We start from the raw sequence: 50231 nt of genomic DNA, 5'->3' as shown, positions 1-50231 counted from the left end.
CGGCTGGCGATGAGCCGTTTTATTATCGAGTTCGGTGACCGCCTGAGCGCTCACCTTTAATACAGTGGCAATTACACAGAATTACGGACAGGCTCCGTGGGTAGGATCACTTTCCCGATGCCTGCGAATGTACTCGCTATCGAAATACTAAATCCTAAGGTTTCTTTAGCCTCAAGATGAGGTCAATTAATTAATTTTTTAGTGGCGGCCCATAAGGGCCGCTCTGCCTGAACTATTTAGATTTTTTTTCAATCAACCCAAGTAGTTGCATGTCATAAAGTAAGTCTTTCTTCTCATCTTCGCCAATATCTTTAATCAGTTCTTCCAGGGAGTTTTCCGCAAGTATATCAGTAATGAATTTTCGTAGGTTAGACTCTACATCTTTCAGTCCTCTACCTGCTTTTAGTATTAGTGTGAGTACATTAAGCATGAGGTTTTCTATAGGCCGTTCGAATGCATTTTCATATTGATAGTAAGCATAAGCTATTTCTTCGCCACTATATCCCCATTTTTCTCCGGTTTTTTTGTATGTATCTAATTTGCTTCTACAGCAGCTGTAAAAACAGTCTAAAAATTCAGCTTTTAATTCATAATACGTTATGCGGTCTTCCATTAATTTTTTCTCCGAGGGATAAGCATTACATCATTGTTATCGAGGACTTCTATTTTGATATTTGGATATTTTTTCTGAAACTGATCCACTACACCTAGGCAGCTTTCGCACGCAGCTCGCTCTGTGAAGATTGTCACTGTCCCTTTAGCATCTGTGTTTTTTCCTAATTTGTCAGCTAGATTGTCTAATATCTTGTATTCTGAATCAGAGTTTCTTGATATTTTATCTCCCGCCTTATTTGGCAAAATCATATGAGTAAAGTTGCTCTGACTACCTTTTCCTACAAAACTTTTTTCCCCAATGTCAATCTTACTGTGTGCCGCCATGGATTTTGGCATGTCGGGTATATCAATTTGTGCCACGGCCACATTACCTGAGGTTCTTATGTCACGTGAAAATGGTGCTCTTGCGTCCAGCACCTGCTGCCTAAAGCCAGCCGCTTGCTGTATGGTCTTCTCATTGACCAGATAACTTTTCCAGCCTGCGGTTGGCGTCACGAGGTTTTTTGACAGGTGCTGATTACCGACGCTTGCCTTGCCGATGCCCGCGACAGTACTCGCTATCGAAATACTAAATCCTAAGGTTTCTTTAGCCTCAAGATGAGGTCAATTCATTAATTTTTTCTAGTGGCGGCCCCAAAGGACCGCTGTGTTTGAATTATTTAGGTTTTTTTAAATAAAACCAAGCAGTTGCATGTCGTAAAGTAAGTCTTTCTTCTCATCTTCTCCAACGTCTTTAATCAGTTCTTCCAGAGGTTTTTCCGCTAAAATAGTGGTTATTGATTTCCGGATACTATCTTCTACATTTTCAGGTTCCCTGCCCGCGATTAAAATAAGCTTAAAGACATTTAGCATTAGGTTTTCAATAGGTATAAAGGGGGTGTTTTCAAACTGATAGGAAGCATATCCAATTTCTTCACCATCATAATCATTCTTCTCACCCGTTTTTATATATAATTGTAGTTTGTTTCTACAACAATCATAAAAGCAACCCAAAAACATATCTCTTAATTCTTTATATGTCATACGTTCTTCGCCGATCATTTTAATCTCCTTGGGACTAACATTACGTCATTATTGTCAATAACTTCCACTGTGATTCCCGGATATTTTTTCTGAAACTGATCAACAACACCAAGACAGCTCTCACATGCTGCCCGTTCCGTAAAGATGGTAACTTTACCTTGTGCTGTGACGTTACCTCCCAACTTGTCAGCCAGATTATCCAGTATCTTATATTCAGAGTCAGTATTTCTAGATATTGGCTTTCCTTCATTGTTTTTAATAACTTCATATTTAAAATTTTCACTGCCTCTTCCTACAAAACTTTTTTCCCCGATGTCAATCCTACTGTGTGCAGCCATGGATTTTGGCATATCGGGTATATCAATTTGTGCCACGGCCACATTACCTGAGGTTCTTATGTCACGTGAAAATGGTGCTCTTGCGTCCAGCACCTGCTGCCTAAAGCCAGCCGCTTGCTGTATGGTCTTCTCATTGACCAGATAACTTTTCCAGCCTGCGGTTGGCGTCACGAGGTTTTTTGACAGGTACTGATTACCGACGCTTGCCTTGCCTATCCCCGCGAATGTACTCGCTATCGAAATACCAAAACCTAAAGCTTCTACTGTGTCCTTAGACCAGCCTGTCATCTGGCTAAAATTTTCAATCCATTGGTTTCTGGCAAACATCTGACCATCAGAAATGCTGTCGCCTGTAGTATAGGTAAACAGCTGTTCAATGTCATAGCCAACATAAAGCGGGTAATTGCTTGTACGTTGCCGATCTTTCTGTACCCAATAATTGGCGAGTATTCCATCCTCTTCGCGTGTTGCAGGGTACTGTGCCATCAACGCCTCATATTGCTGGCGTTCTTCTGAATTTAATGATTCCTGTGCCACACAGTTAACTTTGCGGCAGGAGGCGGCAAGCAGCCGTTTTTCTTTCTCTTTGTCACCCTTGGCAAGCTCTTTGATGGCCTGAATTTCATCAAGGTGCAATTGTCGATTAAAGCGTTCAACAATTTCAGCGGCATTGGCACCGCTATTGACGCCACTGGCTTTCCCTGTGGCGACTGCGCCCATAATCGCACCCGCGAAGCGGCTAATTTGAGCCTGCTTCTCTTGCCACCCTTCTGATTTTACAAGGTTATCGTTAATGATGATGCCAGCCAGCTCTGCCGCCAGCGCACCAGCCGCAGCGCCTTTGACGTTACCACCGCTGATTTCAGCCGCTACGCCTGCGACGACGGCATGGCTAAGCGTTTTGCCTGTTACGCCGAGGACTGTGCCGTTATCCCCAATAAACTTTGCCCCTTCCGCATTAATCTGACTGCCGATATTACTCAGGAGTGCCGTGGTGAAATTATCCTTAAAGCTACCGCCGTTAATCGTGGTGCCGATGCTAGAGCTGATCACTGACTGTCCGGCGACACGCTGCGCGACTTTGCTCCAGTCACCGTTGCTGAGCATGGGTAATTTGGCTTTGGCGGGGTCGATGACAGTCGTGCCGTTAGCCGCCTTGCTAAATTGCATGACTTCATCGAAGCCCGATAATGCTCCACCGATGACCATTGAAGTAACCAGAGATTTAACAGAATCGCTGCTGCTCATGGCCTGGAACGTTTTAGACAGGTTGCCTTTGTTATCCACCAGTGCAACTGCCGCCTGCGAGGTCAGTGCCGTCATTCCTGAATAAGCTGCACCGTTTACGACAGCGATTGTTGTCGCGCTGGCTCCCGTTCCCACTACACCAGCCGCCATGTCACCTGCGGCGGCTGCCAGTCCCGTTCCTGCGGTCACCGCCGCAACGGCAATGGCGATCACAGCTCCCACAACGGGGTTCAGGCTTTGTGTGGTGTGGTTCCAGGTACTATAGGCATCTTGTACTGTATTCCACTGCACGTCTTTGCGATTGTTTAAATCCTTAAGCCAGGTAGTGCCGGGATTGTTGCTCAACACCAAAAGCGCATTTTTCAGGGACTGCGCATTTTTAGTTTTTGCATCAGCAGTAATACCAGTAGCGGTATCAACTGTTAATTTTCCTCCAGTGTAAATGGTGGGCAGCAACCAAGTGTCCTTGGTATAGCCTTTATCAGCGCTCTTAATGAAGAACCCTTTCGAAGTGGTTATGGTCTGCTCGAATGCTGTATTTTTAACAGCTTTGAAGTTGACCTTGCCTTTTGTGCTGGTGAGTTTTGCATTTTTGCCCGCGTTGATTTTGCTGGCTTCATAGGTACTGTCATCACGGCTCAGCAGATTAATATCACCGCCAGCAGTAAACTCCGTCACTTTATTTGTTACATTGTGACTGGTTTGCCGGATAGTGGTTTTCTTGCCGTACCATTTACGCTTGGTGGTGGTTTTCTCGTAATGGTTACTTTCTTCTACCGCTTGTGCGTAGAGGAAACCGCCTTTAGCGGCCGCATCTAACGCACCTTTAGCGATAAGCTGAGTCGCCTGGAAGAGAATACTGCCGTTGGATAACAGAGTGAGTATTCCTCCGCTGTTCAAGACGGCATTCTTTTGCGTAACGGACTCGCTATATTCTTTGTTTCCTTCTCGATAGACATGGTTAGCTGCCGAATTAAATTCCATTTTCCCGCCGGAACTTAATGTCATATCTCCGTCGGAAGAGAAATCGGTTCCGGTTGCGATCAGCTCTCCATTGGAAGCTACCGTCAGGTTTTTGCCCGAATGAACCTTGGCGGTAACATTTCGGTCGTCTTTATTATTATCATTCTGGCTATCAATGGCGGAGTAGGCCGTAGCGAGTAATTTCAAACTATTGCCTGCAAGCAACGTTGTATTGCCATTGGCAGACAAGGTGGCAGATTGCGCAAGCAAGTCTTTTCCGCTGGAAATCAACAACTGGTTCCCGGCACTGATGTTACTGCTAAGTTCTGCTTGCCGTGAATGGGCAAATAACTCTTCGGGAACCGTGTTAAGCGCCTGTGGATTAAGATTGATATCGCTCTTTGCCGTTAGACTAATATCTTTCATTGCATTCAGCGAAACACCTGCGATATCAAGTGTGTTTCCGGCATTTAACGTCACGCTGCCTGTTGAATTTATTCTTCTAAGTTGGCCAAAGATATTATTAAATTCCTTTTGCTTATCCTCCTCCGATTTGGGAGTGTCTAAATTCATAGGGTTCAGATGGTTTTCACTGTTGGTAATAATTAAATAATTACCCGCTGATAAAGATATGTTTTTATTTTTATTGAAGTATATCCCATCCAGTGTTAAATTTTTTCCTGCTTGAATGGATAAATTTTCTATGGAGTTAAATTCTCCAAATTTTCTTATTCCCTCAGGAGAAAAATGGCGAGTATTTTTTTCTGAATGAATACTTACATTCCCTTCTCGAGACGTTATGCTTATGTTTTTACTGTCGATATCGCTTTGTTTTATATCTGTGTTGTTTATTGAATAAAGTGAGATGTTGTTTCCCGACTTAAAAATTCCTTGAGTTAGGTTTAGAGTGTTATCTGAAAGAGTGGTTATGTTGTTAGTTGCGTTAACTGAGCCTTGGATATTTATATATTTAGAATGGAGGGTGATGTTTTTAGCTAGGAGCGAATTGGGTCTGTTCCCCCCCAAAACTATTTGCGTAACATCTTTATTTTCTAAAGGGGAATGTGAGTTTATTGTTATTTTTTCATTGAAATCAATTACAAGATTGTTGCTTGCGGATATTTCACCAGGAAGATAAGAGTTGATGTTTAAATATCTTTCCTCATGGTCATTAATAAAGTCAAGATAAACGGTTGTATAATCTATGAAGCCTGAAGGATAAGCCCCGTTATCATATTTAATGTCACGACTCGGATGAAAGTGAAGGTATTTTTTTGTCTCTCCAGTGAAGGAGTTGCTGATTGAAATATTGTTGCCTGTTAATAAGGTGTTTCCTTTTGAAAGTATTGTGCTGGAGTTATTGTTTAACGTTGACGCGTTTATATATGTATTTTTTCCAGATTGAATTTTTGCTTCTGACGAAATGACGCCTGTCTGATAGACTGCTTTTTCTGTATTAACTAAATCTATATTTTTAAAATCAACTTCCCCAAACCATTTATCCGGAGTGTTTTTTTCAAACCTTGCGGTATCAATACCCATGATGATTAACTTATCAACGCCACCTAAAAGATATGTGCTGAGTTGAGTGTTTTTTGCTAAAGATGTCGTGGGTTTTATATCTCTTTTGACGATTGACAATTTGTCTCGAACATTATCCAACTGCCCCGTCCGAATCACCAAATCCCCGGTATTGGTTTTAATTGTTCCCGAGCGGTTTTCGACCTTAACGCCTTTGTTCCCCGTCGTGTCTTTTTGGATCCACAGATTGTTATTCGCCTGAATGGTGGCTTGTGTGTTGGTCAGGGTGTCATTGAACAGGCGCATGTCCTGGCCCGCGATGATATTCCCACGGTTATTCAATGTGGTGCTGGTAAGCGTGATATCTCGGTCGCTTTTCACCGTATTGCCTGCGGCGATATCGACCTGTTGTGCATTCAGGTTGAGATCGGTTTTCGCGTGCACATTACCGAGCTGGATTTTACCTTTGCTATCCAGCGTAATACCTTGCTGAGAACTGGTCAGGTTAGCGACGTTAGCCCCGACCCCGTCCTCGGTTGCCACGAGCCGGATGCGTTGTGCATACATACCGCCGAGCGCTTTGGTATCGACTGCCAATAGCGGTTTGGCTCCTTCTCCGGCGATAGGGGTGATTGTGCCGGATTTGAAATTGATCCTATTGCTACCTTGGGTTAGCGTCAGGTTTTTCGCGTTGATTTTGCCGTTCAGTTCGGTTGCCCGGCTGAGGATATCGACATAATCCGTTGCGGAACCGTCCAGACCTTTTCCGCCAATGGTAATGCTGCCTTTTTTAATCTCCAGTGCTTCAAGTGCGCCTTGTTTATCTAGCACCGGTTTCCCCGTTGTTAGCGTGACGGAAGGCGTGTTGATAAACCCACATCCGTCACAGGTGATGCCGTTCGGGTTAGCAATCAAAACGTTGGCTTTCTTTCCGAAGACTTCGACTTTCCCTTGCAGAGATGAGCGCGCAGTACCGGTCACTTCGTTAATGATTAGCTCGGCGGCCTTGCCCTTGAGGTTGGCATTAGCGTTTAGTTGTCCTGCGAGTTGTGACTTACCCGCAGCTGTGCTGTTGTTTAGCACGGCACCGGGTGTCCCGACGCTGAAATCTTTGTAGGTATTGTGAGAAATACCCGCTGGGTTTGGCGTCGCGATATTGATGACCGGGACGGCACCCGCGTTGTTGACCTGCGTGCGTGGGCCGTCTGGCGTAAGCGCCGCGAACGCGGGGTGTAACGGTTGAATTGCGGTCAGGTAGATCAGCAGATAGCTAAGTCCGCGTGTGGCGCGGTTATTGAATTTTTCCATGTGACTTTCCTTTTTCCTTTTGCTATGAATAAAACGCTTAATCAAAAAGTGCCGTATCGGGGAGGGAGACTTGCCAGTAAACGACGGCATTGTCGGGATGGAGATCGTCTGGGAAGTGCAGCGGTACGCCGAGTGACACCGACTGGCTGATGCAACGTGAAGATGCGGACAGGCCGATGGCAGCGCCGGTCATATTGCCACCATCGACTTTGCCGGCTTTCCCTGCAATCCACCCGCTATCCAGCGCGGTGGTTAATGCGATATCTCCCAAAAATGGCAGCGTGGTGAATTGCCAATTCAGTTCATTACGCCAGTAGAAACCCCGATTCCCGGTCAGCGTTTGTTCCTTAAATCCCCGGACGGAATACTCGCCGCCGAGCGAGACACGTTCACTGGTATACAGGTTGTCCGGCGTGGTCTGGCCGTAAAGGGTGGTAAGGAAATACAACGAGGGTGCAAGCGGATAGAAATAGCTGCTGCTGACGCTAAATTTGCGAAACTCGCTGCGCGGCAGGCCACGGTTTTCCTTTGTATCATCCGTTGCGCCCCAACTTCTTAAGCCATGGCTGAGCATCGGGTTGAGCGTGAAATAGCCGCCCGCTAGCGTCGTGCTATAGCTGAGTCCGATACTGGCGCTGCTGACCGTAGGGCTGCTGATCTCAAGGCGTTCACCCGCCATCCGGTTCTCAGTGCGTCGGCGGGCGAGCGCGCTATCCAGCGCCAGTTTCTGCTTACCATCCCGATAGAGTGTTCTGTTGAGGCTGAACCGATGGGTATTACTTTGCCCTTCATAGCGATACGCGCTGTTGCCAATCGGGATCGGTTGGAAAAAGTCATTCCAGGCGTATTGATAGCTGAGCGTCCAGTAGCCATAAGGCAAGGACATCCCGCCCGAGAAGGCTTTGCTGCCGTAGCTATGGCTGAATGCGCTATCTCGGCTGGCGGTGAGCCACCAGCGATCGGCGAGTCGCATCGGGTTATCGAGCGTGAGATGGGTGGAAAGCTGTTCTCGGCCCGTGCTTTTTTGTCCGCCGTTGTCTGTGCTGAGAGACAGGGCGAACGGGCGGGATTGCGTGGTGCGTTTGAGATAAACAATCGAACTTCCGGCTTGTTTTCCCGGCTGAATATCAATGGCAACCTGCTGCGAGGGCAGGCGATTCAGCTGTTCCATCCCTTGTTCGATATCGCGCAGATTGAGAATGCGCCCTTCCAGACCGGGGAAGGCCATCTTGATTGCCAGCGGTGTTTCCCCTTCTATACGGATGGCTTCTATTTTTCCCTCGCTGACGCTGATGACGAGTGTGCCGCCGGAGAGGTCTTGCTCCTGTAAATAGGCCTGACTGGTGACAAAGCCACGGTTGAGGTAGGCGTTGGTCGTTTCCCTCACGGCGTTATGGACTGTGGCTAAATCAAGGCAGCGGTTTTGGTAGCGTTGCTGAATGGCGGTCCGATCTTTTATCGAAAGCGCTTCAGCATCGTGAAAGGTAACTCTATGGATAGGGAAGCAGACAGCATCCTTTACTGTTGGGGCTGTTATAGTTGGTATCGTTAAGGTGGTGCTGTTTTCCAGCGATAAACGCTGCTGTTTGGCCTGCTCCAGTAATGACTTTTGCTGGAGCTCCAGCGCATCTCGATCCGTTGGGCTGATGGTGGCGGCGCCGAAGGTTGAGCTACAAAGACTCAAAAGAATAAGGCCGATAAAAGAAAGGTCTTTACACAAAATGAACGTAATCCTTACGTTAATTTACACTTTGCGTTTTTATACACAAATGCCTTCTTCCGTGACTAGGTAAAATCGATACCCGATAGAAATTCGACAGAATGCACTGAGAAATTTAACTTATTTTAATAAAAATGATAATCATTATCATTTTTGTGTAAATAGGCGGGTAACTATAGCGTAAGAAAGGGTAATCTTGATATTTATCATAGGGTTTACGCTGTGATGGAAACCCTATGAAGAAGAACGTCACGAAATCAGCCGTGGGTTAGCGCGCCCAGACAGTCATCCAATGCGCCGACCAGCCAGTCGATGTCCTGAGTCTGAAATGCCAGCGGTGGCCGTAGTTTCAGCACGTTGCCATAAGGACCTGCTACCGATGTCAGCACACCGCGATCGCGTAGCGCTTCCGTCAGATTCAGTGCCAGCGTTTTATCCGGCGTTTTACTGTCTCTGTCGCTCACCAGCTCAAACCCGATGAATAATCCGGCACCGCGCACGTTGCCTACACTGGCGTATTTGTCTTGCAGAGTGGTCAGTTCCGCCAGCAGCTGTGCGCCCACGACGCGGCTGTGTTCCTGGAGTTGCTCATCGTGAATCACCTTTAGCACGGCCTGCGCAGCGGCCATCGCCACCGGATTTCCGCCAAACGTGTTGAAGTAGGGGATTTGGTCGCTGAAAGCGGCGAGCACATCGCTTTTTGCCAGCAGCCCGGAAACCGGGATGCCGTTGCCCATAGGTTTTCCGGTGGTGATGATATCCGGCACCACGTCATGACGTGCGAAACCCCAGAAGGCATCGCCGGTGCGCGCGAAACCGGGTTGAACTTCATCAGCGATGAAAATACCGCCGTTGCGGTGGACGACATCAACCACCGGGCGTAAAAAGCCGCGCGGGTTGGGGTGTACGCCATCGGAAGAAAAGATGGAATCCGCAAGGAACGCAGCAAATTTGATGCCGTGCGCCGCCATATCGTCGATCTGTTTCTGGATTTCATTGGCAAACCACATGCCTAGGTCCGGCGTAGTCACGCGATAGGCGTCCGGCGGCGGCACCAGCCGGGTTGTCGCTGCCAGCGGCTGACCGCTGCCCAATGCGGGTGAGGCACCGGAGGTCAGGTCGCTGGTACCGTGATAGGCTTCACGCGTCACGATCACACCTGTGCCGCCGCTCCAGGCGCGCGCCACGCGGATCGCCAGATCGTTGGCTTCCGAGCCCGTGCACATATACATGGCGCGGTTAATCGCCGCGGGGGCGGTGGCGAGGAGTTGCTCCGAATAGTCTAAAATACGCTCGTGCAGATAACGGGTGTGGGTATTGAGCATCGTCATCTGTTGATGTACCGCCTCTATCACCGCGGGGTGACAGTGACCGATACTGGCGACATTGTTATACACATCGAGGTATTTCTTGCCGTCGGCATCCCACAGGTATTGCCCTTCGCCGCGCACCAGATGAACCGGTTTGCGATAAAACAGACGATAAGACTCTCCCAGCACCCGGCTGCGTTTGTCGGTCAGCGAACGGATATCCTCGCTCAGTGCGTCGGCATGTTCGGCGCGGAAACTGTTGGTATCCATGATGGTTGAACGTGTTGCCATAATCACTCCCGTTATAAAATGTGTGCCGCAGTATCAGTTGGCATCGGCGGCAAGCGGCTCAAGCAGATGTTCCCGTCGTGCTTTGGTGGTCAGGAAATAGAGGTAGCCGAGCAGCATAAAGGTGCAGAACAGCCCACCGATCACCGGGTTGAACCAGAGCATTGCCATCAGGCAGATGATGGCGCAGACGAGGGCGAACGCAGGGACGATGGGGTAACCGGGGGCGCGATAGCTGCGGACCATATTGGGGGCGCTGCGGCGCAGGCGGAACAGGCTTAACATGCTCATGATGTACATGACGATGGCGCCAAAAACCGCCATGGTAATCATCGCTGCCGTCAGGTTCATGCCCTGTAGGTTAATTCCGTCGCAGAAGATGGCGGCAATCCCGATCGCCCCGCCGGCCAGAATGGCGCGGTGTGGCGTGCGAAAGCGCGACAGCTTGGCAAGCCCCGGAGGAAGATAGCCCGCACGCGCCAGTGCGAAGAACTGGCGGGAGTAACCCAGAATAATGCCGTGGAAGCTGGCGATAAGACCGAACAGGCCAATCCACACGAGCATGTGCATCCAGTTGGAGTTTTCCCCGACGATGAGTTTCATTGCCTGTGGCAAGGGATCGTTGAGGTCAGAGAGCTGGCGCCAGTCGCCGACGCCGCCAGCCATCAGCATCACGCCAATCGCCAGAACCACGAGCGTCAGGATGCCGCTAACGTAGGCTCGCGGAATTGTGCGTTTGGGATCTTTCGCCTCTTCGGCGGCCATTGCTGCGCCTTCGATCGCGAGGAAAAACCAGATGGCGAACGGTATCGCAGCAAACATACCGGAAATGGCGGCGGGTGAAAATTCATGTTGCCCCGCCCAACCGTGTGCCACGAAATTACTCAGGCTAAAGCCCGGCGAAACAACGCCCATAAACACCAACAGTTCCATGACGGCCAGCAGCGTGACCACCAGCTCAAACATCGCCGCCAGCTTCACACCGAGAATGTTTAGACTCATAAAAATAAGGTATGCGCCAACGGCGGCGAATTTGGGGTTCAGTTCGGGGTATTGCACGTTCATATAGGCGCCAATCGCCATCGAAATAGCCGGTGGCGCGAAAACAAATTCAATTAGCGTGGCCATACCGGCAATCAGGCCGCCCAAATCGCCGAACGCGAGTCGGCTATAGGCAAAGGGACCACCCGCGTGGGGGATCGCCGTGGTGAGTTCGGTAAAGCTAAAAATAAAACAGGTGTACATGGCGGCGATGAATAGCGTCGTGACCAAAAATCCCAACGTGCCCGCGACGCCCCAGCCGTAGCTCCAGCCAAAATATTCACCCGAAATTACCAGTCCTACCGCGATACCCCACAAATGCAGGGCGCCCAGCGTGGGCTTTAATTTGCTCGTCATCACATTATCCCCGTCAGTCCGCTTATGGTTATTCGGAACCAGTAAGACAACCCCTGCTGGCTTGTGTAGCGATAATGCCCACGCTTGTTGGTAGAAAACTTGACGCAGACGTATCGAATGCTGCGCGCTGAAGTCAACTTTTACGGTGGGTATCACCCCTTCGCCCTCTGGGGTCAAACCGGGGTTCTGGTACGTCAAGTTTCTCTCTACGACACACGCCATGCTGAACGCTCGTTGACTCGCGTCGGAGTGGGAACCATGAGTGCTAAACAATATGACACCTTAAGTAATACTGAAATTACCGCGTTGGCGCACCGGGCGCTTGCCCGCTATCCGGCGGCGCTACACGGGGAACTACGGCTGCTATGCCGCTCGGAAAATGCGACCTTTCTTGTTTCGTCTGCGGGTAAACGTTATGCATTGCGGCTGCATCGCAGCCACTATCACCAGAAATCGGAGATTGAAAGCGAGCTGCTGTGGTTGGATGCGCTGCGTGAGACGGGCATTACGGTACCAGAAGCGGTACGTGATGCGAGCGGGGAGCGGGTGCAGTCGCTGAGTTTATCCGACGGTTCCTGTCGTTATGCCGTGCTGTTTCACTGGGTGGACGGCGAGATGCCGACCACCAGCATTGATCCGCGAGCGTTCCAGCAACTGGGCGAGATTACCGCTCGCCTGCACCAGCATAGCCGCCAGTGGCAAAAGCCTGACGGCTTCCGGCGTATTATCTGGGATCATCACACGATGGTGAGCGCACAGAGTCATTGGGGGAACTGGCGTGACGCGCCGAATCTATCGCGTGGCGAGCACGGCGTTGTCGAGGAGGCTATCACGCGTATGGGCGCGGAAATGGCGGAGTTTGGCAAAGCGCCGCACCGCTATGGATTGATTCATGCCGACCTGCGTCTGACCAATCTGCTTTTGCATCGAGGCGAAACGCGAGTCATCGATTTTGATGACTGCGGCATGGGCTGGTATCTGCACGATCTCGCTGCGGCCATCAGCTTTGTCGAGCACCACCCGCGGGCGGCGGAGTGGGTTGAAAACTGGCTGGGGGGCTATGAACGTGTGGCGCACGTCAGCGATGAGGAGGCGGCGTTGTTGCCGACGCTGCTGATCCAGCGGCGTATCCAGCTTATGGCGTGGGTAGGCTCGCACGCAGAAACCGAGATGGCGCAGAGCCTTGGGCCAGACTGGGCAAAACACAGCGTGCGCCTGTGTCGGCGCTATCTGGAAACCAGCGATCTGCCGATTGGCGTGGTCTGAATGCACCACAGGCGGGCAGTGTGCGCCATGGTAACGCCTGCTCGCCACACCAGAAATTTGTAACCCATTGATTTTACCTCTTCACGGCCTGGTATGAAACTTGCTGGTATGAAGTCTGCTAATCGTTTCACGGCCCGCTGAGGGGCCGTATGATACGGCGAGGTGAAAGACAATGGAAAACGTGACGTACTCTTCGGCGCTGAATACCGCGTTCTCCCACAACTGTGGCGTGCTGGCGGCGGCGGCAACCGGACTCGGCGATTTTATCCATGATAATGGCGGCGATGCCGATCGTATCTTCGGCATCAGCGGCGTCGATCCTGAGCTGCTCGCCAGCCCGACGCTCAGTTTGGGGCTGGTGAACTATTGCCGTGTGATGGAGGAAGCCGCGCGTAATTCTGGCTGTGATAATTTCGGTTTACGCTACGGCAAGCAGTTTAAACCGCAGTCATTAGGCTTGATCGGCTATATCGGTTTATGTTCGGACACGCTGGAGCAGGCGCTGCACAATGTGGTGAAGGCGTTTCCCTACCACCAGCACGATACGCTGACGCGCATGGTGGATAAGAGAGACTGCTGGCGGCTGGATTATCAGGTTCGGCACGGCGCCATTCTGCATCGACGTCAAGATGCCGAACTGACGCTCGGTATGTTTCTTAACCTGATTCGTCATATTCTGGGTAAGCACTGGGCACCGCGCGAAGTGCATTTTGAGCATCCGCGCCCGGAAATGTGGCATGAACACTGTAAGGTGTTCGATGCGCCGGTTTACTTCGATCAACCTTACAATTCACTGCTTATTCCCAAACACCAACTGACCCGCACCATGCCAGATCGCGACATGACATTGCTGCTGGTGATGCAAGATGCTATTCGCCGCCTGAACGAGACGTCACCGCAGCAAAGTATTGTCGACCAGGTGCGTACGCAGGTTCATCTGTTATTGATGCAGAAAGAGCCGACGCTGGAAGAGGTGGCAGAGAAGGTGGGGTTGTCCAGTTGGTCGCTCCAGCGTCGTCTGCGGGAGGAAGGACTTAGCTTCTCCGTGCTGGTCGATAAACTGCGCTGTGAAATGGCGACACACTATCTTCAACAGAGGCAACTGCCGATTTCGGAAATGGCGCTATTGCTCGGCTATTCTGAGGTGAGCGCCTTTTCCCGGGCATTCCGTCGCTGGTTTGGCATCAGCCCGCGTCAGTGGCGCAAAGGCGCAGCCTTTAATCTTACCTGATGCGGTTATTTAACGTCCGCGTAGAGCGTACGCGATGGACCATCGACATCACCCTGTCAGCCGGCTTGTCACCAGTCGGCTCTGTAGCTTGCGCCAGCGACAATATCGACCACGTCAACGCCGATATTCGCTAACCAACGATCGTTGTTTCCGCCTGCGTCGCCCGCCACCGCTGGGGTAGCGGTGGCGGGCGACTGGCCGTGTCCCTTCTGTCCGCTCCCGAATAGCCGCGCTGGCTTATACCGGGGATATCCCCTATTCTGAGGCCGCGTTACCGCTGTTTCCGGGGGTAGCCTAGGATTAAGATGAAATCCCCCTAACATCAGCAGAAAACAGCGTTAAGGCGGCGATAAGCTGTCTTATACTATTTGCCGTGCGTACTCTGTTGCTGTGTAACGCGTGCGCATTTTTCGCGTTGTGTATTTCCCACCCGTTTTTACCCAGTGGGGCGGAAGTTAGGTCTGCATAATAAAGAGTTGACGGAGAAAGCGCTTGCGGCTCAGACGTTCATTAACGATTAAACAGATGACAGCCGTGTCTTGCGTGGCACTGGTGACGATCAGCGTATTTATCGTCATACAACTCTTCCACTTCGTTCATCAGCGGCGTGAGGATTATGCCAGGCAGTTGGAGAATATCGCGTATTCCGTGCGCGAGCCGCTGACGCACGCGGTGTTGCACGGCGAGGTTTCTCGGGCCGGCAATATTCTGGACAGCCTGTTGCCCGTTGCCTTTTTGAGCCGGGCGGATGTTTTACTGCCGGATGAATTCCATACGATACATGCGAACTTCCCGAGAGAGCGTCCGGTACCGGATTGGATCGCGCGGATGTTTAAGTTGCCGATCCGGATCTCTGTACCGCTCTATTCCCCGCCGCAGACGCAATATTCGACGCCGTTGGCGCATCTGGTGTTACAGGCGGATTCCTATCGTATGTATCAGTTTATCGTCAGCACGTTTTCAACCATGCTGGCGACGTATTTGCTGCTGGCATTGATTATGTCGATAGCCATTACCTGGTACATCAATCGGCTGCTGGTACACCCGCTACGAGAGATTATCCTTGAGTTACAAGATTTACCGCCGGATGCGATTCTCCGCCGTCAGCTTACGCCCCCGCACTGGCATCAAGACGATGAACTCGGTGCGCTGGTGCGCTGTTATAACCGTAATCAGCAACTGCTGGCGCAGTCACTTTCTGCCGAAGAAGGCGGGCTGGATAAAGCGCGCTTCATGCGCCGTTTTGAACAACGTCTGGCTGAGGGCACGCCGTTCAGCCTGTTGGTGATTGGGCTTCATCCCTCAATGGATGCGCAAGGCGATATGACCTCGTTAGTTAAGCATCTTAACGCGGTGATAGAAGAAAACGAGACGGGCAGCGTTTATCTGGCGCGTCTCGACAGCGATGAATTCATCCTGTTGGGGAAACCGTGGGAATCCGCTGGGCAGGCGCAGGATTGGGCGCAAAATCTGATGCAGGCGCTCAATGCGCCGTTCTTGCCAGCTGATGACCTGACTACACGGACGGCCAGCGTGGGTATCCTGTATATTGCCGAGCCCCGGCCAGAGGATGCGGCGCTGCTCTTGTCACAGGCGCGTGTAGCCGTGCAGATGGCGCATCGCAATAAAGAATGCGGGATTTATTGCCTTACGGCGTCTTTTTGATGTTTTCATTGATAACAAAAATGTCATTTTTGCGACGCAGTTTCCGAAAGACCTCATCTCCCTTGTGACGCGTGTTCGCGGCTTTTTATGGTGCTTTTTTGCTGAAAAACCGTGCATCTGTTGCAAATAAATTGCATTAATGTTTCTTTATAATTGTGGCTGACGTGATTCAGCTCTTGTTTTTAACCTACCGTTCACAAACTAAAGTTATAAAACATTCTCAGCTTGTTATTGCAATGTTATTTTCCGGCGCAATCACAGGCGGCGTTTTCGTATCCTATTGTCCACCTGTGTTTTCCTCACCATAGGACGTACGTATGAAAACATCAATTTTTAAAAGTCTTTATTTTCAGGTTCTTGTTGCCATTACGGTAGGGATACTGTTGGGTCATTTCTACCCGCAGCTTGGTGAGCAAATGAAACCGCTGGGCGATGGATTTGTTAAATTAATTAAGATGATTATTGCGCCGGTTATCTTTTGTACGGTAGTGACCGGTATTGCAGGAATGGAGAGTATGAAATCAGTGGGGCGCACCGGTGCGGCCTCTTTACTGTATTTTGAAATCGTCAGTACGATTGCGTTGATTATTGGCCTGATCGTGGTCAACGTGATTAAACCCGGTGCGGGTATGAATGTCGATCCGAGCTCGCTTGATGCCTCGGCGGTGGCGGTCTATACCCAGCAGGCTGCGCAGCAAGGCTTGATTCCGTTCCTGATGGACGTGATCCCGGCGAGCGTGGTGGGGGCGTTTGCCAGCGGCAATATTTTGCAGGTTCTGCTGTTTGCCGTCATGTTTGGTTTTGCGCTGCACCGTCTGGGACCGAAAGGTAAAATGATTTTTGATGTGATCGAAAGCTTCTCCAAAGTCATTTTCGGCGTCATTAACATGATCATGAAGCTGGCTCCGCTGGGGGCGTTTGGCGCAATGGCCTTTACCATCGGTAAATATGGCGTGGGGACGCTGGTGCAACTGGGGCAGTTGATCCTCTGTTTCTACCTCACCTGTATCCTGTTTGTGTTCCTGGTGCTGGGCAGTATCGCCAAAGCCACGGGCTTTAGTATCTTCAAATTTATTCGCTACATCCGTGAAGAGCTGCTGATCGTTCTGGGGACGTCTTCTTCTGAATCCGTGCTGCCGCGTATGCTGGAGAAGATGGAGAGAGTCGGCTGTAAAAAATCCGTTGTGGGTCTGGTTATTCCGACCGGTTATTCGTTCAACCTCGATGGCACATCTATCTATTTAACGATGGCGGCGGTATTTATCGCTCAGGCGACGAACAGCCATATGGATATCTGGCATCAGATTACGCTGCTGGTGGTTCTGCTGCTGTCTTCTAAAGGCGCTGCGGGTGTGACGGGGAGTGGGTTTATCGTACTGGCGGCGACGCTGTCTGCCGTCGGCCACCTCCCTGTTGCCGGTTTGGCGCTGATTCTGGGTATTGACCGTTTCATGTCGGAAGCGCGTGCGTTGACCAACCTGATTGGTAACGGTGTGGCCACCATCGTGGTCGCGAAATACTGCCGCGAGCTGGATGAGAAAAAGCTGGAGGCCGAGCTTTCCGGTAATAATAAGAACGATAACGCGGCAACCCCAACCGCGCTGTCATAATTCCACTGCCGTTTTCTGAAATCCTTCCCCACGGTGCTATCGCCCCGTGGGGAATTTTTTTTGCCTGCGAATGATTCTAACCGGGCTGTTGTGTCCCCCTTACGGAAAGACAAAAAAGGTAAATATATTGTTAAATATAACGATTTTTACCTTTTTTACAGATTATTTAGCCTTTTGGAGTGACATAGATAAAAGCGCGTGGTCTTAGGGAGTGGTACACTTCGCGTCTTCTATTTTTCCGTGAAATATCCACGAGAGTGTGCGGTGGCAAACGCAAGGCCGCCATAATGATCAACAATAACCACATTTATTATGTTGGATAGTATGAGTAGGGGTTCACATGCAGGGCACCAAAAAAGCGCTTTTCGTTGGTGGTTTGTTGCTGGCCGTTGTCAGCAACAACGTGCAGGCTGAAACACTACAGCCCGATCCTGCCTGGCAGCAGGGCAGACTTGATAATGGTTTTACCTGGCAATTATTAACGACGCCACAGCGACCCGGTGACCGGGTTGAGCTGCGTCTGGTTGTGAATACCGGGTCGATGCTGGAAAACGCGCAGCAAGTGGGGTTTGCTCACCTTATCCCCCGTTTGGCATTAGCGCCCGGCGATAAATTGTCAGTCACACAGCGGCCTTCCATGTGGACGCAAAACCATGACGGTTCTCGCGTTCCGCCTCCGGCGATTATTTCTTACGATTTTACCTCTTATAACCTGAGCCTGCCGAATAACCGCCCGGAACTGCTGAAAGAAGCGCTGGCGTGGCTGTCAGAAAGCGCAGGGCAGATGACGATCGACGACGAGAGTATTCAGGCGGCGTTAAAGGTTCCCGATCGGGTGGCAACCTTTCCGGTTAACCCGCAGGACCCAGGCTGGCGCTATCGCCTGAAGGGGTCGGTTCTGCTGGCGCATGACCCCGCTCAGGATGTCAAACTGCCGCTGAACAGCGAGCAGCTACAGCAATTTTATAAAACCTGGTATACGCCGGACGCCATGACGCTCTATATCGTCGGTCATGTGGATAATCGCAGCGTTATCGAACAGATTGTTAAGACGTTTTCCCCATTGCAGGGTAAACGCGAAGCGCCAGCCCCCGTTCCAACATTAAGTCCGCTACCGCCGCAGGCAATCAGCCTGATGAATCAGAATGTCCGGCAGGACACGCTTTCACTGGTGTGGGATACCCCGTGGCACCCGATTCGCGAATCTCAGGCGCTGGTGCGCTACTGGCTGGGCGATGTGACGCGGGAAGCGCTGTTCTGGAATTTGCAGCAGGCATTGGAGAAAAGCCCGCTGAAGGGCAACAATCTTCGCTTTGACTGTAATGTGTTTTATACCCGCTCCCAGTGTGCGATTCATATTGATGTCCCGAATAGCGACGCCGTCGGGCCGGGCATGACGTTTGTGGCGCGGGAACTGGCCAGACTGCGTGAAGAAGGACTGACGCAACAAGAGTTTGATGCTCTGGTGGCGCGTAAGACGGAGGAACTGAACAAGCTGTTTGCCACCTATGCCCGCACCAGCACCGATATCCTGATGGAGCGGCGACTGCGTTCTCAGCAAAATGGCGTGGTGGATATCGCCCCTGAACAGTACCAGAAGCTGCGCCAGAGTTACCTGTCGGCGTTAACCCTTGATAGGTTGAATCAGGAACTCCACCAGCAGCTTTCACAGGATGCAACGCTGATGCTGATTCAGCAACAGGGTGAGCCGGAAGCGAATATGAAGGCGTTGCAGGCTGCATACGACCAGATAATGGCGCCCGCGACCGAGCCCGCCGCCAGCGCCGTTGTAACGACCGCGCCTGAAGGCGTGAAAGCGCAGGAAACGGCGGCTCCCGTCGTGCAATAAAACAGACAAGATAAAAGGCCGCGATCGCGGCCTTTTGTTCTGTGGCGGTTCAGGCTGGCATCGCCTCAAGCGGAATAATCGCGCCGCGGTATTGAATGACCGTGCTGGCCGTCAGATGGCCGCGCTGTGCCGCTTCCTGCGTACTGCCGCCATTCAGGCGTACAGACAAGTAGCCTGCACTGAATGAATCCCCTGCTGCGGTGGTATCAACCACTTTCTCTTTCGGCAACTTGATCGCGGGGACATCAACCGGTGCTTGCCCGCGTTCTGACACGATGCAGGAATCCGCTCCGCGCTTGATGACCACCTCATTCACGCCCAGTGCGTGCGTGCGTTCCAGCACCGTTTCCAGCGGTTTCTCTCCCCACAGCATGTCTTCATCATCCAGCGTCAGGAAGGCAATATCCGTGCAGGACAGCATATCGGTATAGGCTTGTTGCGTCTCTTCTCTGCTTTGCCACAGACGCGGGCGGTAGTTGTTGTCGAAAATCACTTTTCCGCCGTTGGCGCGGCATGCGCGCAGTAAGGCGAGGAGGCGTTGGCGGCTTTCGGCGTTCAGGATCGCAAGGCTGATGCCGCTCAGATAGAGGTAATCAAAGTGTGCCAGCGACTGAACGATTTTTTCTGCTTCCGGGCTGTCCAGCCAGTAGCGGGCTGCGGCGTCATTACGCCAATAGTAGAACGTGCGTTCGCCGCTAGCGTCGGTTTCAATAAAGTATAAGCCCGGTAATTTGTCGTCCAAACGCTGGATCAGATCGGTTTTCACCCCTTCGTTTTGCCAGGCGGTCACCATCTCTTTGCTAAAGCTGTCGGTGCCGAGCGCGGTCACGTAATGCACGTTCAGCTTATCGGTATTTACCTGACGGGCAATGTAAACAGCAGTGTTCAGCGTATCGCCACCAAAACCACGGTTAAGGTCCGTGCCTTTCTGCGACAGTTCGATCATGCATTCGCCGATTACGGCAATGTTAGTAGTTGTCATCACTCTTAGCCTGTTTGAAAAGGGACTTTGCCACGTAAATGTTTGGGGCATAAAAAGATGGAAATTAACGTCAGTCTCAACATTACGTGAGACTGAGTCAATAGCATTAAAACGATGTTTTATTTTTTCATGACGTGGATCGGAAAACCAGCGTTTTCCATTTGGTTTTAGCGCGGCGGCGACGTCTGTTTATCCTGCTCGTTCCTGTCTGTCGACGTATCCCCTTTGTAGTTGGCGGTCGCGATCCAGGCGGCGCAAAAGAGCGTCAGTCGGGCAAAGAAATAGAAGAATGCCATCAGGCCGATGACTGAGCCGAACGCTGCGCCGGAAGGGGAACTGGCCAGTTTAGGCAGGGAGACGGTCATGGCGAATTTGATGACTTCAAAACCGACGGCGGCAATCAACGTGCCGCGCAAGAGCGCTTTACGTTTGGGCTTATGGCGCGGTAAGACAAAAAATATCCACAGGAATAGCAGGTAGTTAGCGAATATGGAGATCGACAGAGCGATCAGCGTTAACGCAGGGCGCAGCCACTCGATGCCATCCAGCCCCAGCGCGGTCACAATGACATTTTGTGCGGTGCCGGCAACCGAGGTCAGGAAAAGCGTGATAATCAGCGCGATAACCAGACCGGTCAGCGACAGAAAATCCCGCGTGTACTGAAAGTAAATTTTCTCTTCGTCTTTCGGATTTCGTTCCCACACGTCGCGCGATTGGGCGCGAATCGCTTCACGCAGGTTGCCCATCCAGCTGACGCCGGAATAGAGCGCGATCAGCAAACCGGTAATCCCGACGGTGGTGCGTTGTTGTACGGCGGTGTTGACGGTATTTTTCAGCGTATTAGCCAGATTGGGATCGCTGATACTGTTGACGATACGGTTAATGAGCCCCGTCAGTAGATCGGGGTTGGAGGCCAGCACGAAGCCGACGGCGGCGAAAGACACCATGAGGATCGGAATCAGCGACAGAAAGGAAAAATAGGTAATCGCCGCGCCAAATTGGTTGCCCATGCGATCGTTGAAACGCTCACCCGCACGAATCAGGTGCGCCACGCTGGGGATCGCCTGGATACGGTCGGCCAGACGTTTGACTTTGCCCAGAAACGAAAGGGATTGCGGTGGCGAGTTGTCCCCCGCGGGGGCTGTTGATGTAGACTGACGATCCGGATCTGCCGGTACAGGCATTGCGTTTCTCCTGCGTTCGGGATTAACTGATTAACATACGTTTGATTATAACCAACAATATAAGAATGTGACTTTTCGATGTTTTTCTGAACGTACGTCATGCACGGACGTTAAGCGAGTGATTTTTCCATGTTGACACCTTCCCCAACTGAACCGGCGCTGAGCGGCCTGCGCCTGAATTTACGTATCGTTTCCATTGTGGCGTTCAATTTCGCCAGCTATCTGAATATTGGTCTGCCGTTGGCGGTGCTGCCGGGGTATGTACACGATCACCTTGGCTACAGCGCGTTCTGGGCCGGGCTGGTTATCAGCCTGCAATATTTTTCCACGCTATTGAGTCGCCCCCATGCCGGTCGTAGCGCAGATGAAAAAGGGCCGAAGAACATCGTCGTTTGGGGGTTGGTCGGCGTCATGCTGAGCGGGGTGTTTTACCTGTTGGCGGCCTGTAGCGACGCTTCATCCGCGCTCGCGCTGCTGCTACTGTGTCTCGGGCGCGTGGTACTGGGGGTCGGGCAGAGTTTTGCCGGTACGGGCGCCACGCTATGGGGCGTCGGCGTGGTGGGCTCCCGACATATCGGGCGGGTCATTTCCTGGAATGGCATTGCGACCTACGGCGCGATGGCGATCGGCGCACCGCTCGGCGTCTGGCTCAACCACATCGGCGGGTTAACGTTGCTTTCCGTCAGTATTATCCTGATTGCGGCCGTGGCGATCGTTTGCGCACTGCCGCGCCCGGCGGTGCAGGTGGCGCCGGGAAAAAAGATCCCCTTTCGCGAAGTGCTGGGGAAGGTCTGGGTTTACGGCATTATTCTGGCGATCGCCTCTGCGGGGTTTGGCGTAATCGCCACTTTCATCACGTTGTTTTATGCCGATCGACACTGGGAAGGCGCGGCGCTGACGCTGACCATTTTCAGCTGCGCTTTCGTTGGCACGCGTCTGGTGTTTCCTAACAGTATTCAGCGATTTGGCGGATTACGCGTGGCGATGGCGTGTTTTGTGGTGGAAATTATGGGGTTGCTGCTGGTGTGGGGCGCGACGCAGCCGCTGATGGCGGAAATCGGCGCGTTCCTCGCGGGGGCGGGCTTCTCTCTGGTGTTTCCGGCATTAGGCGTTGTCGCCGTTCAGGCTGTATCACCGCAGAATCAGGGCAGCGCGCTGGCGACTTATACGATATTTCTCGACCTGTCGCTGGGCATCGTCGGGCCGCTGGCGGGGGTGCTGATGGGGTATACCGGTATCGCCTCTATTTATCTGGCGGCGGCGTTGTTGGGACTCGGCGGTCTGGCGCTGACGTTGCGTCTGAGCCGGCGCGCGACAGTCGGATGACGGTAGCCACCGACGTGGCTACCGACAGACGAGAACACCGATTATTTCAGCTTCAGGGTATGGATGATGCCTTCCGCTTCGCTCTGCGCCTGCTGCTGATTGCCGGCAGGCAGCGTAATCTGCAACGTCAGCAGTTGGTTTCCTACTTTTCCTAATACCACGGAGGAATAGGCCTGTTGTCCACTGCTGGTAATAATGCTGTCGAGCTGTTGCAGCTTCTTGCCGTCAACATCGATGGTTTTGTTGGTGACGACCTGGAGGTTGGCGTCACGCGTGCGTTGCTGATCTTCCAGACGCTGCGCCAGCACGCCCAACTCTTCCGTGGTGTTGTCGCCAACAATCACGATGACCGCTTTCTGCCCATTGTCATTGGCGTAAACGTGCATGTTATTCGCCTGCGTACCCACTTTACCGCTTTGGTCACGCATATCGGCCGGCAGGGTAAACGCAACCTTGCCATCCATTAATTCGATATTCTGACCTGTGGTGGCTTCAGCGGCGGGTTTATCTTGTGCTCCCGCTTTTGCGGCGTCATCCGTCTTGCCGTCACAAGCGGCCAGCAGGCCGACAAGCAAGCCGACACCGAGGTATTTGACTAGATTCGACATGGGATCCCTTTCTCTCGTTTTTAAACAGGTAATCACAGTATGGCACCCTATTCGGATAGCAAAAACAAGCATTTTGTTGTTGCAAACCGTTGTCGGCACCCCCGTTATTTTTACATACCGATGAGTGTCTGAAAGGAAAAGGGCGGCGCGCATCGCCGCCCGAAGGCATTAATGATGGCTGTTGAGGGCGCGGTAGTCGACCGCGCTGTTCTGCGCACTCAGACGTTTGAGTACGATGTTCAGCATGACGCCGTACATTGGCAGGAAGAAGATCAGGCTGATCAGCAACTTGAAGGTGTAATCCACCGTTGCGATTTCAATCCAGTTCGCCGCCATAAAGGGGTCGGTGCTGCGGTAAAAGGCGATGAAAAAGAACGCCAGCGTGTCGCTGAAATTGCCAAATACCGTTGAAACAGCGGGCGCGACCCACCACGCACGCATCTGACGCAGCCGGTTGAAGACGTGGACATCCAGAATCTGGCCGAGAATATAAGCCATGAAGCTGGCGCAGGCGATGCGTGCCACGACGATATTCACCTGACTTAACGCCGCGAAAGATTGCCACGCCCCCTGATAAAACAGAGAGGAAACCACGTAGGAAATCACCAGCGCGGGCAGCATGACGGCCAGAATAATGCGGCGTGCCAGTGGCGCACCGAAAACCCGCACGGTCAGATCCGTTGCCAGAAAAATAAACGGAAAGGTAAAGGCGCCCCAGGTGGTATGAAAGCCGAAAATCAATACCGGGAGCTGCACCAGATAATTACTCGACGTAATGATCAGGATATGGAACAACGATAGCCAGATCAGCGCCGTAAGCCGCTGCTGGGGAGTAAAACGATACATAATATGACCTTTTTGGTTATTGGGGTGAGGGAACCCAAGCAATGATGTTGGTGCAGTTTTACACTGCAACGCGGCGGCATAATACGCAATTGTTTCGTTAATGCAATGTGTTTTGCCGCGAAAGCGTGGTTGTTTTATGCGCAAACGTTGTCGTCGCTTGCGTCGGCAAATCCGCAGCGTAAACTAAGGCGGTTTTTTGATTCCAGCCCTGAGAATGTTAATGACCAATCCCTTTACTAATCCGGACAAAACGCTTGATGCGCAGGGGTTGCGCTGCCCTGAGCCGGTGATGATGGTGCGTAAGACGGTACGCCAGATGGAAATCGGGCAAACGCTGCTGATTATTGCCGACGATCCGGCCACCACCCGCGATATTCCCGGTTTTTGCGTGTATATGGAGCATGAACTTCTGGCGCAGGATACTGAACAGCTTCCCTACCGTTATCTGGTGCGTAAGGGGCGCTGATTTTTCAGCGCGTTTCAGCCCTTAGCCCGTTTTCACCCGTGCTCTAAACCTTAAAAATAGAGGGAGCGGACGATCAGGAAATGACCGCCAAAATAACCGGCTGCGACGATTGCCTGATGCGCTCGGAACGGGAAGCGATAATGGTGGATCAGCCAGGCGGCGTGGGCGATAAAGAGCAGCACGGTACCCGCCAGTAAGGAGAAGTTCGCGTTTGTCCCCAGTGCGAAATAGCGTTCGCCGGCAATCCACACCATCAAGGTCGTCATGATGATGAATGCGCAGACGGGCCAACGCTGTGCTTCCAGACGTTCCCAGATAATGGCGATGAGGATTGCCGCGACAATTGCGAGCGTCAATGCCAGCGGCCAGAAGAATGTGAACGTGATCTGTCCGGTAAAAAAGCTGATGCTGTAAAGCAGGTGGGAAAGAAAGTAGGCGCCGAACGCAAAGAGAAGGCGCTGCGTCGGCAGCAACAGCAGGGTATCTGCGATCAGCGTTGCCAGCAGCCCCAGCACAATCAGATAGCCCGTCACGCCCAACAGCGGCGTCTGCCAGGCCAGCGCCAGCAGCAGTAGCATGGTAACCGGTTTAAATAACCAACGTTGCCAGGTTGGGCCGCGATAGCTGGCGTCCACGTACAGCCAACCGGAAAAAAGCACCGCAATGAATGACCAAAGCATAGCGTGTCCTTGTTGTGTTTTGTGCGTAAACATCGACCGTTATTGATTCAGTGTAGGGGATTGTGAGCAAGTTAAACAACATCGCGTGGGATGGATGCACCATCGATGAGCTTCATGGTATGTTATCGCCGTTTTTACGCCGTGGCGCCTCTTAAGGGAGCATGTTGTTGAATGAGTAATGAATCCGCACTTTATCGTATTCAATTCATGAATAACGGTAAAAATTATCAGCTTTATGTGCGTGAATTGGTACAGAGCAATCTGTTCGGCTTTATTGAAATCGCCGACTTCGTGTTCGACAGCCAGTCCACCGTGCTGGTTGACCCGTCAACCGAGAAACTGAAAACGGAATTCTCCGGCGTTAGCCGCAGTTTCATCCCACTTCAGTCGGTTATCCGTATTGATGCGGTGACGGAAAAAGGCAGCGCTCGGATCTCTGATTTAGGGGATAACGTTGCGCCATTCCCTTACCTTCCCGGCAAGAAGTCCTGAATTGATGAGTGATTTTCCCTGGCTGTTGGTGTTGACCGTTGGCGTGATTCTGGTGTTGGCGGTGCGGCAGTACCGACGCCAACGCCAGCGGGAAGCGCTGAATGACGCCGCTCCGCTGCGGATTGTGGCCGCAGAAGTGAAACACAAACGCGAGTTTCCCCGTCGTCGTCAGCGCGCCCGCGAGCATCAGATAATGGCGGTGGAAGACATGCTGTATGAGGTGACGTTCCGCGCGGTTGTCGGCGGGGCGACGATAACCTTGCGTCTTGAACGCGCCGATTATCACCAACTGGATACCGGGATGCAGGGATCGTTGCAGCTAAAGGGCACGCGTTTTATTCGCTTTGTGCCCCAGCAGCGGTAGCGATTATGGCTTAGGCTGCTTTTTCTGCCATGCCAGCAGTTCAAATACGCCAAAAAGGAAAATGCGAGCCTGAAGCGCGCGGTTCATCGCGGGGCTGTCTTTCGGCTGGCTGGATTTTAACAGCAGCAGTTGAAAACCGTGCATCAGGATCATAAACACCATCGCCACGGTCATGAAGATATTTAGCGGTCTGGGAAACGGCTGAATCAGGTTCAGCAACAGAAAACCCCACACGCCCAGCATCAATAATCTGCCAAGGTTAATCAACACCATTTCTTACCTTTACCTCGCTGAGAAGATTACTGACGGATGTATAAACGATAAGCAACCTGACCCGCGATTTTTTCACGGTGCAACTGCCAGTTTTCCGGGATCGCCAGCGGCCCGTTTTCCACTTCTGTCTCCACGTAAATCCAGGATTCCGGCGCCAGCCAGCCCTGCTGTTCCAGCAAGGTCAGTGCGTTGTTCAGCAATGCTTTGCGAAACGGCGGATCGAGAAACACCACGTCATAAGGCGTCCCCGGTTGCGCCAACCAGCTCAGCGCATCAGTATTAACCACATCGGCGTTCTCTGCCCGAAGCAGAGCCAGATTTTGCGTTAATTGCCGGGCGACTGCACGTTCCTTCTCCAGTAATGTGGCGTGGGTAGCATAACGGGATAGCGCCTCCAGCCCGAGCGCGCCGCTGCCGGCGAAACAGTCCAGACAGCGGGCGTGTTGAATGACGGGAGCCAGCCAGTTAAACAGCGTTTCCCGCACACGGTCGGTCGTGGGGCGCAAACCGGGGCTATCAGGAACCGGAAGTTTTCTACCGCGCCACTGACCACCGATGATGCGGATTTGTCCGGCGGCAGGGGATGCATTTTTTTTAGCCATAGCTCACAGGGATGTTAGTGTGCCGCACTCTTGCTGCTTGGATGCGGACAGGAAATTTCTGGCGCTATTCTAGCGGTGGTTACGTGTAGAGGGAATGTTAAGATGACGATGAAGGCGCTTAACCCAAAATTCCGTACCTTCTGCGCCCGCCGACGGCGTATTGCGTTTGACATATTTCGTTACGGAGATTGCCAGCCGGGCACAGAATTGTCTGCCATTCCCCCCGTTGGCCGCGTGTTGCTGTCGGCGGGAAAGTGTTAAACTTGTTGTTTAGATATGATTTTCATTGATTGATTCGCTGCGGTGAGCAGCGTGGAGCGCGATTGCACATGTCAAAAGAAAAGAAGCGCGGTTTTTTTTCCTGGCTGGGATTAGGGAAACAGGAAGAAGAACAAAAAGATCAACGGCAAGAGAAGCCGGCTGTTGAAGAACAGCCGTCAGCGGTGGAGCAGGAGGCCGCTGCATCGACTCACCAGACCGATGAACTCGCGGAAAAACCGCTGCCGGACGAACCTGTCGTTGAAGAAACCCCGGTTATTGAAGATACGTCGGTCGTTCTGGAAGAACCGACCGTCGTTGCTCCGCAAGCCCACGTTACTGAATCTGCTCTTTCCGAGACGGACGATCGCGATCCGAGGGATCATGATGTGCGCGATCGTGAGGTTGTCGATCCGGTCGCGCAGGCTGAAAACGTGGCCGATGCCGAGCCGGAGGTTACGCAGCAGGAAGAACAAGAAGCACAGCCAGATGCTGTGCCTGTCGTGGCGCAGGAACAAGAGCGCCCGACGAAAGAAGGGTTCTTTGCTCGCCTGAAACGCAGTCTGGTAAAAACACGTCAGAATCTCGGTTCAGGATTTATCGGATTGTTTCGCGGTAAGAAAATCGACGACGATCTGTTTGATGAGCTGGAAGAACAATTGCTGGTTGCGGATGTCGGCGTTGAGACGACCCGTAAAATCATCACCAGCCTGACAGAGCATGCCAGCCGCCGTCAGTTGAAAGATGCTGATACGCTTTTTGTTAAGCTGAAAGATGAAATGGCGGAGATCCTTGCTAAGGTGGACGCCCCGCTGAATATCGAAGGCAAAACGCCGTATGTCATTCTGATGGTTGGCGTTAACGGGGTGGGGAAAACCACCACCATCGGGAAGCTGGCGCGTCAGTTTCAGGCGCAGGGCAAGTCCGTGATGCTGGCGGCGGGAGATACCTTCCGTGCCGCGGCGGTCGAACAGCTTCAGGTCTGGGGGCAGCGCAACAACGTGGCGGTGGTCGCGCAGCATACGGGCGCGGATTCGGCATCGGTGATTTTCGATGCGATTCAGGCTGCGAAAGCGCGCGGGGCTGATGTGCTGATTGCCGATACCGCCGGGCGTTTGCAAAACAAAGCGCACCTGATGGAAGAACTGAAAAAGATTGTGCGCGTGATGAAGAAGCTCGACGAAGATGCGCCGCATGAGGTGATGTTAACGCTGGATGCCAGCACCGGACAGAATGCGGTGAGTCAGGCCAAACTGTTTAATGAAGCGGTCGGGCTGACGGGAATTACCCTGACCAAGCTGGACGGTACCGCGAAGGGGGGCGTGATTTTCGCGATTGCCGATCAGTTCGGTATTCCTATCCGCTATATTGGGGTAGGGGAAGGTATCGAAGACTTGCGGCCCTTCAAGGCCGATGATTTTATTGAGGCACTTTTTGCCCGAGAGGATTAAAACGGATGATTCGTTTTGAACAGGTCAGTAAAGCTTACCTCGGTGGGCGTCAGGCATTACAAGGGGTGAATTTTCATCTGCGTCCGGCGGAAATGGCGTTTCTCACCGGCCATTCCGGCGCGGGGAAAAGTACCCTGCTGAAACTGATTTGTGGCATTGAACGTCCCAGCGCAGGTCAGATTTTGTTTGGCGGTCACAATATCAGCCGCCTGAAAAAGCGGGAGGTCCCGTTCCTGCGGCGTCAGATTGGAATGATTTTTCAGGATCACCATCTGTTGATGGAGCGCACGGTCTACGACAATGTGGCGATGCCGCTCATTATCGCTGGCGCCAGCAGCGAAGATATTCGCCGCCGCGTTTCTGCGGCGCTGGACAAAGTGGGCCTGTTGGATAAAGCGAAAAACTACCCGATCCAGCTGTCTGGCGGTGAACAGCAGCGCGTTGGCATTGCCCGTGCAGTGGTTAACAAGCCTGCGGTGCTGCTGGCCGATGAGCCGACAGGCAATCTGGACGATGCGCTGTCGGAGGGCATTTTGCGCCTGTTTGAAGAGTTTAATCGCGTCGGAGTGACCGTTCTGATGGCAACGCATGATACCGGGCTGATCGCTCGCCGTCATTATCGTGTGCTGACGCTGTCGGATGGCCGGATGGTGGGGGGAAACCACGATGGCGAATAATGTCCGTAATGCAAAAAAGCCTGGAATGAAAGCGAAAGCGCTGCGCGGCGGCTGGCAGGAACAGTGGCGCTATGCCTGGAGGAATACGCTGGCCGACATGCTGCGTCAGCCGCTGGCGACGTTGCTGACCGTGATGGTGATCGCCATTTCTCTGGCGCTGCCCAGCATCTGTTATCTGGTGTGGAAAAACGTCAGTCAGGCCGCGTCTCAGTGGTATCCGTCGCCGCAACTGACGGTGTATCTGGATAAATCGCTGGATGACAATGCGGCGCAGGCTGTGATCACACAGCTTCAGGCGGAAGAGGGCGTCGATAAGGTGAATTATTTGTCGCGCAATGAAGCGATGGGCGAGTTCCGCAACTGGTCAGGCTTTGGCGGTGCGCTCGATATGCTGGAAGAGAACCCGCTGCCGGCGGTAGCGATTATCACGCCGAAAATGAGCTTTCAGGATACCAATACGCTGACGACGTTGCGCGATCGCGTGGCGGCGACGCAGGGCGTGGATGAAGTGCGGATGGACGATAGTTGGTTTGCCCGGCTGGTGGCGTTGACCAGTCTGGTTGGGCAGATTTCCGCGACGATTGGCATCCTGATGGTGATAGCCGTCTTTCTGGTGATCGGCAACAGCGTGCGTCTGAGTATTTTCAGCCGTCGCGAAACCATCAACGTGATGAAACTGATTGGCGCGACGGACGGTTTCATTCTGCGTCCGTTCCTGAATGGCGGTATGGTCATGGGCGTGGGTGGCGCGGTGCTATCGCTGATTCTGTCGCAGGCGCTGGTCTGGAAGTTGGATGCGGTGGTAGCGCAGGTGGCGCAGGTTTTCGGTACGACCTTTGCCGTGAAAGGGCTCAGTTGGGATGAATCTCTGCTGTTGTTGCTGATCGCCGGTATGATTGGTTGGCTAGCCGCCTGGCTGGCAACGGTGCAACATTTACGCCGCTTTACACCACAGTAAGCGTTTTATGGTATAATTATCTCCTGTGATATAGGTGGTTTCGCAGGGGATAATTCCTCAGTGGTTTCTCGTCATCCTACTGTTTTGCCGTCTTTTTCCTTCATGCTGTCGCCGCGATGTCGCCCGAAGGGGGACAAAGATGAGCGCGATGATTCTGAAACCTCATCAGGCGGTAACGGTGCGGCTTTCTCCCTCTTGATCTCTGGGATGGGGGGAATAAAATAATCGGAACTTGCGAGCGAAGTCACAGTCTGAAAAGATAGGTATTCGGGTGCCATATTTTGTCATGTTCGTGCGAAACGATGTGGCGAAGCCGTGCTAGTATGGCCGCCTGCAAGATGAAGCATAGCGTAATGAGAGGGTTGAATGACCAAAGATATGCAAACTTTCACCTTAGTTCCCCAGGGCAGTCTGGAAGGGTATATACGTGCCGCCAATGCCTATCCGATGCTGACGGCGGAGGAAGAGCGGGCGCTGGCTGAACGGCTGCATTATCAGGGCGATCTGGATGCCGCTAAGCAGCTCATTTTGTCACACCTGCGCTTTGTTATTCACGTTGCCCGCAATTATTCGGGCTACGGTCTGCCGCAGGCGGACCTGATTCAGGAAGGGAATATCGGCCTGATGAAAGCGGTACGCCGCTTTAATCCTGACGTCGGTGTGCGTCTGGTTTCTTTCGCCGTGCATTGGATCAAGGCGGAAATTCATGAATACGTGCTGCGTAACTGGCGTATCGTGAAAGTGGCGACCACTAAAGCCCAGCGTAAACTGTTCTTTAACCTGCGTAAGACGAAAACCCGCCTTGGCTGGTTTAATCAGGACGAAGTGGAACTGGTTGCCCGCGAGCTTGGGGTAACCAGCAAAGACGTGCGCGAGATGGAATCCCGCATGGCGGCGCAGGACATGACGTTCGATCCGACGCCGGAAGACGACGCGCACGACGGCAAGGCGATGTCGCCGATGCTTTACCTCCAGGATAAATCGTCTGATTTTGCCGATGGCATCGAAGAGGATAACTGGGAGGCGCACGCGGCGGATAAGCTTACTTATGCGCTGGAAGGGCTGGATGAACGCAGCCAGCACATTATTCGCGCGCGCTGGCTGGATGATGACAACAAATCCACCTTGCAGGAGCTGGCCGATCGGTACGGCGTTTCCGCAGAGCGTGTGCGTCAGTTAGAAAAGAATGCGATGAAAAAATTGCGTGCCGCAATAGAGGCCTGATTTCTTATGTCGTATTCGTCTGTAGCGACCGGGCAATGCCCGGTCGTTTTGTGTTTGTCTGATGTCAGTCCAGCTTATCTGAATGGATTTCGTCAAGAATCAGCGGTTCCTGTCTGCGAATATAGCGCCAACCACCGGATACCGGTGAAAAGCCGCAGGAGACCATGAATCGCGCTAACACCTCTTCTTTGATGGCGGCATGGTTAGCCGTTGCCAGCCACCACTCTTTCACCTCCGGCAACTGACGCCGGGCTTCATCAATCAGAAGCTGACCCACGCCTCGTCGCCGAGTGGTTTCCCTTACCATCAGATCGCTCAGTTCCGCATACTCCCCGGCAATTTCGACCAGCATTCCCCCGAGCAACCGATCGTTAAAACGCGCGGCAAAAAGTCGGCGGGTTGGCTTCAGCCCTGCTTCCAATAACTCAATATTTTGATGCGGCCAGATTTTCTCCAGGTCGATTTTGTCCTGGGGGCTGAATTGGGTAAGACATTCAACGGTTAGTTTCATTCTATCGGCACTCCATCGTGTGAGTGAAGAATAATGTAGCGGTCTTGTCGTAGAAAAATTGTCTGTTTTAAGTTTTATGGTTAATGGCACAAATGTTTTCTTATGCTTTGCATTTCAAACAATACATCAACAATTAATGCATAAACTGGAATAACTCACTATATATAAATTAAAACATGGTTTTTTGGCCTAGTGTTTTATGCTGAAAGATCTGCTCGTTTCTGAGAATGTCAGTTGATTTGTAGCATAAAATTCCTGTTTAATAGTATGAAAAATAAAGCCTTATTAGAAATTATTGCTAATAATAACCTAAGCCTTTCTTACTTATAAGGAAATCGTCAGGTTATGGCGGAGGGCGGTCAGGTTTTCGGCAATATCCATAATGACAGATGGGGTAAAAAGAATGAAATTCAGTAAAGGTAAAGTATTGCTGATCGGTTGCGTGGCTGCCGCGTTTAGCCACGCCGTTAATGCGGCCGATATTAAAGTTGCGGTTGTGGGCGCGATGTCTGGTCCGGTTGCACAGTATGGTGATATGGAGTTCATTGGCGCACGTCAGGCGATTGCCGATATCAACGCCAAAGGCGGCGTCAACGGGAACAAACTGGTTGGCGTTGAATATGATGACGCGTGCGATCCCAAACAGGCGGTTGCCGTTGCGAATAAGGTCATCAATGACGGCATCCGTTATGTGATTGGTCATCTGTGTTCCTCCTCTACGCAGCCTGCGTCTGATATCTATGAAGAAGAAGGCGTGATCATGATTACGCCTGCGGCAACCAACGCCGACCTGACCACGCGCGGCTACAAGATGGTGCTGCGCACGACGGGACTGGATTCCGATCAGGGGCCAACCTCAGCAAAATACATTGTCGAGACCCTCAAGCCGCAGCGCATTGCCGTGGTGCATGACAAACAGCAATATGGTGAAGGTTTGGCCCGTTCTGTTCAGGATAACCTGAAAAAAGCCGGTGCGAACGTGGTGCTGTTTGAAGGTGTGACGGCGGGTGATAAAGATTTCTCTACGCTGGTGGCACGCCTGAAGAAAGAGAACGTCGATTTCGTCTATTTTGGCGGCTACTACCCGGAAATGGCGCAGATTCTGCGTCAGGCGCGTCAGGCAGGTATGACGACCAAGTTCATGGGGCCGGAAGGCGTGGGTAACTCCTCGCTGTCCAACATCGCCGGTGACGCCTCTGAAGGTATGCTGGTAACGCTGCCGAAGCGCTACGATCAGGTGCCGGCTAACCAACCTATCGTGGATGCGCTGAAAGCTAAGAAACTGGATCCGACTGGCCCGTTTGTCTGGACGACCTATGCCGCGCTGCAATCGCTGACCACGGCGATGACGCGTACCGGCAGCGATGAGCCGGAAAAACTGGTTGCGGACCTGAAAGCGAACTCCGTGGATACCGTTATGGGACCATTAAGCTGGGATGCAAAAGGCGACCTGAAAGGGTTTGAATTTGGCGTATTCGAGTGGCACAAAGACGGTACGTCCAGCGTGGTGAAGTGATCTCCATGCGGGAAAGGCGGTAACGGACGGAAGCGCCGTTGTCCGCCTCTCTGAGGTGGGTTTTTTCCCGCCTTCTGAGTTTGCACCAATAAAATCCCTCAATACCGACGCCCCCGTTGCCGCCAGGCGCGGGGGCAGCATTTAAGGTTAAGGTATGTCCGAGCAGTTCCTTTACTTTTTTCAGCAGATGTTCAACGGTCTGACGTTGGGCAGCACCTATGCGCTGATCGCCATTGGCTACACCATGGTTTACGGCATTATCGGCATGATTAACTTCGCGCACGGCGAAGTGTATATGATCGGTAGCTACGTCTCCTTTATTGTGATTGCGGCCCTGATGATGATGGGTATCGATGCGGGCTGGCTGCTGATTGGCGTCGCCTTCATTGCCGCCGTGGTCATTTCCAGCGCCTACGGCTGGAGTATCGAACGGGTGGCCTACCGCCCCGTGCGAACCTCAAAGCGCCTGATTGCGCTGATTTCCGCCATCGGGATGTCGATTTTCCTGCAAAACTACGTCAGCCTGAATCAGGGCTCGCGCGATGTTGCGCTGCCGAGTCTGGTGATCGGCCAGTGGGTGCTGGGCGAAAGCAATGGCTTTGCCGCCACGATTAGCACCATGCAGTTGATCATCTGGATTGTGACGTTCCTCGCCATGCTGGCGTTGACGCTGTTTATTCGCTATTCCCGTATGGGGCGCGCCTGCCGCGCCTGTGCGGAGGATCTGAAAATGGCGAGCCTGCTGGGTATCAGCACCGATCGCGTGATCTCTCTGACGTTTGTGATTGGTGCGGTAATGGCGGCGGTCGCCGGCGTGTTGCTGGGGCAGTTTTATGGCGTCATTAATCCCTATATCGGTTTCATGGCCGGAATGAAAGCGTTTACCGCGGCGGTACTGGGCGGCATCGGCAGTGTTCCTGGCGCGATGATCGGCGGGCTGGTGCTGGGTGTCGCGGAAGCGCTGACGTCCGCGTATCTGAGTACGGAATACAAAGACGCGGTCTCTTTTGCGCTGCTGATTGTGGTGCTGCTGGTGATGCCGACCGGTATTCTGGGTCGTCCGGAGGTTGAAAAAGTATGAAACAGCTCAACCTGGTTAACGCATTCATTTCCGCGTTCATGCTGCTGGTGCTGGCGTCCTTTCTGATGGGGCTACAACTGGGGCTGGACGGCACCAAACTGGTGGTGCGCGGCGCAGATGAAGTGCGCTGGCATTGGATTGGCGCAGGCTGCATCGTGGTGTTCTTCTTTCAGTTGATTCGCCCGTTCTTCCAGCAAAGCATCAAGAGATTTTCCGCGCCGTCGCTGGTGTTGCCGAGCTTTGATGGCAGCACCCCGCGGCAGAAGCTGCTGGCCGCGGCGTTGATTATTGCTGCTGTGGCCTGGCCGTTTCTGGTGTCGCGCGGCACGGTGGACATCGCTACCCTCACGCTGATTTACATCATGTTGGGGCTGGGCTTGAACGTGGTGGTGGGTTTGTCTGGCTTGCTGGTATTGGGCTATGGCGGATTTTACGCCATCGGCGCGTATACCTACGCATTGTTGAACCACTATTACGGGTTAGGCTTCTGGGAAAGTCTGCCGCTGGCGGGCATGGCGGCGGCGCTGTCCGGTTTCCTGCTCGGTTTTCCGGTGCTGCGTTTGCGCGGCGACTATCTGGCGATAGTGACGCTCGGGTTCGGCGAGATCGTCCGTATTCTGCTGCTGAACAACACCGAAATTACCGGTGGCCCGAACGGTATCAGCCAGATCCCGAAACCGACCTTTTTTGGCCTGGAGTTTAGCCGCGGCGTGCGCGATGGCGGCTGGGATACGTTCCACAATTTCTTCGGCCTGAAATATGATCCCAGCGACCGTATCATCTTTCTGTATCTGGTGGCGCTGTTGCTGGTGGTATTAACCCTGTTTGTGATTAACCGCCTGCTGCGCATGCCGCTGGGCCGCGCGTGGGAAGCACTGCGCGAGGATGAAATCGCCTGCCGTTCTCTGGGGCTGAGTCCAACGCGCATCAAGCTGACCGCGTTTACCATCAGCGCCGCGTTTGCCGGGTTCGCCGGTACGCTGTTTGCCGCGCGTCAGGGGTTTGTCAGCCCGGAATCGTTCACCTTCGCCGAATCGGCCTTTGTGCTGGCGATTGTGGTGCTGGGCGGGATGGGGTCGCAGTTTGCGGTGATTCTCGCCGCGATTTTGCTGGTGGTTTCCCGTGAGTTGATGCGCGATCTGAATGAGTACAGCATGTTGCTGCTGGGCGCATTGATGGTGCTGATGATGATTTGGCGTCCGCAAGGCCTGCTGCCGATGAAGCGTCCAGAGATGAAGCTGGACATCGCGAAGAAGGAAGGTCAAGCATGAGCACGCAGCCATTATTATCAGTCCGCGGTCTGATGATGCGTTTTGGCGGCCTGCTGGCAGTCAATAATGTTGAAATGGACATTCACGCGGGCGAGATCGTTTCATTGATCGGCCCGAACGGGGCAGGGAAGACCACGGTCTTCAACTGCCTGACCGGGTTTTATCGCCCGAGCGGCGGCACCATCATGCTGCGCGATCGCCATCTGGAAGGGCTACCAGGACAGGCCATTGCCCGCATGGGCGTAGTGCGTACGTTCCAGCACGTTCGCCTGTTCCGTGAAATGACGGTGGTGGAGAACCTGCTGGTGGCACAGCACCAGCACCTGAAAAGCGGCGTGTTTGCCGGACTGTTGAAAACACCGGGGTTTCGCCGTGCGGAAGCCGACGCGCAAGCGCGTGCCGCGGTATGGTTGGAGCGTATTGGTCTGCTGGATTTAGCGAACCGTCAGGCCGGGAATCTGGCTTACGGTCAGCAGCGTCGGCTGGAAATCGCCCGCTGCATGGTGACGCGGCCTGAGTTATTGATGCTGGATGAGCCCGCCGCAGGTCTGAACCCGAAAGAAACTGACGAGCTAAATCAGTTGATTGTGGAACTGCGCGATAGCCATCAGGTGTCCGTGCTGTTGATTGAGCATGATATGAAACTGGTGATGGGGATTTCCGACCGGATTTATGTCGTCAATCAGGGAACGCCGCTGGCGCACGGTACGCCAACTGAAATTCGTAACAACCCGGATGTCATTCGTGCCTATCTGGGTGAAGGATAACGTTTATGCTGTCATTACATCAGGTTTCGGCCCATTACGGCAAAATTCAGGCGCTGCATCAGGTCAGCCTGCATATTAATCAGGGCGAGATTGTTACGCTGATCGGCGCGAACGGCGCCGGTAAAACCACGCTACTAGGCACGCTGTGCGGTGACCCGCGTGCAACGGAAGGCACCATCACGTTTGACGGCAAGGACATCACGCACTGGCAGACGGCGCAGATTATGCGTGAAGCGATCGCGATCGTGCCGGAAGGTCGACGCGTCTTTTCCCGTATGACGGTAGAAGAAAATCTGGCGATGGGCGGCTTCTTTGCCGATCGCGAGCAGTATCAGGAACGCATTGCACGCGTCTACGATCTGTTTCCGCGTCTGTATGAGCGACGCGCCCAACGGTCCGGCACCATGTCCGGCGGCGAGCAGCAGATGCTGGCGATTGGTCGCGCACTGATGAGCCAGCCGCGTTTACTGCTGCTGGACGAGCCGTCGCTGGGACTGGCGCCGATCATCATCCTGCAAATTTTCGATACCATCCAGCAGTTGCGTGAAGAGGGCATGACCGTCTTTCTGGTGGAGCAAAACGCTAATCAGGCATTGAAACTGGCTGACCGGGGTTATGTGCTTGAAAACGGTCATGTCGTGTTGGAAGATACCGGCGCGGCATTGTTAGCGAATGAAGCGGTACGTTCGGCCTATCTGGGCGGATAATGTCAATAGAAAGTCGATATCGGGCCGGTTTACCGGCCTGTTTCGTAGAAGGGTTAAGAAGAGATGGCCATTGAAGGGTTGTTAGCGCACCGTATCGCTCAGTTAAAAAGTTCCGCCATCCGCGAGCTGCTGAAACACAGCAAGATGGAAAATATCATCTCGCTGGCTGGCGGGATCCCGTCGGATGCTTTGTTTGATTTTGAGGGGTTGAATCAGGCGACGCAGTTAGCGATTACCGAACAGCCGAAAACGGCATTCCAGTATGGTTTGACCGAAGGCAGCGGCGTGTTGCGCGATCGTATTGCCGAGCTGTGCGCCGCGCGCGGCGTGAAAACGCGCGCTGAAGACATTGTCGTGACGGCGGGGTCGCAGCAGGCGTTGGATCTTATTATGCGGGCGATGATCGATCCGGGCGATGTGTTTGTAGTTGAACGCCCAACCTACCTTGCGGCTTTGCAAACGCTGGAACTGGCGCAGGCGCAGGTGATGTCGGTGTCATCCGATGCCAACGGCATGGTCGTCGATGAGCTGGAAGAACTGTTGAAAAAACAGCGAATCAAGGGCGTATACATCGTGCCGAACTTCGGTAATCCGAGCGGCGTGACGCTGAGCGATGAACGTCGCCTGCAATTGATTACGCTGGCGGAGCGCTACGGTTTCGTCATTATCGAAGACGATCCCTACGGTGAACTGCGTTTTACCGATGAACGCCATCCGACGCTGTTCCAACTGGCGCAGGAGACGCTGGGCAGTGCGGAACACGTGCTGTATACCTCCACGTTTTCGAAAGTGCTGGCGCCGGGGCTGCGTCTTGGCTGGGCGATCCTACCGGATTGGCTGCTGCACAAGGTGGCGATTATCAAACAGGCCGCCGACCTGCACGCCAGCGCCCTGTCGCAGACCGTGGCGGAGTGCTATCTGGGGCTGGGGCGTCTGGATTCGCAGATCGAAAAAATTCGCCACGCCTATAAGCACAAAGGCGAACTGCTGGCGCAGTTGGTTGAGCAGGAACTGGGGGATGTCATCACGTTCAACTCACCGAAAGGCGGGATGTTCCTGTGGGCCAGGTTCCGTCAAAACGATTTCAACACGACGAAATGGCTGAAACAGACGCTGGCTCAAGGCGTGGTTTTCGTGCCGGGCGGGTTCTTCTTCCCGGACAATGTCGATTATTCAACGCTGCGCCTTTCTTTCGCGACGGCAACGGATGAGCAAATGCATGAAGCGGTGGCACGACTGCGTCGGGCGCTGTAATTGCCGATAACGGGCGATCTGCTCATGTAAAAGCCGCTGCGATTTCAGCGGCTTTTCTTTTTTGAGCGGAGAGGGTGTGTGGTTAAAACGTTTCCCAGTTTTGGTTATCGCTTCCCGCGCTGCTTTTAGGATCGGCTAACGCGCGTTTTACGCTATCAGGCCTTTTCAACGGCGGTGCAATTCGCTGTGACGAGCCGCCTTCAACGACGAAGACTTTCATCAGCTCGACCAGATGAGCGGCCTGATCGCTCAGGCTATCGGCGGCGGAAGCGGATTGCTCAACGAGCGCGGCATTCTGCTGTGTGACCTGATCGAGTTGGTTAACGGCATCATGGATCTGCGAGACGCCGGATTCCTGTTCCTGCGTGGTGACGCCAATTTCGTTAATCAGATCGGCAACGTGGCGCGCCTGACGAACCAGCTCTTCGATCGTCGTTCCGGCATCGCTGACCAGCACGGAGCCAGCTTCCACTTTCTCGACGCTGTGGCCGATCAGCTCTTTAATTTCTTTAGCCGCGGTGGCGGAGCGCTGGGCCAGTGAGCGCACTTCGCCTGCGACCACGGCAAAACCACGACCTTGCTCGCCTGCCCGGGCCGCTTCTACCGCCGCGTTGAGCGCCAGAATGTTAGTCTGGAAAGCAATGCCATCAATGACGCTGATAATGTCGCCAATCTTGTGTGAGCTATCGGTAATTTCTTGCATGGTGACAACGATATTGCCGACGGCTTCACCGCCTTTCGCCGCGGTATGACTGGCGGCCTGCGCCAGTTGTGTGGCGTTACGTACGGTGTCTGCGTTCTGGCGCACGGTTTGGCTCATCTCTTCCATAGAGGCGGCGGTTTGTTGCAGGTTGGCCGCTTGTTCTTCCGTGCGCTGGCTGAGATCGGTACTGCCGGCGGCAATCTGGCTGGCGCCGGTTGCGATGGATTCACTGCTTTCCCGCACCTGTTCAACGATATCGCTCAGGCTTTTACGCATCGTATTCATCGCGGCCAGCATACTGTGGTTGTCGCCGGGACGCAGATTGACCGCGACGGCCAGATTTCCCTGTGCAATGGCCTGTGCGATCTGAGCGGCATACACCACTTCGCCACCCAGTAGCCCTTTAATCGTGCGGGTAATGAGCAGGGAAACCAAAATGCCGATGAGAACCGCAATCGCGGCGAAGGTGATCAGCGTGTTACCGTCTGCTCGCGCTTCCTGCATGGCATTTGTCGTCATGTCCTGCGTCCGTTTTTGCTGGAATTGCGCCATGTCGTCCAGCGCAGCGAAAACCGGAGATTGCGTAACTTGCATCTCGTTGACCATGATCTGTATGGCACGCGCTCTGTCTTCGGCATTCTCGGACAGGCCAAGCTCAACCGCTTTATTCACGGCATCCCGATAGGCCGGGCGCGCCTGCGTCAATTTTTCTAGCGAGTCGCGGGTTTCTGGTTCGGACAGGTGTTCATACAGTTTGCTCAGCGTTTCAGTATTGCGAGCAATTTGCTGATCGATCAGGCGCTTTTCTTCCTGCATGCGGTTTCTGTCATCGGTCAGGCCAATGTTGCGTACTGAACGCGCCACGGCGTCAAAGCCGCTCTTGGCATCCTGTATCAGGATGAGGCTGGCCAGATTTTTTTTTGATAGCGATTCAATATCTTCACCCAGATCGACCAAATGAAAGCGCCCCAGAATGGCGACCATCAGACCGATGATGATGACAGAGGCGAAACCTGTACCCAACATCGTACCGAGTTTCATTTTTTTCAGCAGATTCAGCATATTCCTCAAATCCTTTTTCTTTTTATGGGTCAGGCGTGATGTGAAATAGGTCATGGGATCTATTTCTATGCGATAGCGGAATTCAGGTTGTTAGAGCGGTCCGGTGTGGACAGATTCATTATTCCATTAAATATCTTATAAGATTTCTTGTTTCCGCCAGTTGGAAAACACCGGGGTAAATTCGCGTCAATTGTTGGCATTAAAGGGGAGCGGGGGACGGTATTAATATAAAAAAGAAGGATAGTGGGCTAATTTTTTCAGTTCAGTTCAGTTTAATTTAATGGTCTTCAGGCGAAACAGGTGTGTTTTTCCCGCACCTTCACCGATGCGGGAAAAGTTGAGTTCAGCGCTGGAGACTTAAAACGATTCCCAATCCTGCGAATTTTGCCAGGTAGGATGCTTAAAATACCAGCCACAGGGCCCAGGTGAAAAGGAACCCCGACAGACCAAGCAGGGTCGTCAGCACCGTCCAGGTACGCAGGCCATCGGCGACCGACAGCCCCAGATATTTGGTGACGATCCAGAAGCCGGAGTCATTGACGTGCGACAGGGCCAGTCCACCAAAGCAGGCAGACAGCGTCACCAGCACCAGTTGCATCTGGTTCAGGCCGCTGACGGCTTCGCTCAGCAGGCCGCAGGTGGTGAGAATTGCGACGGTGGCTGAACCTTGCGAGGCGCGCAGCGAAAGCGACAGAAGAAACGCGGCCGGCACCAGCGGCAGATGAATGCTGGTCAGCGTATCCGCCAGCGCTTTACCGATGCCGGATTCCACCAGTACTTTGCCGAATACGCCGCCGGCACCGGTCACCATGATGACGACCGCAGCGGCAGGCATGGCATCGCCCATCACGCCGCTGGCTTTTTCCAGTGACCAGCCGCGACGCAATGCTAGTAGCCACAGTGCCAGCGTCAATGCGATCAGCAGCGCCACGGCAGGGGAACCAACCAGCGACATTATGTTACGTATTGGGTGTCCGGCCGGCAGTAGCGTTGCGGATACGGTGCCGAGCATAATGATGGCAATCGGAATGACAATCAGCGCAGCAATTAATCCGGCAGAGGGTGCTGCAACAGGTGCTGTATCCGGCGTAGCATCTTCCGGTTTCGCCAACTGGAGTTGTTCCAGTACTTCGACGGAGAGCGCGTATTTATTGCGGTTCATCGCTTTGGCGACCCAATAGCTAATGATACCGACAGGTATCGATACCAGCAGGCCAATGATGGTCAGCCAGCCGATATCTGCATTTAACAAGCCAGCGGCGGCCACCGGACCGGGATGCGGCGGCAGCGCGACATGCACCGTCAGCATCACGCCCGCGACGGGCAGACCAAATTTAATCGGAGAGACTTTCGCGACTTTCGCAAAGCCGTAAATAATCGGTGCAAGAATAATAAAGCCGACATCGAAAAAGACTGGGATTCCGAGAATAAAGGCAGAAACCGTTAGCGCGGCTACCATTAATCCCGGTCCCATTAATTGGGCAAAGCGGTGCGCTAAGGATTCCGCACCGCCGGACACTTCGATCATTCTGCCCAGTATGGCGCCGAGGCCGATAATAATCGCCACCGAACCGAGAATACCGCCCATGCCGGAGGTAATGACTTTCATCACGTTTTCAGTGGGAATACCGGTTGCTAAGGCGACGAGCAAACTGACAATCAGCAGGGCGACAAAGGGCTGTATTTTAAATTTAATGACCATCAGCAGCAGGAGTAATACCCCGGCGATAGCGATGCAGAGTAAGAGCGAGGTGGCCATGTTCTTATCCTCATTAACCCCTTTTTCAATTCAGAAACTGAGCATTGATGGGGTATTTGTTTGTTATTTGAATAAACGAGAGCCATGACTCCCGTTATAAATACGGGAGTCTGACCAGTTATGTTTATTTATTCGCGTCTAACGAATATGTCTCTGGTGTTAATTTATGTCAGGGATAAATGAATTAGTGTTTCCTTTCCAGCCAGGGTTGAGCCCACCCTAATCCGGCTTCGGTCTTGCCGCGCGGGTGATATTCACAGCCGACCCAACCGGAATAATTCACGCGATCCAATTCAGCAAAGATAAACGGATAATTAATTTCTCCTTCATCGGGTTCGTGCCGGTCAGGTACGGACGCAATTTGAATATGTCCGATGCGGCCATCCAAATCGTGAATAATTTGCGTCAGGTTGCCATCGACAATTTGCGCGTGGAAAAAATCGAGCTGGATATAAACGTTTGGCCGGTCGATCAGATTGGCCAATTCCAGCGCCTGATACTGACTGGCGAACAGGTAATTCGGTTTCACCTTCGCGCTCAGCGCCTCAATCATGATGTTGATGCCGTGCGGCGCAAACTTATCGGCTGCATAGCGCAGGTTATCGATGAAGGTTTGCTGGTAGGCGGCACGGTCTTCACCGGGCGGCACGACACCCCCCATCACCAGTACCGAGGGACAATTAAGCGCCAGCGCATATTCCAGTGCGTTATCGATATCCCGACGGGCGTCCTCAACACGGTCCGGCAGGGCGGAGACCCCCCATTCACCCGCCGCAATATTGCCGGGTGCGGTGTTGAACAGCACCTGCTTCAGGCCGTTCTCCCGCAGCTTTTCCGCCAGCAGCGGTGCCGGATACTCATAGGGAAACAGGTACTCGACCGCAGTGAAGCCCGCATCGGCGGCGGCCTTAAAACGGTCGAGAAACGGGATGTCAGTAAACAACATAGAAAGATTGGCAGCAAACTTTGGCATGATTAACTCCATCGCTCAGTAAAAAGTGGCTTATCAAGAGAGCTCGGCAATTTCGTCAGCGGTGAGGTAGCGAATTTTTCGCTCACCGAGAATAAAAATCAGTTTGGCGGTTTCTTCCAGCTCTTCCATGTTGTCCGCCGCCGCACGCAGATCCTTACCGGTGACGACCGGGCCGTGGTTGGCTAGCAGGAACGCCTTATAGCGCGAGGCCAACTTCGCCAGATCTTCACCGAGCCGCGCATCGCCGGGGCGGTAATAAGGGACGACGGGCACTTTACCGACGCGCATCACCACATAGGGCGTGAAGGGTTTGATGGCATCCTGCGTATCCAGCCCTTCCAGACAGGAAAGCGCCGTCAGGTAGGTGCTGTGCAGGTGAACGATCGCTTTGCACTCGGGATCGTTACGATAAATCGACAGGTGAAAGCTGACCTCTTTCGACGGCTTATCCCCGGAAATCCACTCGCCGTTCAGGCTGACTTTGGATAAGCGCTCGGCATCCAGTTCGCCAAGGCAGGAGCCTGTCGGCGTTGCCAGCAGCGTGCCGTCATCCAGCAGCAGCGAGAGGTTGCCCGCCGAGCCGGTGGCGTAACCGCGTTGGAAAAAGGACGCGCCCAGTTTGACCATTTCCGCGCGTGCGCGCTGTTCGTTGCTGAGCGCGGCGTCCGTGTTGTGGTGTTGTTCACTCATGCGGCAAACTCCTTCTGGGCGCGGGCAAAAAAGTCTTCATCGCCGAAGTTGCCGGATTTCAACGCCAGCGACAGCGGATGATTGGTGGAGCGTACCCATGGCACGCCGGGTGAAATGGACGGCCCGATATGGAACGCGTGAATACCGAGCATTTGCACCACGATGCTGGAGGTTTCTCCGCCCGCGATGATGAAGCGCTGGAAGCCGTCCTGTTGAAGCTGACTGGCGACGGCGGCAAACAGTTTCTCCACCGCCTGACTGCTGGCCTCCGCGCCCCAGCGCTGCTGAATCTGCGCCAGTTGGTCGGGAGATGAGGTGGCGTACAATAGCGGTGCGAGGGCGTCATTACGGTGAGCCTTTACCCAATCGACCAGCTCTTGCACGTAGGATGGCTGCGCGCCGTCTAAGCAGCGGGCGACGTCAATGGCGCGACCTGCCGCCTGCTTCAGGTAACGGGCGACCTGTTTGTTGGTCATCACCGAACACGAGCCGGACAGCACGACGCCGGCGCCGGATTGCGGCCTGCCCGCCTCGGTTGCCGATCCGTTCTGCGCGGTAGATCCCGCCCACTGGCGTGCCAGCCCTATAGCCAAGCCGGAACCGCCGGTGACCAGCTTCATATCGCGCAGCGCCTCGCCCTGTGTGAGCAGGTGCCGTTCGTTCAGCGTATCCAGCACCACATAGCGCATACCTTGTTCTTTCAACGCCGCCAGACGTTGTTTGACGGCTTCGGCACCCTGATCCATCACGTTATATGGCACCAATCCGCAGCGCCCGGCGGCCTGCTGCTCCATGACGCGCATCAGGTTGCTGTCCGTCATTGGCGTGACCGGATGGTGCCGCATCCCGGATTCGGACAGCAACTGATCCATCACGAACAGATAACCCTGATAGACGGTTCTGCCGTTTACCGGCAGCGCCGGAGAAATGATGGTTTGCGTTTCGCCGAGCTGCGCTAACAGCGCGTCGGTCACCGGACCGATGTTGCCTTTGGCGGTGCTGTCGAAGGTCGAGCAATATTTAAAGTAGAACTGCTGGCAGCCCTGCTGTTGCAGCCACGTCAGCGCCTTAAGTGAATCCGCCACGGCCTGTTGTGCCGGACAGGAGCGCGATTTCAGGCTAATGACCACGGCCTGCGTCTCAACCTTAAAGTCGGACGGCGGCACGCCGTTGAGCTGTACGGTCGGCAGCCCGTTGTTCACCAGAAAGCTGGCGATATCCGTGGCGCCGGTAAAATCGTCGGCAATCACACCGAGCTTGATCATGGCGCCTCCTTTTTTTCCGGCAGCGTAATGCCGTTAAAAATCTTGATGACGGCGCTGTCGTCTTCTTTACCGAATCCGGCATTGCTGGCGGCGGTGAACATGTTGAACGCGGTGGAGGCCAGCGGCAGCGGGAAATGGAGCGATTTGGCGGTGTCGGTGACCAGTCCCAGATCTTTAACGAAGATGTCGACGGCGGATTTCGGCGTGTAATCGCCGTCAACCACGTGACGCATGCGGTTCTCAAACATCCAGGAATTCCCGGCGGCGTTGGTCACCACGTCGTACATGATATCCAGCGGGATATCGGCGCGTGCAGCCAGCGCCATCGCTTCCGCGCCGGCGGCGATGTGTACGCCGGCCAACAGCTGGTGGATGATTTTAACCGTTGCGCCCAGCCCGATTTCTTCACCAATGCGGTAAACCTTGCCCGCGACGGCGTCGAGTACCGGTTTCAGCTTTTCAAAGGCCAGATCGGAGCCGGATGCCATCACCGTCATATCACCCGCGGCGGCTTTCACTGCACCGCCGGAGACCGGCGCATCCAGCATGATGAGCTGATGCTCGGCCAGACGCTGCGCGATGCTTTGGGCATCCTGCGCGGAGATCGTCGAAGACACCATTACCGCGGTGCCGGGTTTAAGCTTCGCGGCGACCTGCGGCTCGCCGAACAGGATCCCGTTCACCTGCGCGGCATTCACCACCAGCAGCACGACGGCATCCAGTTTGTCAGCGAAGGCATCAATACGCGTGTCGGCCTGCGCCGCCCCCGCCTGACGTAAGCGTTCCAGCGCCTGCGGATTGATGTCGACGCCGTATGTCGTCAGGCCTGCATTGATACAAGACGACGCCGCGCCAAAGCCCATGGAGCCCAGACCGATAACGGCGACAGCATAGTCGGAAGTCTTTTTCATCGTGGTTGCCCTGTTAAAATTAGTGATTTTTTGTTCTCTGGTGTTAAATATAACGCTTGTCAGTACAACTTATGGTGATTTTTATCACATAAGTTAACATTTGAATCGTGATGATCCAGTGTGGCGTAACATCGCTTGAAACGCGATACTGTTTATTTTTGTTTAATATCAAATTGTTATGTTGATTTTGTTACGGGTAAATGATGATGACAGTGAGGTCTGGCATAGTTTATGACGTGAATTTATGATAATTATCGTCATGAAATGGGGTGTTTCTCACAATATTTACCAGATGCAGTATTGATTAGCCCTAATACTTATCAAACCAGCACTATCAAACAGGGAACGGACAGCGTGATTCCAGTAGAACGTCATCAACAGATCCTGGCGCTGATCGCCGAGCGCGGCGCGGTAAGCATTAACGAACTGACCGAGCGGCTGGGGGTGTCGCACATGACGGTGCGGCGTGATGTGCAAAAGCTGGAACAGGACGGCCTGCTGCTGAGCGTCTCCGGCGGCGTGCGCTCCCCTGAACGGCTGGCGATTGAGCCGTCGCATCAGGATAAATCCGTGATGTTCAGCCAGCAGAAAGCGGCGATGGGTAAACTGGCGGCACAGCACATTCCGTTGAATAGCTGCATTTATCTGGATGCGGGTACCACGACGCTATCGCTGGCGCGCGAGCTGGCCGAACGCGACGATCTCCTGATTGTCACCAACGATTTCGCCATCGCCGCTTTTCTCATTGAGTCCAGCCAGTGCCGCATGATCCACACCGGCGGCACGCTCTGTAGGGAAAACCGCTCCTGCATCGGGGAAGCGGTGGCGCAGGCGCTGCGTAACCTGTTTATCGACATCGCCTTTATCTCGGCATCCTCATGGAGCCTGCGCGGGCTGTCCACGCCGAACGAAGATAAAGTGGTGGTGAAGCGCGCGGCGGTAGAAGCCAGCAGCAAGTGCGTACTGCTGTGTGACACCTCAAAATATGGCCGTATCGCCACCCATCTCGCCACGCCGCTCAGCGTATTCGACAGCATCATCACCGATGCTGGCCTACCGGCCGCCGCCAAAGAAGCCTTGAGTAAAATGGGGGTCGAGGTGCTGGTGGCGGAGTGAGGGGAGGAGCTCGGGATTATGTTGTTCTGACAATGTACCTGCCAGAATAACACGCCGCCACGGCCAGAATCGCCGTATGCCCTTATACCGCAGCGGCTTCTGCATCGGCGGCATTCTGCATCACCGAGCGGATATAAGAGCACCGCTCCCGTAACACGGTTAGCCCCCCTCGGTCAGCCAGTCCTTCTCGGGAGAGAACAAGGATTTCATCGGAAAAATGGAATGTTGTATAGCGGTGACTGATGCTGAGAATAATGGCTGTGGGAAAACGGCTTTTGATATTTTCTATCACCTTGACCTCATTTATTACATCCAGCGCCGAGGTGACTTCATCCAGAATAATAATATTCGGCTCGCGCAGGAAGAGTCGGGCGAGGGATAAGCGTTGCCGCTGCCCTCCAGACAGGGTTAATCCGCCGTCGCCGATAACCATATCGAGAATATCGGTTCCTTCATCATATTGAAGATCGTCCAGTCTCGCGAAGTTTAAGGCATCGATGAGTTGTGGATCGGACGCACCGGGACAGGCGATTTGCAGATTAAATCGCAGGGTATCCATGAATATTCCGTCATTCTGCGAAACGTGGTAAAGCGTGCCGGCCAGATCTTCTGCTGTCATATTCCTGAGATCCCGGCCGTTGATCCGTATACTTCCGGCTGTCGGGTTGATTTCACCGGCGATTAATTTGGCCAGTGTACTTTTCCCTGAGCCGCTGGTTCCCGTCAGCGTAATAAAACCGGGACCGAAGATGTTCAGGCTAAAATGCTTAATGGTGGGTGAGGCGGCACCCTGATAGTGAAATGTCACGTCGGAGAGCGTAAGCGCGACGGATTCTCCGGCCTGAGGATGTTCAGAAAAGACATGTTCCCGTGGCAGCCTGATGTCCTTAATGAAACCGTTAAGCGACTCTGTGGATTTCATGAGTGCGGTGTACATTGCCCCAATACTTTCCAGCGGTCCAGACAAAAGAATAATATAGGAGGATATCATCACAAAATGCCCCAGAGAAATTTGCTGATGGAGCGCCTGATAAAGTGAAAATAAAAAGGCTGCTCCAAAGAAAAGTACGTTAAGGCAGGATTCGGCAACCAGAAATTTCACATCCTCCCGTAGCAGGCTGGCGTGTTTTCCTTCAATGGTGTTTAATAATGCCTCATAGCGAGCAAACAGAAAAGGATAGGAATTACATGCTCTGGCGGTGCCGATGTTTTTAATGCTATCGGTAATGACGCTATATTTTTTAACCGATGTGCCGTAAAAATCGTTATACAGCATGACGATCTGGCTGTTAAATTTATTTTTGACCAAAAAATAGAGGCCGAAGTAAATGCAGAATAATATTGCTACCACATAACTCTCGTACCAGATAATAACGATAATACTAAAAATTAATTGCAGAAGCGGTGGGAGAAAATTATGTACGGTATTACGTAAAACCGTTGATAATTCATCAGAGGCCTGATTCAGGCGCTGGGTGATATCGCCTGTGTTTTCATTCTCTTTTATTTTGTATCCGTGAAAAATATTTTTCAGATAGTGGTCGCTCAACATGATGACCAGTTTGTTTCTCAGTGATATCATCATGATAATAATTACTGCGGAGGACAGTTTTCTTAGACACATCAGGACGATATAGCTGAGCGCCAGAACCGACAGCGCGACGGAAAGATCTGAGTCAGGTTGTTCGATTACGCTGACCAGTTTGGCCATAATAACCGGCTGGAATGAAATGATGATGGTGGATAAGAATGAGGTTAATGCGATAAAAAAAAACTGTCTCTTAATACTTTGTGATGCGATGCCTCCGAAGTAGGAAATGATAAACGCAATTTTTTTCATGTTATTAATCCAATAATAAATTATGACGCGGGCCCACGTCATAGATATTTTATTTCATCAGAACACTGAGGCTGAAAACCAATCTGAACTAAAATTAGTTTAATCCAAAGATAGGATCAATTTTATCATCCTGAGTATCGGTCATTGTGGTGCTTTTAATTAGGATTAAATCTTTCTCGCTTAACATAAATATTCCTTTTTACTGAAAGTAAACTATAAAGTATGTAATGATATATCACATACTGCTTAGTTCACTCCATCCAATGGCCAGGGAGAGGCAAGTACAATAGAAATGCACCGCGCTATCCCATTCTGAGAAAAGCATAGCTTCTCGCATGCTCAACACATATCCACTACGGGCTGCATGACATAGCTCCGTAAGAGGAATATAATTGTTACTAGAGCGCCCTAGAATAAGATTGAAAATGAACCGTGATAATCTTCCGTTGCCATCAGCCAAAGGATGGATACAAAGAATACTGACAGACGCTACAGTAGCGCAGAATAATGGATTTACCGTTTGATATGTTTTTATAAATTGACGTAGCTTACTTAATTCAGTTATGACCATTGTTGCATTAATATATTCTGTGTAACTACCATCTGGTTCAGGTACTGTCCTGATGTTTTTTGTTCTAATTTTATTTTCCTGTTTTCTGAAATATCCACCAACAGACTCAATAAAGGATAAAAAATTTTCATCACTATATAAAATCGAACTGAGTTCACAGTTCTGGTATTTATAAATATTGACTTCATCTACGCTATATTTTCTATCACTAGAAATAATATTATTATCTATATGGGAACTCAGGCGGTGTTGTAGAACATCTAGCTCATTATTATTAATGTGTTTATTAACATTCTCCAGGAACATCTCATAGCGCCCGGTTTTATTTTTTTCTAAGTGAAGTTTTATCATGCATTCTTGTATTTTTTGATGAGATTCTTCGCTAATATTATGAAGGGAGGGATACAGGCACTGATGAACACGAATGATATTACCGTCGATAATATAATTTTCCATAGGAAATCCTTTTATTCTTTATCCATAACTCCTC

Annotated in this window: 43 protein-coding genes; 20 read left to right on the top strand and 23 right to left on the bottom strand. The window is 52.7% G+C overall.

Annotated elements, in window-relative coordinates; genetic code table 11:
• Nucleotides 1-232 precede the first annotated feature (232 nt).
• The 7 genes from EDC54_RS15535 to eat all read right to left on the bottom strand — a co-directional run bounded on the left by EDC54_RS15535 (nt 233) and on the right by eat (nt 11732).
• Complete coding sequence (locus EDC54_RS15535; RefSeq protein ID WP_107168626.1) at nt 233-613, bottom strand: hypothetical protein; 381 nt, start codon at nt 611-613, stop codon at nt 233-235.
• Nucleotides 613-1110 carry a deaminase domain-containing protein gene (locus EDC54_RS15530; RefSeq protein ID WP_230514542.1) on the bottom strand — a complete coding sequence of 166 codons (498 nt, stop codon included), beginning with the start codon at nt 1108-1110 and terminating at the stop codon, nt 613-615. The genes EDC54_RS15535 and EDC54_RS15530 overlap by 1 nt, the downstream gene beginning before the upstream one ends.
• A 174-nt stretch (nt 1111-1284) precedes the next feature.
• Complete coding sequence (locus tag EDC54_RS15525) at nt 1285-1656, bottom strand: hypothetical protein (protein ID WP_132458354.1); 372 nt, start codon at nt 1654-1656, stop codon at nt 1285-1287.
• On the bottom strand, nt 1653-7016 hold the full coding sequence (locus EDC54_RS15520; RefSeq protein WP_132458351.1) for a DUF637 domain-containing protein: 5364 nt from the start codon (nt 7014-7016) through the stop codon (nt 1653-1655). The genes EDC54_RS15525 and EDC54_RS15520 overlap by 4 nt, the downstream gene beginning before the upstream one ends.
• A 37-nt stretch (nt 7017-7053) precedes the next feature.
• A complete protein-coding gene (locus EDC54_RS15515; RefSeq protein ID WP_132458348.1) occupies nt 7054-8736 on the bottom strand; it encodes a ShlB/FhaC/HecB family hemolysin secretion/activation protein in 1683 nt (560 codons plus the stop codon).
• Between the two features lie 257 nt (nt 8737-8993).
• Nucleotides 8994-10337: an aspartate aminotransferase family protein gene (locus EDC54_RS15510; RefSeq protein ID WP_132458345.1), complete on the bottom strand. Its 1344-nt coding sequence runs from the start codon at nt 10335-10337 to the stop codon at nt 8994-8996.
• A 33-nt stretch (nt 10338-10370) separates the two neighbouring features.
• Nucleotides 10371-11732 carry an ethanolamine permease gene (gene eat / locus EDC54_RS15505; protein WP_132458342.1) on the bottom strand — a complete coding sequence of 454 codons (1362 nt, stop codon included), beginning with the start codon at nt 11730-11732 and terminating at the stop codon, nt 10371-10373.
• A gap of 258 nt (nt 11733-11990) precedes the next feature.
• On the opposite strand from eat, the gene EDC54_RS15500 reads away from it, so the two are divergent.
• From EDC54_RS15500 to EDC54_RS15480, 5 genes are all read left to right on the top strand, one after another.
• Complete coding sequence (locus EDC54_RS15500) at nt 11991-12998, top strand: phosphotransferase enzyme family protein (protein ID WP_132458340.1); 1008 nt, start codon at nt 11991-11993, stop codon at nt 12996-12998.
• 172 nt (nt 12999-13170) lie between these two features.
• Entirely contained in the window at nt 13171-14229 is a 1059-nt protein-coding gene (qhpR, locus tag EDC54_RS15495) for an AraC-like transcriptional regulator QhpR (protein ID WP_132458337.1), read from the top strand.
• A gap of 525 nt (nt 14230-14754) precedes the next feature.
• Complete coding sequence (locus EDC54_RS15490; protein ID WP_132458334.1) at nt 14755-15894, top strand: diguanylate cyclase domain-containing protein; 1140 nt, start codon at nt 14755-14757, stop codon at nt 15892-15894.
• A 317-nt stretch (nt 15895-16211) separates the two neighbouring features.
• Entirely contained in the window at nt 16212-17504 is a 1293-nt protein-coding gene (locus EDC54_RS15485; protein ID WP_132458331.1) for a dicarboxylate/amino acid:cation symporter, read from the top strand.
• A gap of 340 nt (nt 17505-17844) precedes the next feature.
• Nucleotides 17845-19353 carry a M16 family metallopeptidase gene (locus EDC54_RS15480; RefSeq protein WP_132458328.1) on the top strand — a complete coding sequence of 503 codons (1509 nt, stop codon included), beginning with the start codon at nt 17845-17847 and terminating at the stop codon, nt 19351-19353.
• A gap of 49 nt (nt 19354-19402) precedes the next feature.
• Here EDC54_RS15480 and kdgK read toward each other — a convergent pair whose 3' ends face one another.
• Nucleotides 19403-20335, bottom strand: a complete 933-nt coding sequence (kdgK, locus tag EDC54_RS15475) for a 2-dehydro-3-deoxygluconokinase (RefSeq protein WP_132458326.1) — start codon at nt 20333-20335, stop codon at nt 19403-19405.
• 167 nt (nt 20336-20502) lie between these two features.
• On the bottom strand, nt 20503-21519 hold the full coding sequence (gene yhjD / locus EDC54_RS15470) for an inner membrane protein YhjD (RefSeq protein ID WP_132458324.1): 1017 nt from the start codon (nt 21517-21519) through the stop codon (nt 20503-20505).
• A gap of 129 nt (nt 21520-21648) precedes the next feature.
• On the opposite strand from yhjD, the gene EDC54_RS15465 reads away from it, so the two are divergent.
• Nucleotides 21649-22845 carry an MFS transporter gene (locus tag EDC54_RS15465; protein WP_132458321.1) on the top strand — a complete coding sequence of 399 codons (1197 nt, stop codon included), beginning with the start codon at nt 21649-21651 and terminating at the stop codon, nt 22843-22845.
• A 41-nt stretch (nt 22846-22886) separates the two neighbouring features.
• On the opposite strand, the gene EDC54_RS15460 is transcribed toward EDC54_RS15465, so the two are convergent.
• Both EDC54_RS15460 and EDC54_RS15455 read right to left on the bottom strand, forming a co-directional pair.
• Nucleotides 22887-23453 carry a DcrB family lipoprotein gene (locus EDC54_RS15460; protein WP_132458319.1) on the bottom strand — a complete coding sequence of 189 codons (567 nt, stop codon included), beginning with the start codon at nt 23451-23453 and terminating at the stop codon, nt 22887-22889.
• Nucleotides 23454-23621: 168 nt separating this feature from the next.
• Nucleotides 23622-24299, bottom strand: a complete 678-nt coding sequence (locus EDC54_RS15455) for a 7-cyano-7-deazaguanine/7-aminomethyl-7-deazaguanine transporter (protein ID WP_132458316.1) — start codon at nt 24297-24299, stop codon at nt 23622-23624.
• 220 nt (nt 24300-24519) lie between these two features.
• Between EDC54_RS15455 and tusA the strand changes: the two genes are divergently transcribed.
• A complete protein-coding gene (gene tusA, locus EDC54_RS15450) occupies nt 24520-24765 on the top strand; it encodes a sulfurtransferase TusA (RefSeq protein ID WP_132458313.1) in 246 nt (81 codons plus the stop codon).
• Nucleotides 24766-24815: 50 nt separating this feature from the next.
• On the opposite strand, the gene EDC54_RS15445 is transcribed toward tusA, so the two are convergent.
• Nucleotides 24816-25445 carry a lysoplasmalogenase gene (locus tag EDC54_RS15445; protein WP_132458310.1) on the bottom strand — a complete coding sequence of 210 codons (630 nt, stop codon included), beginning with the start codon at nt 25443-25445 and terminating at the stop codon, nt 24816-24818.
• A gap of 171 nt (nt 25446-25616) precedes the next feature.
• Between EDC54_RS15445 and EDC54_RS15440 the strand changes: the two genes are divergently transcribed.
• Both EDC54_RS15440 and EDC54_RS15435 read left to right on the top strand, forming a co-directional pair.
• On the top strand, nt 25617-25937 hold the full coding sequence (locus EDC54_RS15440; protein ID WP_132458307.1) for a DUF1820 family protein: 321 nt from the start codon (nt 25617-25619) through the stop codon (nt 25935-25937).
• Between the two features lie 4 nt (nt 25938-25941).
• On the top strand, nt 25942-26301 hold the full coding sequence (locus tag EDC54_RS15435; protein WP_132458304.1) for a DUF2500 domain-containing protein: 360 nt from the start codon (nt 25942-25944) through the stop codon (nt 26299-26301).
• Nucleotides 26302-26304: 3 nt separating this feature from the next.
• Here the strand turns inward: EDC54_RS15435 and EDC54_RS15430 are convergent, their stop codons facing one another.
• Nucleotides 26305-26574 (bottom strand): DUF1145 family protein, encoded by a 270-nt coding sequence (locus EDC54_RS15430; RefSeq protein WP_132458301.1) that lies wholly within the window; start codon nt 26572-26574, stop codon nt 26305-26307.
• A gap of 26 nt (nt 26575-26600) precedes the next feature.
• A complete protein-coding gene (rsmD, locus tag EDC54_RS15425) occupies nt 26601-27176 on the bottom strand; it encodes a 16S rRNA (guanine(966)-N(2))-methyltransferase (protein ID WP_132458298.1) in 576 nt (191 codons plus the stop codon).
• A gap of 329 nt (nt 27177-27505) precedes the next feature.
• On the opposite strand from rsmD, the gene ftsY reads away from it, so the two are divergent.
• From ftsY to rpoH, 4 genes are all read left to right on the top strand, one after another.
• Nucleotides 27506-28885 carry a signal recognition particle-docking protein FtsY gene (gene ftsY / locus EDC54_RS15420; protein WP_132458295.1) on the top strand — a complete coding sequence of 460 codons (1380 nt, stop codon included), beginning with the start codon at nt 27506-27508 and terminating at the stop codon, nt 28883-28885.
• A 5-nt stretch (nt 28886-28890) separates the two neighbouring features.
• Complete coding sequence (ftsE, locus tag EDC54_RS15415) at nt 28891-29562, top strand: cell division ATP-binding protein FtsE (RefSeq protein ID WP_132458292.1); 672 nt, start codon at nt 28891-28893, stop codon at nt 29560-29562.
• Nucleotides 29552-30520, top strand: coding sequence for a permease-like cell division protein FtsX (ftsX, locus tag EDC54_RS15410; protein ID WP_132458289.1), 969 nt, complete (start codon nt 29552-29554; stop codon nt 30518-30520). Before ftsE ends, ftsX begins: the two co-directional genes overlap by 11 nt.
• 366 nt (nt 30521-30886) lie before the next feature.
• On the top strand, nt 30887-31744 hold the full coding sequence (rpoH, locus tag EDC54_RS15405; RefSeq protein ID WP_132458286.1) for an RNA polymerase sigma factor RpoH: 858 nt from the start codon (nt 30887-30889) through the stop codon (nt 31742-31744).
• Nucleotides 31745-31808: 64 nt separating this feature from the next.
• On the opposite strand, the gene panM is transcribed toward rpoH, so the two are convergent.
• Complete coding sequence (gene panM / locus EDC54_RS15400) at nt 31809-32255, bottom strand: aspartate 1-decarboxylase autocleavage activator PanM (RefSeq protein ID WP_132458283.1); 447 nt, start codon at nt 32253-32255, stop codon at nt 31809-31811.
• Between the two features lie 403 nt (nt 32256-32658).
• Between panM and EDC54_RS15395 the strand changes: the two genes are divergently transcribed.
• From EDC54_RS15395 to EDC54_RS15370, 6 genes are all read left to right on the top strand, one after another.
• Complete coding sequence (locus EDC54_RS15395) at nt 32659-33771, top strand: branched-chain amino acid ABC transporter substrate-binding protein (RefSeq protein WP_132458280.1); 1113 nt, start codon at nt 32659-32661, stop codon at nt 33769-33771.
• Between the two features lie 154 nt (nt 33772-33925).
• Nucleotides 33926-34852 carry a high-affinity branched-chain amino acid ABC transporter permease LivH gene (gene livH, locus EDC54_RS15390; protein WP_132458277.1) on the top strand — a complete coding sequence of 309 codons (927 nt, stop codon included), beginning with the start codon at nt 33926-33928 and terminating at the stop codon, nt 34850-34852.
• Entirely contained in the window at nt 34849-36123 is a 1275-nt protein-coding gene (locus EDC54_RS15385) for a high-affinity branched-chain amino acid ABC transporter permease LivM (RefSeq protein WP_132458274.1), read from the top strand. The genes livH and EDC54_RS15385 overlap by 4 nt, the downstream gene beginning before the upstream one ends.
• The gene (livG, locus tag EDC54_RS15380; protein WP_132458271.1) at nt 36120-36890 is read left to right on the top strand and encodes a high-affinity branched-chain amino acid ABC transporter ATP-binding protein LivG; all 771 of its coding nucleotides are present in this window, start codon (nt 36120-36122) and stop codon (nt 36888-36890) included. Before EDC54_RS15385 ends, livG begins: the two co-directional genes overlap by 4 nt.
• A gap of 5 nt (nt 36891-36895) precedes the next feature.
• Nucleotides 36896-37597 carry a high-affinity branched-chain amino acid ABC transporter ATP-binding protein LivF gene (gene livF, locus EDC54_RS15375; RefSeq protein ID WP_132458268.1) on the top strand — a complete coding sequence of 234 codons (702 nt, stop codon included), beginning with the start codon at nt 36896-36898 and terminating at the stop codon, nt 37595-37597.
• 63 nt (nt 37598-37660) lie between these two features.
• Entirely contained in the window at nt 37661-38851 is a 1191-nt protein-coding gene (locus tag EDC54_RS15370; RefSeq protein WP_132458265.1) for an aminotransferase-like domain-containing protein, read from the top strand.
• Between the two features lie 82 nt (nt 38852-38933).
• Here the strand turns inward: EDC54_RS15370 and EDC54_RS15365 are convergent, their stop codons facing one another.
• From EDC54_RS15365 to ltnD, 6 genes are all read right to left on the bottom strand, one after another.
• On the bottom strand, nt 38934-40613 hold the full coding sequence (locus EDC54_RS15365) for a methyl-accepting chemotaxis protein (RefSeq protein ID WP_132458363.1): 1680 nt from the start codon (nt 40611-40613) through the stop codon (nt 38934-38936).
• A 403-nt stretch (nt 40614-41016) separates the two neighbouring features.
• Complete coding sequence (locus EDC54_RS15360) at nt 41017-42375, bottom strand: GntP family transporter (RefSeq protein ID WP_132458262.1); 1359 nt, start codon at nt 42373-42375, stop codon at nt 41017-41019.
• A gap of 184 nt (nt 42376-42559) precedes the next feature.
• Complete coding sequence (gene otnI, locus EDC54_RS15355) at nt 42560-43348, bottom strand: 2-oxo-tetronate isomerase (RefSeq protein WP_132458259.1); 789 nt, start codon at nt 43346-43348, stop codon at nt 42560-42562.
• Between the two features lie 33 nt (nt 43349-43381).
• The gene (gene otnC, locus EDC54_RS15350) at nt 43382-44038 is read right to left on the bottom strand and encodes a 3-oxo-tetronate 4-phosphate decarboxylase (protein ID WP_132458256.1); all 657 of its coding nucleotides are present in this window, start codon (nt 44036-44038) and stop codon (nt 43382-43384) included.
• The gene (gene otnK, locus EDC54_RS15345; RefSeq protein ID WP_132458253.1) at nt 44035-45303 is read right to left on the bottom strand and encodes a 3-oxo-tetronate kinase; all 1269 of its coding nucleotides are present in this window, start codon (nt 45301-45303) and stop codon (nt 44035-44037) included. The genes otnC and otnK overlap by 4 nt, the downstream gene beginning before the upstream one ends.
• Nucleotides 45300-46214 carry an L-threonate dehydrogenase gene (ltnD, locus tag EDC54_RS15340; RefSeq protein WP_132458250.1) on the bottom strand — a complete coding sequence of 305 codons (915 nt, stop codon included), beginning with the start codon at nt 46212-46214 and terminating at the stop codon, nt 45300-45302. The genes otnK and ltnD overlap by 4 nt, the downstream gene beginning before the upstream one ends.
• Before the next feature lie 354 nt (nt 46215-46568).
• Here ltnD and ygbI point away from each other — a divergent pair, with 354 nt between their 5' ends.
• Nucleotides 46569-47330 (top strand): DNA-binding transcriptional repressor YgbI, encoded by a 762-nt coding sequence (ygbI, locus tag EDC54_RS15335; RefSeq protein ID WP_132458247.1) that lies wholly within the window; start codon nt 46569-46571, stop codon nt 47328-47330.
• An 82-nt stretch (nt 47331-47412) separates the two neighbouring features.
• Here the strand turns inward: ygbI and EDC54_RS15330 are convergent, their stop codons facing one another.
• Both EDC54_RS15330 and EDC54_RS15325 read right to left on the bottom strand, forming a co-directional pair.
• Nucleotides 47413-49170 (bottom strand): ATP-binding cassette domain-containing protein, encoded by a 1758-nt coding sequence (locus EDC54_RS15330; RefSeq protein ID WP_132458244.1) that lies wholly within the window; start codon nt 49168-49170, stop codon nt 47413-47415.
• A gap of 235 nt (nt 49171-49405) precedes the next feature.
• A complete protein-coding gene (locus EDC54_RS15325) occupies nt 49406-50197 on the bottom strand; it encodes a Fic family protein (protein WP_132458241.1) in 792 nt (263 codons plus the stop codon).
• Nucleotides 50198-50231: the final 34 nt, after the last annotated feature.

The organism is Samsonia erythrinae, assembly GCF_004342665.1.
Taxonomy (GTDB): Bacteria; Pseudomonadota; Gammaproteobacteria; order Enterobacterales; family Enterobacteriaceae; genus Samsonia; species Samsonia erythrinae.
The sequence above is the reverse complement of the archived record's forward strand: the minus strand, read 5'-3'. Positions and strand labels throughout refer to the sequence as shown.

Coding starts and splice junctions, on each gene's coding strand:
- EDC54_RS15440 (WP_132458307.1), top strand. CDS start 25,617: ATGAGTAATGAATCCGCACTTTATCGTATTCAATTCATGAATAACGGT.
- EDC54_RS15430 (WP_132458301.1), bottom strand. CDS start 26,574: ATGGTGTTGATTAACCTTGGCAGATTATTGATGCTGGGCGTGTGGGGT.
- ltnD (WP_132458250.1), bottom strand. CDS start 46,214: ATGAAAAAGACTTCCGACTATGCTGTCGCCGTTATCGGTCTGGGCTCC.
- otnC (WP_132458256.1), bottom strand. CDS start 44,038: ATGAGTGAACAACACCACAACACGGACGCCGCGCTCAGCAACGAACAG.
- livF (WP_132458268.1), top strand. CDS start 36,896: ATGCTGTCATTACATCAGGTTTCGGCCCATTACGGCAAAATTCAGGCG.
- EDC54_RS15455 (WP_132458316.1), bottom strand. CDS start 24,299: ATGTATCGTTTTACTCCCCAGCAGCGGCTTACGGCGCTGATCTGGCTA.
- EDC54_RS15535 (WP_107168626.1), bottom strand. CDS start 613: ATGGAAGACCGCATAACGTATTATGAATTAAAAGCTGAATTTTTAGAC.
- EDC54_RS15510 (WP_132458345.1), bottom strand. CDS start 10,337: ATGGCAACACGTTCAACCATCATGGATACCAACAGTTTCCGCGCCGAA.
- EDC54_RS15485 (WP_132458331.1), top strand. CDS start 16,212: ATGAAAACATCAATTTTTAAAAGTCTTTATTTTCAGGTTCTTGTTGCC.
- EDC54_RS15360 (WP_132458262.1), bottom strand. CDS start 42,375: ATGGCCACCTCGCTCTTACTCTGCATCGCTATCGCCGGGGTATTACTC.
- kdgK (WP_132458326.1), bottom strand. CDS start 20,335: ATGACAACTACTAACATTGCCGTAATCGGCGAATGCATGATCGAACTG.
- qhpR (WP_132458337.1), top strand. CDS start 13,171: ATGGAAAACGTGACGTACTCTTCGGCGCTGAATACCGCGTTCTCCCAC.
- EDC54_RS15370 (WP_132458265.1), top strand. CDS start 37,661: ATGGCCATTGAAGGGTTGTTAGCGCACCGTATCGCTCAGTTAAAAAGT.
- panM (WP_132458283.1), bottom strand. CDS start 32,255: ATGAAACTAACCGTTGAATGTCTTACCCAATTCAGCCCCCAGGACAAA.
- otnI (WP_132458259.1), bottom strand. CDS start 43,348: ATGCCAAAGTTTGCTGCCAATCTTTCTATGTTGTTTACTGACATCCCG.
- EDC54_RS15445 (WP_132458310.1), bottom strand. CDS start 25,445: ATGCTTTGGTCATTCATTGCGGTGCTTTTTTCCGGTTGGCTGTACGTG.
- EDC54_RS15460 (WP_132458319.1), bottom strand. CDS start 23,453: ATGTCGAATCTAGTCAAATACCTCGGTGTCGGCTTGCTTGTCGGCCTG.
- EDC54_RS15465 (WP_132458321.1), top strand. CDS start 21,649: ATGTTGACACCTTCCCCAACTGAACCGGCGCTGAGCGGCCTGCGCCTG.
- EDC54_RS15385 (WP_132458274.1), top strand. CDS start 34,849: ATGAAACAGCTCAACCTGGTTAACGCATTCATTTCCGCGTTCATGCTG.
- rsmD (WP_132458298.1), bottom strand. CDS start 27,176: ATGGCTAAAAAAAATGCATCCCCTGCCGCCGGACAAATCCGCATCATC.
- EDC54_RS15500 (WP_132458340.1), top strand. CDS start 11,991: ATGAGTGCTAAACAATATGACACCTTAAGTAATACTGAAATTACCGCG.
- EDC54_RS15480 (WP_132458328.1), top strand. CDS start 17,845: ATGCAGGGCACCAAAAAAGCGCTTTTCGTTGGTGGTTTGTTGCTGGCC.
- livH (WP_132458277.1), top strand. CDS start 33,926: ATGTCCGAGCAGTTCCTTTACTTTTTTCAGCAGATGTTCAACGGTCTG.
- EDC54_RS15520 (WP_132458351.1), bottom strand. CDS start 7,016: ATGGAAAAATTCAATAACCGCGCCACACGCGGACTTAGCTATCTGCTG.
- ftsY (WP_132458295.1), top strand. CDS start 27,506: ATGTCAAAAGAAAAGAAGCGCGGTTTTTTTTCCTGGCTGGGATTAGGG.
- rpoH (WP_132458286.1), top strand. CDS start 30,887: ATGACCAAAGATATGCAAACTTTCACCTTAGTTCCCCAGGGCAGTCTG.
- tusA (WP_132458313.1), top strand. CDS start 24,520: ATGACCAATCCCTTTACTAATCCGGACAAAACGCTTGATGCGCAGGGG.
- EDC54_RS15330 (WP_132458244.1), bottom strand. CDS start 49,170: ATGAAAAAAATTGCGTTTATCATTTCCTACTTCGGAGGCATCGCATCA.
- livG (WP_132458271.1), top strand. CDS start 36,120: ATGAGCACGCAGCCATTATTATCAGTCCGCGGTCTGATGATGCGTTTT.
- yhjD (WP_132458324.1), bottom strand. CDS start 21,519: ATGCCTGTACCGGCAGATCCGGATCGTCAGTCTACATCAACAGCCCCC.
- otnK (WP_132458253.1), bottom strand. CDS start 45,303: ATGATCAAGCTCGGTGTGATTGCCGACGATTTTACCGGCGCCACGGAT.
- ftsX (WP_132458289.1), top strand. CDS start 29,552: ATGGCGAATAATGTCCGTAATGCAAAAAAGCCTGGAATGAAAGCGAAA.
- ftsE (WP_132458292.1), top strand. CDS start 28,891: ATGATTCGTTTTGAACAGGTCAGTAAAGCTTACCTCGGTGGGCGTCAG.
- EDC54_RS15435 (WP_132458304.1), top strand. CDS start 25,942: ATGAGTGATTTTCCCTGGCTGTTGGTGTTGACCGTTGGCGTGATTCTG.
- EDC54_RS15325 (WP_132458241.1), bottom strand. CDS start 50,197: ATGGAAAATTATATTATCGACGGTAATATCATTCGTGTTCATCAGTGC.
- eat (WP_132458342.1), bottom strand. CDS start 11,732: ATGACGAGCAAATTAAAGCCCACGCTGGGCGCCCTGCATTTGTGGGGT.
- EDC54_RS15525 (WP_132458354.1), bottom strand. CDS start 1,656: ATGATCGGCGAAGAACGTATGACATATAAAGAATTAAGAGATATGTTT.
- EDC54_RS15395 (WP_132458280.1), top strand. CDS start 32,659: ATGAAATTCAGTAAAGGTAAAGTATTGCTGATCGGTTGCGTGGCTGCC.
- EDC54_RS15490 (WP_132458334.1), top strand. CDS start 14,755: ATGACAGCCGTGTCTTGCGTGGCACTGGTGACGATCAGCGTATTTATC.